The sequence below is a fragment of the Rossellomorea vietnamensis NBRC 101237 genome (genome assembly GCF_001591825.1).
GTDB classification, from domain to species: domain Bacteria; phylum Bacillota; class Bacilli; order Bacillales; family Bacillaceae_B; genus Rossellomorea; species Rossellomorea vietnamensis.
On the sequence record NZ_BCVQ01000034.1, the window covers coordinates 1 to 43396 of the forward strand.

Here is a 43396-nt window from a genome sequence, read left to right on the forward strand (position 1 = left end):
ACCGCCAGCCCCGCGGAAAGCGAGCACCTGGAGTGGAAATCAACCAACACCATGCTTATAAAAAAAAAAAAAACGACAAGCCACAGAGACTTGTCGTTTGTGATGTATTTAGTTCACGTGAAGGAATTTTGAGATGGCTTCTTCTTTTAATAGGTTTCCTACGTAGAAGGCACCGAATTCACCGAAGCGGGCGCTTACTTCATCAAAACGCATTTCGTATACAAGCTTTTTGAACTGAAGCACATCATCGGCGAACAGAGTGACACCCCATTCGTAATCATCGAAACCAACAGAACCCGTAATGATCTGTTTCACTTTGCCTGCGTATTGGCGGCCGATCATTCCATGACTTCTCATCATGTCACGACGCTCTTCCATCGGCAGCATGTACCAGTTATCATTCCCCTGGCGACGCTTGTCCATCGGATAGAAGCAGACATGCTTCGCTTTCGGAAGGATCGGGTAAATGCGTTCCTGTACGTACGGATTCTCGTAAGGGTCGCCTTCTGAAGGCATGTAGTTACCAAGTTCCACTACAGAAACATATGAGAATGTCGGGATGGTGAACTCAGCGATTTTCAGCTTGTTGAATTCATTTTCCAGCTCATTTAATTCTTCCATTGTCGGACGAAGGATCATCAGCATGAAGTCTGCTTTCTGCCCAACAATCGTGTAAAGGGCGTGGCTTCCTTCTTTTGCATCCTGAGTGCTGTTCAATCGATCTAAGAAACGGTGGAATTCTGAAATCGCCGAGGCTCTCTCTTCACCCGGAAGCATCTTCCATGAAGTCCAGTCCATTGCGCGAAAATCATGCAGGGAATACCAACCATCTAATGTTTGTGCCGGTTCTGCCAACGTAATCACTCCTTAAAGTACTTTTTCCAACTTTACTATATCATAGTTTCACCTTAGAGTAAGAATACAAAACCCAATGTCGCTAAAATGGCACAAATAGCGGATAGACGGTGGATTTCTGGAACACACTATCCTCGTAGATTGTCATACAGGCTTAGGCTATTCCCGGATTGGGTAAAAATTATTAGAAAACAAAGACTTTTATGTTGAAACCGGTATCATTACTCCTTTTCCTTGAATTCCTCAATGAGAAGAGTATTCTAAGATTGGATATGTATAAATCAAGGAGGTTCCTCTATTGAGCAACTTATTTACAACATTAAAAGATAAAGTAAAAGGCAAAGAGTTAAAGATCGTTTTCCCTGAGGGGACGGACGAACGCATTCTGACAGCAGCATCCCGTTTGTCTGCTGACGGCATCCTGACACCGATCGTAGTCGGAAACGTGGATGAAGTGAACGCCAAAGCGGATCAGCTGGGTGTGAAGCTTGACGGCTGTGACGTCGTCGACCCGGCGTCATTTGCTGGCATGGACGAGCTTGTGAAAGCATTTGTGGAACGTCGCAAAGGTAAAGCTACTGAAGAAGATGCGAAGAAGATCTTACTAGACGGCAACTACTTCGGTACGATGCTGGTTTACACCGGCCAGGCTCATGGACTTGTAAGCGGCGCAGCCCACTCAACAGCTGATACGGTTCGCCCGGCCCTGCAGATCATCAAAACAAAAGAAGGCGTCCGTAAGACATCCGGTGTCTTCATCATGGTACGTGAAGACGAGAAGTATGTATTCGCTGACTGTGCGATCAATATCACACCTGACAGCCAGGATCTAGCTGAAATCGCCATCGAAAGTGCGAAGACGGCTGACATGTTCGACATCGATCCACGCGTTGCGATGCTGAGCTTCTCGACAAAAGGATCGGCTAAGTCACCTGAAACGGAAAAAGTGGTAGAAGCCGTATCTCTTGCTAAAGAAAAAGCACCGGAACTGACTGTCGACGGTGAATTCCAATTTGACGCTGCCTTCGTTCCATCCGTAGCGGAAAAGAAAGCACCGGGTGCAGACATCCAAGGGAATGCCAACGTATTCGTATTCCCAAGTCTTGAAGCAGGAAACATCGGGTACAAAATCGCTCAACGTTTAGGAAACTTCGAAGCAGTAGGCCCGATCCTTCAAGGACTGAATGCCCCTGTGAACGACCTTTCACGTGGCTGTAACGAAGAAGATGTGTATAAGCTTGCATTGATTACGGCAGCTCAGGCGCTGTAAGGGAATCGATGTATCGGGAAACCGGATCCTTTAGGGGGTTCGGTTTTTTTTTTTGCGGTGGTTGCCTGTTAAATAACGCCATTTTTTTGACAGGCAAAAAATGAGGGGAATTCACCTGTCAAACGAGCCTCAAGTTTTAACAGACAATCCGATAAAGATTGTCCAACCCCTTTTTCAGAAACCCCACCATTATGTGATATAATGAGCTCGCATGTTGTAAGTGAAGGAGAAGCGTTATGGATAAGGAAAAAGCATATGCACTGCTTCGTCAAGAGCGATGGAGAGTGATTGATCAATCAAGTTTGGGACCGATGTTCGGGGCCCTGCAGTCGTTTGCCATGGACGATACATTGTGCACGGTGATCGGAGCAGGTCAGTCTGATCCGACGGCACGCTCATGGGTCCATCATCAAACGGTTGTATTAGGTATTCAAGATACAAAGCTGCCGTTTCTTTCGGATGCTTTAAAGGTGCTGGAAGAGGAAGGCTACCGATATATTGTACGAAATTCCGGGGGCCTTGCGGTCGTGTTGGATGAAGGGGTATTGAATCTCTCATTGGTTTTCCCGGATTCTGAAAAAGGCATCGACATTAACCGTGGCTACGACGCTATGTGGCTTTTGGTAAAGGATATGTTCAAGGAATTTGATGTGGAGATCGAAGCGAAGGAGATCACACAGTCTTACTGTCCCGGCAGTTATGATCTCAGCATCAACGATCAGAAGTTCGCAGGGATCTCCCAGCGGAGGATCCGGAACGGGGTAGCCGTTCAGGTGTATCTTTGCGTCAGTGGAAGCGGTTCTGAGCGGGCGAGGCTGATTCAGCGTTTTTATGAGACCGGACTGAAGGGGGGAACGTCGAAGTTCACGTTCCCGACGATTGCCCCTGAGGTGATGGCTTCTTTATCTGAGCTCTTAGGAGTCGAATTATCGATTCAGGACGTGATGCTCCGCTTCCTGCAGTCGTTGAAAGGATTCAGCGGCGAATTTTACAGCAGCGCCCTCCAGGGGGAAGAGTATGGGGTGTACGAGATGTATTATCAACGGGTCGTGGATCGGAATGAGAAGGTGCTGGGATAAGGAAGAGAGCCGGACTTCTATATGGAATAGGGTCCGGCTTTTTATATTCCCACATTCCCGCCCCACCAAAAAACCAGCACGCCCACAGGCGCACTGGTTGGGAATACCATTATTCAGCTACTTTTTCGAGATTTCCGTTTCGATCCATCTTGAAACGGGGTGCTTTCGATTCGTCTTCATCGAATACGACAAGCTTTCTTGCACGGTTCATGATTTGCATGAGTGTTTCGTAGTCTTCCTGCATCGTGACGGAGTTGTTTTCAAGGGCTTTGACTTTCTTTTCAAGCTCCGCGTTCTCTTTGCGGAGGTCGGAAATCTCCTGCTTCAATCTCTGATTCTCAATTTTTACATAATCGGAGTTCATATTGGTTTGGGCCAGGTTCTGGAGGTACGCGATCACCTTTTCAAGTGTGACTTCCCCTTTTAGTCCCGAAGGCTTTACGACGTGGTTGGCAGCAGGTGCCTGTTGCGCCACGTAAGCGTGTTCCTCACTTGCTTCCACTTTAAAGTCCTGTGCTGCTTCTTCGGTTTCTTTCCCCAGTTGCTCCGTTTCCGGTACGTAGTTCTCATACTCGGCAAATTCCATTTCTTCTTCCGCTTCAGACATTGATAGAGACATAGCGTCTAAATCTTCGAAGGAAGGTGTCGGTGGCTGGTATAATAGCTTTTTTTTGCCGCCCTGGTCTTTCCCGAGGATGCGGTGGCGCTGTTTGCGTTGTTTCTTTGCTAGTGAAAGAGCTTTCTCGTACTGGTGGCGCACGACGGCGTTCCAGCGGAATCCACATGCGGCGGATGTGCGGTTCAGTTTGTCCCCGACTTCCTCGAAGGCATTCAGTTGTGTACTGCCTTCACGCACATGACGTAAAACCGTTTCGGCCAATAATAAATCATTTTCTTCCGTCCAGGCATCCTGTCTTGTTTTCATCATCATTTTCATCTCAACTCCCAAAGTTTTCTTAAAGTATTCGTTGATAAAAGGATGGACCATTTCTCAGGTTTTTATACGAATATGTTAAAATTATTTTCTGTCTGCTAGTTTCGTTGTATCAGTGATGAACGCATGTGAGATGGAAACGATGTTCACTTGCAAAACATGACTGAAAACTGTATTCTATAACTCGATGTTTACGACGTATAAAGTCCATTTCAATAGATAGAAAGGGTTGTTGACAGATGGCAAACGAATTCCGTGTTTGCGATGATTGTCAGGCCGTTAACCTAAAGACCTTGATTCCAAAATTAAAGGAGATCGATCCGGACGCACCGATTGACATTGCGTGCCAATCCTATTGTGGTCCAGGACGCAAAAAGACATTCGCTTTCGTGAATAATCGTCCTGTAGCGGCGTTGACTGAAGAAGAATTGATGGAAAAAGTGATCAAGAAAATAAAGAAATAAAGGGAAACTTCCAATGAGGGAGTTTTTTCTTTTCTTCTGATAAAAATAAATAAAGGTTTGCGCCTCTTTGGAAAAGGAAACTACATAAGGGGTAGAGAAATAATAGGAGAGATTTTTTGTCAAGAGTCCAAATTTTTTTGAAGGATTTGGAACGCTTGCGGTGGAACAATCAAAGGACAAATACCTATTTTTTTCGACAAAATTCGAGATGAATGCGATGGAGCAAGTCGCTATAATAGAAATATGCTAGTTTAGGAAGAGGGTAGAAGATGGAGTATGCCAAGCAGAAATTACATGAAGAAAAAGTATTTAAAGACCCTGTTCATCGCTATGTTCATGTAAGGGATCGCGTGATCTGGGATTTGATTGGGACAAAAGAGTTCCAGCGACTCCGCAGAATCAGACAGCTCGGAACCACCTACTTGACCTTTCACGGAGCGGAACACAGCCGGTTCAACCATTCCCTTGGCGTGTATGAGATCATCCGCCGCATCGTGGATGATGTCTTCGTCGGAAGACCGGAGTGGAATCAGGATGAGCGCCTGCTGTCATTGTGCGCTGCGTTACTGCATGATCTTGGGCACGGGCCGTTTTCCCATTCCTTTGAAAAGGTGTTTCACCTCGATCATGAGCATTTTACCCAAGCCATCATCTTAGGGGATACCGAGGTGAATGCGGTTCTCGGTAAAGTAGCTCCGGATTTTCCGAAGCATGTAGCAGAAGTGATCGCGAAGACGTACAGCAATAAGCTGGTCGTCAGCCTCATTTCAAGCCAGATTGATGCCGATCGCATGGATTATCTGCAGCGTGACGCCTATTTTACAGGGGTGAGCTACGGGCATTTCGATATGGAGCGGATCCTACGCGTGATGAGACCCCGTGAAGATCAGGTCGTGATCAAGCAGAGTGGGATGCATGCAGTCGAAGATTACATCATGAGCCGCTATCAGATGTACTGGCAGGTATATTTCCATCCGGTGACGAGAAGTGCCGAAGTGATCCTGACGAAGATTTTACATAGGGCGAAGGAGCTTCATGAAGAGTTCTATTCCTTTAAGCAAAGCCCGATCCACTTTTATTCCCTGTTTGAGGGGGAAGTGGCCCTTGAGGATTATTTAAAGCTCGATGAAGCGGTCATCATGTATTATTTTCAGATCTGGCAGGAAGAAGAAGACCCGATTTTAAGGGACCTGTGCGAGCGGTTCATGAACCGGAACTTATTCAAGTACGTGGAGTTCGATCCTGCGAAGGAATACAAAAAGCACAGTGAACTGGAAGCCCTCTTTAAAAAGGCGGGAATCGATCCCGATTATTACTTGGTGGTGGACTCATCTTCAGACCTTCCATACGATTTCTACAGGCCGGGCGAGGAAGAGGAACGGCTCCCGATCCATCTGTTGATGAAGAATGAGGAGCTGCGCGAATTATCCAGGCAGTCGGATATCGTCGATTCCATCTCCGGAAAGCGCCGGACCGATCATAAATTATACTATCCAGTGGATTTACTATATGACGAATCAACAAAGAAGAATATTAAGCGCCAGATCCGAAAGATTCTGGAGCTGTAGACGAGGACCTGACAAATGCAATACTAGGAGTAGGAGATGACGTACATTGTTGAAAGATCATGCAAAACTGATGAGTGCCTTCTTAGCCTCGGGTGAAGTGGTGGGAAGGAAGAAGCTTCAGAAGATGATATTCATCGCCAAGAAGCTTGAATTCCCGTTTCAGGAAAAATTTCAATTTCATTTTTATGGTCCGTATTCGGAAGAATTGACGCTTCGGGTGGAGGAGCTATGCAATATGGGGTTCATCTCCGAGGTGAAAGAGAAAAAGGGCGGCTACTATCAATACCGCTATACGGTCACGAAAGAAGGGGAGGACTTCCTGGAGATCTACGAAAAGGATATGCCTTGCCTGAAGGATTGCCTTACGGATATGAACGTTCAATCAGCACGCTTTTTGGAGCTGGTTTCGACCGTCTTATATTTTGATAACCTTTCAAAAGAAGAAGTCGTGGAAAAAGTGTTCACACTTAAGAGCAAGCAGAAATATACAGAAGAAGAAATTGACGAAGCCTTCGCTTACATCGAAGGACTAAAAACGAAAAAAATCGTTCAGTAGAGAACGTTCTTATAGGATATAAAGGGGGATCACTCGACAAGAGTGATTCCCCTTTATATCGCTACGATTTAGGTGATTGATCCATTTTTTCAATGATTCGATCAAGCTTTTCTTCAACCTGTTTGTCTTGCTCCCGCTGCTGGATCCTTTTGTTTCGAAGACCTTTTGCCACCATAAAAGCGACAAAGACAATGGCTAGTAGAAAAGCCATCATGAACAATTGTAAAAACACATCGCCAATCGTCATGTCCATTCATTTCACCCTTTCCGTCGAGTGTATGGTATATCGTATTCGTCAGATGCAAATGTTGCCCGTGTGGAATTCCGGATTTGAAAAAAGTCGGAATCATAAGACAAGCCCGCTGAAAGGAATGCCTTCGCAGCGGGCTTGTCTTATGACTTGCTTTTATTGGTCACTGAGTCTTTTGCCGCCGACGGCATAGTGCCCTTTCGTCATTTCTTCAATGAAGACGACGATTTTTTCTTCAGGGGCACCGGTGGTCTCGCTGACGGCTTCGGTCACTTTTTCGACGAGGGCACGCTTCTGTTCTTCTGAACGGCCTTCGAGCATTTTTACGGTGATATAAGGCATAATGATTCGCTCCTTGCTTTCGGATTTGGTACAATCTGTGGTAGGCTCTTACTCTATAAATGTAATGGCTGGGGAATGAGAGAGCAAGTTTGATATGATATGTCATGAATGCAGGAATTTTTCTGTATACTATGGAATAAGAAAGTAAAACATTTTTTAAAGGAGTACATACTTTGGATACCATTAGCTCACTTTTTGAGTCGATTTCCGTCTTTCGGTTGGAAGAGCTTCCGTTTGTCGTGATCGCCCTCGTCATGGCCTTTACGGTTCATGAGTTCGCCCACGCCTATGTGGCATACAAGTTCGGGGATACGACGGCGAAAGATCAGGGAAGACTCACATTGAATCCGATTCAACATCTGGACCCGTTTGGGACCATTTTAATATTATTTGTGGGATTTGGCTGGGCGCGGCCCGTGCCTGTCATGAGATCCCGTTTTAAGAATCCGCGTTTGGCAGGTGTGCTGGTATCCGTGGCCGGCCCATTGAGTAACTTCCTGCTTGCCTTTATTGCATTCGGGATCTTTTACTTTTTTGTAGGGGTGACGGGTGGCGTCGGTGTGCCGCCGTTTGTCATTGATCTCCTGCAGATGATCGTTTACTTGAACGTATTGCTGTTTGTCTTCAACTTACTGCCGTTCCCTCCACTGGATGGGTACCGGATCATCGAGGACTTGTCACCGAATCATGTCAGGGCCAAACTGACCCAATATGAGCAATATGGCGTTCTATTATTTTTGATCATCGTCATCACGCCTCTGGACGAATATACGATCTGGCCGTTACTACAGGGTGGCATGACGGCGACCAATCAGGCATTCAGTGCGATATTCACGACGATTTTTTCAATCTTTAGCTAGGGAGTGACGTTTCATGGAAAAGAAAAAAAACATTGGATTCAATATCATCAAAAGTGACCCCACTGACGGTCATGGCGGTTACGGGGTAGGATCATTAAGCCTTGATAATGTTTCGCCTGTCATGATTGATGTCGAAGAAGGGGAAGCGACGATTGAAATCGGAGCCATGCACGCAAGGAGCCCGATCGAAAAAGGGATCAAATTCACGAATAACCGTGAGGACTCTTCAGGCGGTAAGCCGTACTGGCTCATCTGGGTGACCATCGACCGGATGGAAGACGGCCCGTACTATGCAGGGGTGACGGCTTGTGAGCTCATCGTGAACCGCGAGAAGCGCAGGGGCTATAAGTCCATGCCGGAACATGTGAACAATATGGATAAGTCCATCAAGCGGAAGATCGTCCTTGACCAACTGGACGACAAATCCAAAGGCATTCTTACGGACTTTTTGAAGAATCATGATGAAGGCATGTGGGAACGCTCAAAGGATGAATTAAAGGAAGCCCTCAAAATAAAATAAATCGATTTGTGAACAAACTGTGACAGTTCTTTGAATATGTCGTTCACATCTTGCTCTATGGAGAGAAAAAAAGTACACTTAAATCACAGTTTGCACATAAACTAGGACATGAAAAACCCCGGGTTCGCACAAGCCCGGGGTTTTTTATTGTACCGAAAAGCGGAGGCGACAAGCATAAGGCGAGCCAACCGGAAAGGCGCCCTTTGCCTTTTGGTTGGCTTGACTTATGACCTCGAGCCTCTAGCCGCCGGAGCTGGACATCTCGAAAACCCCATTTCCAGCTATATAACAATAAAAACTAAAAGATCCAATCCTTCACTTTCTCATACCAAGGCTTCTTCCCTTTTTCTGGTGCCTTTTCTTTCGGTGCTTCTTTTTCACCCAAGTGTTCATGGCAGTATTCGGTCGGTTCGGTGCCTTTTACAAAGTAGGTGAAGCGCTGGACGGGACAGTCTTCTGTGGCGAGCAGTCCATTATGAGGGTTTACGGCCACGCCGACGACGCCCTTGGTCGGTTTGAAGTTTTTGACGGGTTCATCCTTCAATGCTTCTTCCATGAAGTGGACCCAGATTTTCTTGGCATAGTATTTATCGTCGACCAGGGAGACCTCTTTTCCTTTGTCGTATCCGGTCCACACTCCTGCTGTTAATTGAGGGGAGTAGCCGATCATCCAGTTGTCTGTGTTGGTCGTCCCGGATTTCCCTGCGTAGGGACGGGTCGCGTCTCTCTTGATCTGGATCCCCGTTACCGTCGAGTAATCATTGAGCTTAGGGTCGAATATCCCGGTGAGCATATGGGTCATGACGTATGTGAGATCCGGGTCGAGCACCTGCTCTTTTTTCGATTCGCTTTCATAGATGACCTTCCCCGACCAGTCTTCCACTTTTGTAATGAAAACGGGCTTCACTTTATAGCCGCCGTTGGCAAAGATGCTGTAGGCGTTGACCATATCGATGACCCGTGCCCCTGATGTACCGAGTGCCGAGGAAGGGTATTTTTTCACCTTTGTCGTCAATCCGAACTTCTCTTTTGCCGTTTTCGTCAAGGTGTCCTGACCGATGAAGAGATGGGTCTTCACGGCGTACACGTTATCAGATAGAGCGATGGCCTGGGCCAGGGTGATATCACCATCTGCATATTTGTTGTTGTAATTATGAGGGGTGTACTTTTTTCCATCATCGAATGTGAAGGACGTCATTTCGCTCTTCATCGTCGTGGATGGCGTAAACCCCTGTTTTAAAGCAGAGTAGTAGAGTAGCGGTTTGATCGTTGATCCCGGCTGGCGGATTGCCTGCACGGCACGGTTAAACGGACTCTCTTCATAATCCCGTCCCCCGACTAAAGCTGTGACATAACCATTTTTCGGATTCATGGACACAAATCCCAATTGGATTTCCGATTCATCGGGGATCTGTTCCTTCACGACTTTCTCGGCCACCTTTTGATGATCGGGGTTGAGTGTCGTATAGACTTTCAAGCCGCCCATCTCGATGGTACGTTCCTCGATCCCAAGGTCCGAGCGGAGGATGCTTTTCACCATATCTTGAAAATAGGGGGCGGTTTCCGCCTTTTGATGGGCGTGCTCCCCTGTGATGCGGATGGGTGCTGCTTTGGAAACACCCTCTTGCTCCTTTGTTATAAAGCCGTCCCCGGTCATGGACTGAAGAATGAGCTCCTGGCGCTTCTTGGCATTTTCAGGGTGAGTAACGGGTGAATAATAGGACGGTGCTTTCGGAATCCCGGCGAGCATGGCGGCTTCTGCGACGGTCAATTGATTGGCATCCTTGCCGAAGTAATATTGACTCGCTGCCTGGACACCGTATGCGCCGTGGCCGTAGTAGATGGTATTTAGATAGCCTTCTAGAATGTCCTTCTTGGAGTAGTTCATTTCGATCCTGATCGTGTAGAGGGCTTCTGAGATCTTTCTCTTCCATGTTTTATCATGAGAAAGAAATAGATTGCGAGCATACTGCTGTGAAATGGTGCTGGCCCCCTGCACCTTTGACATCGCTTTGAGGTCGGCAAGGGCTGCCCCTGCCATCCGCTTCAGGTCAAACCCGTAATGCTGGTAGAAGCTTTTGTCTTCAATGGAGATCGTCGCTTCAATGAGGGCCGGGGAAATTTCCTTCAGACCCACCCAGTAGCGCTTCTCGCCGGTATTTGTTTCTCCTATGACCGAACCATCCTCACCATAGATCAAAGTGGATTGGGGGACGGCAAGGGGTGGCGGTCCCTGAACCTTGGCATAAATCAAAACCCCCATGATCCCCACCAAAAAGAGGACCAAGCCCGCGAGAGCCCCGACCACTGCAAATCTCGAATATTTCTTTGTCTTCTCCATTCGAGCCATCACTTCCATACCTCTCCCTACTTTCCCTGCACAGGCCCGCAGTTTAAGAGGGACGGACCTTGGATTTTTTATATTGGTCATCTCGTTTATACTGATTACTGTGTAGTATCAGTATGAAAAGTTTTACGAGATTTTAAACGTCAAAGGTTTAGAAAAAATTTCACTTGAAATTTTGCTAGATTCCACTATACTTTTCCTCATGTTTGTATTTATCATGATAGGGAAGGATAAAAATGACGTCCGATGCGGATGTTTTTATAAATAGGAGATAAGCCCGTTATGTCAGGGTTTCGCTTCACTTTGTCCTAAAGATGAACGTGTGAAGGATCAAACTAGTGGTATATGATTTTGACAGAAACAGCAATAAACCATTAAAACAAGAAGGGAAGTTGAAACAATGAGTGGACTTTGGTACACAGAGAAACAAACAGAAAACTTCGGGATCACGATGAAAATCAAGAAGACTTTACATACAGAGCAAACGGATTTTCAATATCTTGAAATGGCTGAAACAGAAGAATGGGGCAATATGCTGTTCCTTGACGGCATGGTCATGACGAGCCAGAAGGATGAGTTCGTCTATCATGAAATGGTTGCACATGTTCCTTTATTTACGCACCCGAACCCTGAGAACGTATTGGTTGTGGGCGGAGGAGACGGAGGCGTCATCCGTGAAGTGTTGAAGCACCCAAGCGTGAAAAAGGCCGTTCTTGTTGAAATCGACGGAAAAGTGATCGAGTACTCCAAGAAATATCTTCCGGAGATTGCGGGAGAACTGGAAAACGAGCGCGTGGACGTACAAGTCGACGACGGCTTCATGCACATCGCGAAGAGTGAGAACGAATATGACGTGATCATGGTCGATTCCACTGAGCCAGTCGGTCCGGCTGTTAACTTATTCACAAAAGGATTCTACGCAGGGATCTCGAAAGCATTGAAAGAAGACGGAATCTTCGTTGCTCAATGTGATAACCCTTGGTTCAAAGCAGACCTTATCCGTCAGGTACAAAGCGACGTGAAGGAAATCTTCCCGATCACCCGCTTATACACAGCGAATATCCCGACATACCCAAGCGGACTATGGGCATTCACCATCGGTTCCAAAAAGCACGACCCGATCGAAGTACCGGAAGAGCGTTTCCACGACATCGAAACCAAATACTACACACCGGAACTGCACAACGCAGCATTCGCCCTTCCGAAATTCGTAAAAGACCTGACAAAATAAGTTTGAGGGACGGACCTCAAATTTCAAGGTGAAATCCTATATTATCAAGGAGGGACGGACCAAAACCAAGGTCCGTCCCTCTCTAAAAGAGAGGTTGAAGAATATGCATTTTGATGAGGCTTATTCAGGTAATGTGTTTATTAAGAGTCATCCTTCTTATGAGGATAGCCAGGTGGTCCTTTATGGGATGCCGATGGATTGGACAGTGAGCTATCGTCCGGGTTCCCGGTTCGGTCCTGCCCGTATCCGCGAGGTGTCTATCGGGTTGGAAGAGTATAGTGCGTATCTTGACCGGGAGCTTGAAGAAGTGAAATATTATGACGCCGGTGATATCCCACTTCCATTCGGTAACCCGCAGCGAAGCATCGATATGATTGAAGATTATATCGACGGTCTTCTTGGCGATGGGAAGATCCCATTCGGAATGGGTGGCGAGCACCTGGTTTCATGGCCGGTGATGAAAGCCATCGCGAAGAAATACCCGGATCTTGCTATCATCCATATGGACGCTCACACTGATCTGCGTGAAGAGTACGAAGGGGAGCCATTATCCCACTCGACTCCGATCCGCAAGATCGCCGAGCATATCGGACCGAAGAACGTCTATTCATTCGGGATCCGTTCCGGAATGAAAGAAGAGTTCCAATGGGCGAAAGAAAATGGCATGCACATTTCCAAATTTGAAGTGCTCGAGCCGTTGAAGGAAATCCTTCCACAGCTTGCAGGACGCCCTGTGTATGTGACGATCGATATTGACGTCCTAGACCCTGCCCACGCTCCTGGAACTGGAACAGTGGACTGCGGCGGCATCACATCCAAGGAATTACTCGCATCCATCCATGCCATCGCTCACTCTGACGTGAACGTCGTGGGAGCGGATCTTGTGGAAGTGGCGCCCATCTATGATCCATCCGAGCAGACAGCGAATACGGCAAGCAAGCTGATCCGTGAAATGCTTCTTGGCTGGGTAAAATAAACCATCAAAGCCTCTTCTCATCGACAGAAGAGGCTTTTCTTCTGTCGATAATCCGCTTACATCCCTCCAATAAATGAAAACTCACCGTGTTCCATTGCAATTTCCCACAATACTTCTTATACTTAATTAGTTAGAAGGAAGGGACGTCCATTTGAGGGACGGACCCATCACTTGATCGGACCCTAAAAAGAAAAGGATGTGAGTGGTTTGACGGCAAAAGCGGATTCTACCCCTGTCAAAGTTCACTTGAAAACCAAAATCACAATAGGAGAGGAAAGTGACTCTTTTGAATTGGTATCATTTGGTCGATACTATGAAAAAGGAGATGCCTTTTTTCTAAAGTACGATGAAGTACAAGAGGAAGGGACCACTCATACGATCGTCAAAGTCACAGATCGACAGGCCCTCATCCTCAGGAGCGGGGCAGTCAAAATGAGAATGGCCTTCAACGAACTCGAGGAACAGAACGGTTCTTACGAGAGCCAGCTCGGTACCCTCTTATTGACAACGAAAACCAAAACACTTTCACATACACAGAGTGACTCGAAGCTTGAAGGGAATTTCAATCTTTCATACGAGTTAAAGATGCAGGACAGCCCGGTTGGGGATTATGTTATGTCCATTCACTATAAGGAGGAAGCATAGGGATATGAATATCGTCGAAAAAGTACAAGAAAACCTGAAATCCGAAATCAAAGCAGCGGTCCTGAAAGCCGGACTTGCAACAGAGGATCAAATCCCGGATGTCATCCTTGAGATCCCGAAAGAAAAGTCACACGGGGATTATTCAACGAATATGGCCATGCAGCTTGCAAGAGTCGCAAAAAAAGCGCCGCGCATGATCGCAGACGACATCGTCGCTAACTTCGACCAGTCCAAAGCGTCCATTGAAAAAATGGAGATTGCAGGACCTGGATTCATCAATTTCTATATGAACAACGAATACTTAACAGACTTGATTCCGTTGATTCTCGATCAAGATCAGGAATATGGTCAATCAGATGCCGGAAATGGCGAGAGAGTGAACGTCGAGTTCGTATCTGCCAATCCGACAGGGGACCTTCATCTTGGTCATGCACGTGGAGCAGCCGTCGGTGATTCCCTATGTAACGTCCTTGAAAAAGCGGGCTATAACGTAACCCGTGAATACTACATCAATGACGCCGGAAACCAGATCCATAACCTGGCGATCTCCGTTGAAGCACGTTACTTCCAGGCGCTTGGACAAGACAAGGCGATGCCTGAAGACGGATATCACGGTCAGGACATCATCGAAATCGGAAAGAAATTGGCTGAAGAATTCGGCTCGAAATATGCAGAAGTAAGCGATGAAGAACGCTACAGGTTTTTCCGTGAGTACGGCTTGAAGATCGAAATGGCCAAGCTTCAAAAGGACCTTGAAATGTTCCGTGTACCATTCAACGTATGGTACTCCGAGACGTCCCTTTATGAAAATGGGAAAATCGATGCGGCATTGAAGACGCTGCGAGACAACGGTCACGTATACGAAGAGGACGGCGCGACATGGTTCCGCTCGACTGAACTTGGCGATGACAAGAACCGTGTCCTTATCAAGAACGACGGCACATACACATACCTGACGCCGGATATATCGTATCACCAGGATAAATTCGAGCGCGGGCATGATGTGCTGATCAACATCTGGGGAGCGGACCATCACGGATATATCCCGCGTATGAAAGCGGCCATCGAAGCACTCGGCTTTGACCGAGACAAACTGGAAGTGGAAGTCATCCAACTCGTTCACCTCTATAAAGATGGGGAAAAGATGAAGATGAGTAAGCGTACAGGAAAAGCCGTCACGTTACGTGAGCTAGTAGAAGAGGTCGGCCTTGATGCGGTACGTTATTTCTTCGCCATGAGAAGTGCCGATACGCATATGGATTTTGACCTGGACTTAGCTGTATCCCAGTCCAACGAAAACCCTGTCTACTATGCTCAATATGCCCACGCGCGTATTTGCAGCATCCTTCGTCAGGCAGAAGAGCAGGGACTTGCTTCAGAAGACAAGATCGACCTAAAGCTGATCGGTACGGAAAAAGAAGTCGACTTACTGAAAAAGCTGGGTGAATTCCCGCAAATGATCGCGGATGCGGCGGAGAAACGCACGCCTCACCGCATAGCGAATTATATCAACGACCTGGCTTCTGCTTTCCATAGCTTCTACAATGCCAATAAGGTCCTTGATGAAGAAAATCGTGAATTGACGACAGCACGTCTGGCTTTAGTGAAAGTAGTACGTGTCACGTTACAAAACGCTCTTGCCTTGATCGGTGTAGCAGCTCCGGAAAAAATGTAAATAGGCGCATACCTAAGGTCCGTCCCTCATCAGGATGGACCTTTTTTTTCTTATATTTCAGCCGCTTTAACGTATAATAATGAGAGATGGATGAAGGAGGAGAAGGGTATGAAAACGGTCGTATTGGCTATCGTAACCGGATTTTTAGTCGGGTTTATCTTTGCTTTATTTAAGTTACCGATCCCTGCCCCGCCAGCACTGGCAGGAATTGCAGGAATCGTGGGTATTTATCTTGGGTTCAAAGCCTTCATGGCGATCCAGCCCTGGATTGAATCTGTACTTAAATAATATGTACATAAAAAAGATGAACACCCAGGTGTCCATCTTTTCTTCTTTACCACTCAAGGGTCCCGCCATCGATCCTTTTCACCCCGCGAATGGAGGACAAATCTTCAATCAGCTTCAGCATGGCAAGATCTTTATGTTTGGCTTCGATCATAAAATCCACGTCCTGGTCCAACGTTTTCAGGGTTTTGAAGAAACCCTCCACAAATCCCGGATCGACCAGGTCAGCATGGGAGCGGAAGGCCTTTTCGGATTTTGGGGAGGAAATATGTATTTTCGGCACTAAATCTCTCCTGTCCCAGGTGGCAAAAATATCTTCAAGATACCCATCTAGAGGTTTCTCACCCGGATTTGCCTCGTGGTGATGAATGTCCAGGACCATGGGGATATTCTCTTTTTGACAAGCGGTGAGCGTTTCCTCGACGGTATAGGTCTTGTCGTCATTCTCGAGGGTCATGATGTCTTTTACATCCGGAGGGAGGTCCTTCAGGTTTTCATGAAAACGGACCAGGGTTTCTTCCTTATCCCCGTAGCTCCCGCCGATATGGATATTGATGACGGAATCCTTCTCGATCCCCATATATTCAAGCATCCGGTAGTGATACACCATATCCTTCACGGCATTGTCCGTCACATGCTGCTTAGGACTCGTGAATAAGGTGAACTGGTTCGGGTGAAAGCTCGCCCTGATCCCGAGCTTGTTGATCAGATCGCCAAGTTCTTTCCATTCGTGCCGAAAAGGGGAATGGAAATCCCATTCCACCTCAGGATGGGTGGCAAGGGGAACGAGGGAGCTGGATAATCTGTACACCTTGATTTCGTGAGCGGCACAAAGATATAGGATGCGTTTCGTATGCTCCAGGTTTAATCTCGTCACTTCCTTCAGGCGGTCCATCCGCTCGGCTTTAGGTAACTCTGTGTATCGCTTGTATGTCATGGTTTTGGCCGGGCTTGCATCCCATAAAGAGAGGGAGTTCGCCACGAATCCCAGTCGGACTTTCATGTGTCATCCCCCTAAAGTAAGATTGAAATGGCTGAAGCGACGCGTTCCTTTAACCGGGTGAGCATGGAAACGGAAGAGAGGTCGCTTTCGCTTAACATGTCGGATGCCGCCATGTCTTTTTCCATTTCCTTTTTCACCATCTGGATAAATCCTTTATCGTAAATCAGGTTATTGATTTCAAAATTGATAAAGAAGCTCCGCTTATCAAAATTGGCCGTGCCGATATCACAGAAATGGTCATCCACGACCATCACCTTCGCATGATAAAAGCCGTCCATGAATTGATACACTTTAGCACCACTAGCGAGCAGCGGTCTGAAATAAGGGAAGGCCGCTTCCTTCACAAGCATATGATCCGCATTATTCGGAATGATGATCTTGACAATAATCCCTCTGTCCAGTGCTCCCAGAAGCGCGTCCATCAAGATCGGAGTAGCAATGAAGTAAGGTGTACCGATAATGATTTCGCTTTGCGCTTCGTCAATGAATTTCCCAAAGAAGTCTTCGATATTAACCCCCTCGGTCGGAAAAATTTGATGCTGGATGCTTCCTTTTTCAGCTGGAGGGAAATACGTTGCTTCGTTCTTCAAATCCTTCTGTGTCGCACGGTACCAGTCAATGCAGAATTCAGTCTGAAGATCGTGGACACCTTCACCATCCAGCCGGAGATGATAATCCCTCCAGGGGGAAAGCTCAGGTTTATCATTTTCATCGATATATTCCTTCCCGATATTGTAACCACCCAAATAACCGATCGTACCATCGATGACGGTGATCTTCCGGTGATTCCGCTGCTGGGAAGAGAAAAACAGGTAGGGAAGCTTGACCCTCCGGCAGAAATCGACTTCCACACCTGCGTCCCTAAGATCCTTCACTTTCGACTTCGGGACGTTATGACTGCCGATCTGATCCATCAGAAGACGGACTTCAACCCCTTCCTGTGCTTTACCCTTCAGTAATTCCAGGAACCGGAGGGCAAAGTGATCATCCTGGACAATATAAAATAATACATGAATAGAGGAACTTGCTTCTCTCATATCTTTAAACATTTGATCGAAAAGCTCAGGTCCCCGTGAAAACAATTGAATATCACTCATTCGTGTCTCATAATCTCTTCTTGTCCGCGTCCGGATGAAATGACTTCTTCCCAATCTGAAATCGAGCATCAGCCATCCGATGATTGCGGCAAGGATCACCAATAGGATTAACCACCACATAGAATCACTCTCTCATTTGCATTGTCTTTAGTATGTCCTGAATTTTATGTAGATTGCATGCTTTCTTCTTTTCCCATTAATGAGTCCTTTTGAAACCTGTGGGGGGTACAGAAAGTCCCGTTTCTTAATTGAAAGGGAATCGCCAATTATGAAAAGGTTTTCATTTTTATTCGGAAAAACCATTGACTGAATGCTCATTCATAATATAATGGAGATAAGGACTATTCAGAATATTAATTTGGTTTGTAAAAGTTTGAACAAAGGGGAAGTTCATCGGACCAAAGAAGGGGGAGTGTTTGTCTATGAATGGGTTACTCATTCTCAATTGGGTCGCATTTATCCTTGTGACCGTTTATGCACTGAGTCTGTTTGTGTATGTAGTAAAGACGAGAATTGAATATATTAAGCTCGGGAAAAAAGTGGAGTTCGACAAACGATTCAAAGAACGATTCCAGAAAATCCTGGTCAATGTCTTCGGACAGAAGAAGCTCTTGAAGGATAAGAAAAGTGGAGCCATCCACGTCATGTTCTTCTACGGCTTCATCCTCGTACAGTTCGGGGCCATCGACTTCATATGGAAAGGACTGGCACCGGGGAGTCACTTGCCGCTTGGACCTTTATATCCTGGCTTCACGTTCTTCCAGGAAATTGTCACACTGACGATCCTTGTCGCGGTTGTCTGGGCATTCCACCGCCGCTATGTGGAAAAACTGGTCCGCCTCAAGAGAGGATTCAAATCAGGACTGGTCTTATTATTCATCGGTGGATTGATGCTTTCCGTCCTGGTCGGGAATGGAATGGGTATCATCTGGCATGGGGAAGAACTTGCCTGGACTGAGCCTATAGCGTCTCTGATTGCAGGCGCACTTGGAGGCATAGGGGAAACGGCTTCCATCGCCATTTTCTATGTAGCCTGGTGGATTCACTTACTATTCTTACTGGCATTCCTTGTGTATGTGCCGCAATCCAAGCACGCGCATTTAATCGCAGGACCTGCCAATGTTTATTTCAATCGTTTAGACAATCCTGGAAAGCTTAAGCCGATCGATTTCGAAGATGAATCAGCTGAAAGCTTCGGGGTAGGGAAAATAGAAGAATTTACACAGCACCAAATGATCGATTTCTACGCATGTGTGGAATGTGGTCGTTGTACGAATATGTGTCCGGCAACCGGGACAGGGAAAATGCTTTCCCCGATGGACCTGATCGTAAAATTACGTGATAACCTGACGAATCACGGTGCTGTCGTGACACAGAAGAAGCCTTGGGTACCGACATTCGCTTTCAACGGCACAAAAGGGAACCAATTAGCTATGGCAAGTGCCACTCAAGCGGCTGAAGAAGCGGCTGCAGGAGCTACGTACAGCCCTAGCCTGATCGGGGATGTCATCACAGAAGAAGAGATTTGGGCATGTACAACGTGCCGTAACTGTGAAGACCAATGTCCGGTCATGAACGAACACGTAGATAAAATCATCGACCTTCGCCGTTACCTCGTTCTGACGGAAGGGAAGATGGATGCTGACGCACAGCGCGCCATGCAAAACATCGAGCGCCAGGGGAATCCTTGGGGTCTGAACCGTAAAGAGCGTGAGAACTGGCGCGAAGCAAGAGAAGACGTTACGATTCCTACAGTAAAAGAAATGAAAAAAGCAGGAGAAGACTTCGAATTCCTATTCTGGGTCGGATCCATGGGTTCATTTGATAACCGTAGCCAAAAGATTGCCTTATCCTTCGCCAAGCTAATGAATGAAGCGGGCGTGAAGTTCGCGATCCTTGGGAATAAAGAAAAGAACTCCGGGGACACACCGCGCCGCCTTGGAAATGAATTCTTATTCCAGGAGCTTGCCGGACAAAACATCGCCGAATTCGAAAAGCATGAAATCAAGAAAATTGTCACGATCGATCCGCATGCTTACAACATTTTCAAAAATGAGTATCCGGACTTCGGTCTGGAAGCAGAGGTCTACCACCATACAGAACTTCTGCATCAGCTCGTGCAAGAAGGTCGCTTGAAGCCGCAATATGAAGTGAATGAAACGATTACTTTCCATGACTCTTGTTATCTTGGTCGGTACAACGAAGTGTATGATCCACCGCGTGAAATCCTGAAATCCATTTCCGGTGTGAAATTGGTCGAGATCGAACGTAACCGTGAAAAAGGCATGTGCTGTGGAGCGGGTGGAGGACTCATGTGGATGGAGGAAGACGCAGGTCACCGCGTCAACGTCTCCCGTACCGAGCAGGCACTGGCTGTTAGTCCATCGGTCATCAGCTCTGGCTGTCCATACTGCCTGACGATGCTGTCGGATGGTACGAAAGCAAAGGAAGTGGAAGAAACGGTTTCTACTCTCGACGTAGCCGAAATCCTTGAAAAAGCCGTATGTGGCGATCTGAAGGACGAACCGGCTGCATCTTAAAAAGAATATTATCCTTTAGATAATGAATGAAACACGAGTTCATGAAACAAACAGGAGTGAAACAAAATAGTCTCTATTGCGTTTCGCTCCTATTGTTTTTCCACAATAATATATTTGATGGAAAAATAAAAACTTTCTAAAAAATCAATGCGTTTGCACTCGAAATGAAGTACAATAAAGGTATATTGGGGACAAAATTTGTCCCTTCTCTTGTGAGGATTAGTTGAGCGAGCGTTCAGTCGAAAGTCGATCAAATTTTTTTAAGGTGAATTGAAAGCGGATACAAACACGGATAAATCCATATAAAGGAGAGCGATGAAGATGGGGAAAACGGTTATTCTAGACGGAGCAAGAACGCCTTTTGGTAAATTCGGGGGAAGCCTCAGCAGTTTTACTGCTTCAGAGCTTGGTGGTTTCGCGGTGAAGGAAGCCTTGAAACGGGCCGGTGTAAACGGGGAAGAAGTCGAAGAAGTCATCCTCGGATCTGTATTACAAGGGGGACAGGGGCAAATCCCTTCCCGTCAGGCATCGCGCCACGCGGGCTTACCTTGGAATGTCAAAACGGAAACGATCAATAAGGTCTGTGCATCAGGGATGCGCAGCGTCACACTGGGAGACCAGATCATCCGTGCAGGCGACGGCGAAGTGATCGTGGCTGGTGGAATGGAATCCATGTCGAATGCCCCTTACATCCTGCCGAAAGCACGCTGGGGATTCAAGATGGGCGATTCACAGGTGAAAGATCTGATGGTTCACGACGGATTGACGTGCAGCTTCAACAACGTCCACATGGGAACGTACGGAAATGAAACAGCGAAGGAATTTGAACTATCAAGAGAAGAGCAGGACGAATGGGCACTCAGAAGCCATCAACGGGCAGTGAAAGCAACGGAAGAAGGCGTGCTAGGTGAAGAAATCGTTGCTATTGAAGTTCCTCAACGCAAAGGAAATCCGATCGTCGTCGCAAAAGATGAAGCGCCACGTAAAGAAACATCCATCGAGGCGCTGGCTAAACTAGGGCCGGTGTTCGGATCAGAAGGAACGATCACAGCCGGGAACGCTCCAGGGGTCAACGACGGAGCGGCTGCTATGGTTCTCATGAGTGAAGAAAGAGCCTCAAAGGAAGGGAAACAGCCGTTAGCGACCATCCTTGGCCACACGGCCATCGCTGTTGAAGCAAAGGACTTCCCTCAAACACCGGGGCTTGTGATCAACGAGCTCCTCAAGAAAACAGGGAAATCCCTTGAAGAGATCGATCTGTTTGAAATTAACGAAGCGTTTGCCGCCGTGGCATTAACGAGCGGGAAAATCGCCGGTCTTGATCATGAGAAAGTCAATGTGAACGGTGGAGCCGTTGCCCTCGGGCATCCGATTGGAGCAAGCGGGGCACGCATCATCCTGACACTTGCTTACGAATTGAAACGCCGCGGAGGCGGAATCGGGATTGCCTCGATCTGCAGCGGAGGCGGTCAAGGGGATGCGATTATGATTGAGGTGGCGAAGCAGTAGGGTGAGTTGTTGTACCAGGTACATAATGGGTGGATTGTACCAGGTACACCCGTGAGTTCAGCTGCTGAATTTTTGATGAAAATCATCAGGTGAATAACACCAAATAATCAGCTGCTGAAATAGCGAGTATATTCAGCAGCTGAATCAACCAACCAAACCAACTAGATTACTAGTCTCATATAACAAAGGGGAGAACATAATGAACATCAAAAACGTAATGGTCATCGGCGCGGGGCAAATGGGCTCGGGGATCGCCCAGGTCTGTGCCCAGGCAGGATTCAAAGTATACTTGAACGATTTGAAAGAAGAGTTTGTCCAAAAGGGAATGGGTGTCATCGCGAAGAATCTGACGCGTTCCGTTGAAAAAGGAAGAATGTCTGAAGAAGATAAAACAGCGACAGTGAATCGTTTGACGGCTTCAACGGATATCGGGGACGCCAAGAAGGTGGACCTTGTCATCGAAGCGGCAGTGGAAAATATGGACATCAAAACGAAGATCTTTGCTCAGCTGGATGAGATCACACCAGAGCATACTATCCTGGCTTCGAACACATCTTCTCTTCCCATCACGGAAATTGCGGCAGCGACGAAGCGTCCCCAGCAAGTGATCGGTATGCACTTCATGAATCCGGTACCAGTGATGAAATTGGTGGAAATCATCCGTGGACTTGCGACGACGGATGAAGTATACCAAGTGATTGAAGATATGACGAAGTCTCTTAACAAAGTGCCGGTAGAGGTAGAGGATTTCCCGGGATTCGTTTCCAACCGGATCCTGATGCCGATGATCAATGAAGCGATCTACACCCTTTATGAAGGAGTGGCGAGCAAAGAGGCGATCGATGAAGTGATGAAGCTCGGTATGAATCACCCGATGGGACCTCTGACTTTGGCTGACTTCATCGGACTCGATACATGCCTCTACATCATGGAAACCCTGCACGAAGGCTTCGGTGACGATAAATACCGTCCATGCCCGCTGCTCAGGAAGTATGTGAAAGCAGGCTGGCTGGGGCGCAAAACGGGCCGCGGCTTCTATTCGTACGAGTGATCACAACGAACATCAGGGAGGAAACAGTCATGGAGTTACGATTCACGGAAGAGCAGCAGATGATGAGAAAGATGGTCCGGGATTTTGCTGAAACAGAAATCCAGCCGTTCATCGAGAAGATGGAAGCGGGGGAGTTTCCGAGAGATATTTTAAAAAAGATGGCTGAGCTTGGTTTGATGGGGATTACGATCCCTGAGAAGTACGGCGGATCTGAGATGGATTTCACTTCTTATATCATTGCGATCCACGAGCTGTCTAAAGTAAGCGCCACCATCGGGGTCATCCTATCGGTTCATACTTCTGTAGGAACCAATCCGGTCCTTTACTTTGGAAACGAAGAACAAAAACAAAAGTATCTTCCTAAGCTTGCAACGGGTGAGTATTTAGGGGCCTTCTGCCTGACGGAGCCGAGTGCGGGATCCGATGCGAAGAGTCTAAAATCCCGCGCCGAAAAGCGTGGTGACCACTATGTGGTGAACGGATCGAAGGTCTTTATCACCAATGGTGGCGAAGCCGATACGTATATTGTATTTGCGACGACGGATTCGACGAAGGGGAGCCGCGGGGTATCGGCTTTCATCGTTGAGAAGGATACACCTGGTCTTGTGATCGGGAAAGATGAACATAAAATGGGGCTGCACGGTTCCCGGACCGTCCAGCTGACGTTTGAAGATATGAAAGTCCCGGCTGAAAACCTTCTCGGTGAAGAAGGGGAAGGATTTAAAATCGCCATGGCGAACCTGGACGTCGGCAGGATCGGGATTGCCGCCCAGGCACTCGGAATTGCGGAAGCGGCTTTTGATTACTCTACGGCTTATGCAAAAGAACGGGTGCAATTCGGCAAACCGATCGCCGCACAGCAGGGAATCGGCTTTAAGCTTGCCGATATGGCGACGGCCGTTGAAGGCTCCAAGCTTCTGGTTTACCGGGCAGCGAATCTCCGTTCGAACAATATTTCCTGTGGGAAAGAAGCCAGTATGGCAAAGTTGTTTGCATCGAAAACAGCCGTCGAAGTGTCGACCGAAGCGATTCAGGTTTATGGCGGATATGGCTACACGAAGGAATATCCGGTGGAGCGCTTGTTCCGTGATGCGAAGGTGACGGAGATTTATGAGGGTACGAGTGAGATTCAGCGGATGGTGATTGGGAAGCATTTGTTGGTGTAATAGGATGGGTGAGTTTGAACTCTTGGAAGAGTGTCTTGGGGCACATATTCTTAGCGTGTCAGGCACCCGATATATAATTTGATGTTTTGTGGCGTAAATGGGTTTGTAGCTTAGCTTGTCTCTTGAGGGGGCCAGACCCGGTATGTAGATGATAGGAGGAAAATGAGATGAATTTTAAATTGTCGGAAGAGCATGAAATGATACGTAAGATGGTGCGTGATTTTGCGCGGAATGAGGTGGCTCCTACTGCCGCTGAGCGTGATGAGGAAGAGCGCTTTGATATGGATTTATTCAAGAAGATGGCTGAGCTTGGGTTGACGGGGATTCCTTGGCCGGAAGAGTACGGTGGGATCGGCAGTGACTATCTGGCGTATTGTATCGCGGTTGAAGAACTATCAAGAGTGTGTGCGTCTACAGGCGTTACTCTGTCTGCCCATACTTCGTTAGCCGGTTGGCCTGTATATAAATTTGGTACGGAAGAGCAAAAACAGAAATACCTTCGTCCAATGGCGCAGGGTGAAAAGATCGGGGCTTACGGCTTGACTGAGCCGGGTTCGGGATCTGACGCAGGTGGCATGAAGACGACAGCTCGCCTGGAAGGGGATCACTACGTACTGAACGGCTCTAAAATTTTCATCACAAACGGTGGAATCGCTGATACGTATATCGTGTTTGCTTTGACAGATCCTTCCCAGCGTCAGCGTGGAACCAGTGCCTTCATCGTAGAAGCAGACTTCGAAGGGTTCTCCGTCGGGAAAAAAGAGAAAAAGCTCGGGATCCGTTCTTCACCTACGACTGAAATCGTATTTGAAGACTGCAAGGTACCAAAAGAAAACATGCTGGGCAACGAAGGAGACGGATTCAAGATTGCCATGATGACCCTTGATGGAGGTCGTAACGGAATTGCCGCTCAAGCAGTGGGGATTGCCCAGGGAGCACTTGATGCGTCTGTCGATTATGCAAAAGAGCGTGAGCAGTTCGGTAAGCCGATTGCTGCAAACCAGGGGATTTCATTCAAGATTGCGGATATGGCGACATCCATCGAAGCTTCCCGTCTATTAACCTATCAAGCTGCGTGGCTTGAGTCTGAAGGTCTTCCATACGGAAAAGAATCGGCGATGTCGAAGCTGATGGCCGGTGATACAGCGATGAAGGTGACGACGGAAGCGGTTCAGATCTTCGGTGGGTATGGCTATACGAAGGACTATCCGGTGGAGCGTTATATGCGTGATGCGAAGATCACTCAGATTTATGAGGGGACGCAGGAGATTCAGAGATTGGTTATTTCGCGGATGGTGACGAAGTAGGATAGGGTTGTACGAATTTTTTGAGGGGATCTGGTGGATCTTCCTGACGCGTGTCAGGCACCCGAGGGGTTGCATCATGTTTCGTGGCGTAAAGGGGTTTGTGATGTCGAATGTTGCTCCAGGGTGCCAGACCCGGTATGTAGAATAGCTAGGTTAAGAGAGATAGATAGGCATCTGCTTTGTTGGGGGATGAGGCAGGTGCTATTGAATTAGGGGTCAATGGGAGAATCGGAATATAAAGGCGGTCGGTTGTTTTGAATAAGAAGAGGGAAGTTCATGCTTCGGTTAAGGATGAGCGTTTGGTGGAAAAGCGGCGTGATCAGATGATTCGTGGGGCCGTCTCTCTGTTTAAACAAAAGGGGTTTCATCGCACCACGACCAGAGAGATCGCAAAGGCCGCCGGATTCAGTATCGGAACGCTGTATGAATATATACGAACAAAGGAAGATGTCCTGTATTTAGTGTGTGACAGCATTTATGAGCAGGTTCGATTGGAGCTTGAGGAGCTGGATGTCGGTAAAGGAACGATTGAGAGCTTGAGGCTTGGCATCGCCCATTATTTCAAGGTGATGGACCGGATGCAGGATGAAGTGCTTGTCATGTATCAGGAAGCGAAGTCCCTGTCTAAGGATGCTTTACCCTATGTCCTTCGCAAGGAACTTGAAATGGTCGGGATGGTGGAAGACCTGATCAAAGGCTGCGTAGAAAGCGGAAAGCTTGAGCTTGATGAAAATCAGTGCCATATGCTGGCTCAAAATGTATTTGTCCAGGGACAGATGTGGGGATTCCGTCGCTGGGCCATGCAGAAACGTTTTACACTCGAGGAATACATTGATCTTCAAATCGAATTGCTTTTTGCAGGGATCATCGGATTTGAAAAACAAGGGAGAACAGGGGGAGTAATATGAGCACGGTTGAGATTTATAAACCAAAGCACCATGTTCGTTTTGTCACGGCATCGAGCCTGTTTGACGGACATGACGCGTCGATCAACATAATGCGTCGGATTATCCAGGCAAGTGGGGCAGAAGTCATCCACTTAGGCCATAACCGTTCTGTAGAGGAAGTTGTCAATGCTGCTATTCAGGAAGATGTTCAGGGGATTGCGATTTCATCCTATCAGGGTGGACACGTGGAATACTTTAAATATATGTACGACCTTTTAAACGAAAGAGGGGCTTCCCATATCCGCATATATGGCGGAGGCGGCGGAGTGATCATCCCGCGTGAAATCAAGGAACTTCACGAATACGGGATCGCCCGCATCTTCTCACCTGAAGACGGCCGTACGCAGGGTCTTCAAGGCATGATCAATAAAATGATCGAGGAATGCGATTTCCCTACCATCAAGGGAAGCGTGAATCAGGAAGTCGAGAAGCTTTCAACCGGAGATGTGAATACGGTATCGAAGCTGATCTCCCTTGCGGAATACCAAGTCGGGGCCAATGAAGAAGTGGCAGCGACAGCCCAGACCGTTTTTTCTGAAATCAAGAGCTTGGCGAAGAAAGCGCCTGTTCTTGGGATCACTGGAACCGGTGGAGCAGGGAAGAGTTCATTGACGGATGAACTGATCCGTCGTTTCATCAACGAACTCCCTGAAAAGAAGATTGCGATTCTATCTATCGATCCAACGAAACAAAAAACAGGCGGAGCCCTACTTGGGGACCGGATCCGCATGAATGCGATCTTCAATCCCCGTGTTTACATGCGAAGCCTTGCTACCCGTGGGTCGAAGACGGAACTTTCACTGGCGATCAAGGACGCGATCAATGTCGTGAAAGCGGCAGGATATGACCTGATCGTCGTGGAAACGAGCGGGATCGGGCAGGGGGATGCGGAAATCGCCGAGATCTGTGATATGTCCATGTACGTCATGACGAGTGAGTTCGGTGCGCCGTCCCAGCTGGAAAAGATCGATATGATCGACTATGCCGATTTGATCGTCATCAATAAGTTCGAGCGCAAAGGCTCTGAGGATGCGAGACGCCAGGTACAGAAGCAGTACCAGCGCAGTCATATGCTGTTTGATAAAGATCTGGATGACATGCCGGTATACGGAACGATTGCCAGCCAGTTTAACGATCCCGGCACAAATGCATTATTTGCAGCCATCATTGAAACGGTGAATAAGAAAATGGAGCTGGATTGGAAAACGGGCTTCTCCAAAGACGTGGACGTTGAAAAGCAAAACGTCATCATTCCAAACAATCGCCGTTATTATCTCCGTGAAATTGCGGAAACAGTCCGTAATTATCATAAAAAAGCAGAAGAGCAGGTAAACCTGGCACGCCGTTTGTTCCAGCTTGAAGGGGCAATCGAAGCGGTCAATGAAAAAGAAACGAATGACGGGGTCGTAACATCCCTTCAAACATTGAAAGAAGAAGTCGAAAACAAACTGACATCAGAATCGAAACAGATTTTACAAAAATGGGATGACCTTAAAGAAACGTACAGCAAGGATCAATTCATCACAAAGATCCGTGATAAGGAGATTGTCACTGAATTAAAGACAAAGAGCTTATCCGGACTCGATATCCCGAAAGTGTCCCTTCCGAAATATAAGGACTACGGTCAAATTCTGGATTGGGTGTACAAAGAGAATGTTCCAGGCTCGTTCCCTTATACAGCAGGAGTATTCCCGTTCAAACGTAAAGGAGAGGATCCGAAGCGTCAGTTCGCCGGTGAAGGAACGCCTGAACGGACGAACCGCCGTTTCCACTACCTGTCGAAAGATGATGATGCGAAACGTTTGAGTACAGCATTTGATTCCGTCACCCTATATGGGGAAGATCCGGATCACCGTCCTGACATTTACGGAAAAGTCGGGGAGAGCGGTGTGAGCATCTGTACGCTGGAAGATATGAAGAAGCTGTATGCCGGGTTTGACTTGTGTGCTCCTTCCACATCCGTGTCCATGACGATCAATGGTCCTGCACCGATCATCCTTGCCATGTATATGAACACGGCGATCGATCAGCAGATCCGCATGAAGGAAGAAGAACTCGGCCGCGTGTTGACGGTGGAAGAGTATGTGGAAGTGAAGGAACAGACCCTTCAAGTCGTCCGCGGAACGGTTCAGGCAGATATTTTAAAAGAAGATCAGGGTCAGAATACGTGTATCTTCTCAACTGAATTCGCCCTGCGCATGATGGGGGATATCCAGCAGTATTTCATCGATCACAAAGTACGTAACTATTACTCTGTATCGATTTCCGGCTATCACATCGCGGAAGCGGGAGCGAATCCGATTTCCCAGCTTGCCTTCACGTTGGCGAACGGTTTCACGTACGTGGAATACTATTTAAGCCGTGGGATGGATATCAATGCCTTTGCACCAAACTTATCGTTCTTCTTCTCGAACGGCCTCGACCCTGAGTATACGGTGATCGGACGTGTCGCACGACGCATCTGGTCGACGGTGATGAGGGATAAATACGGGGCGAATGAACGCAGTCAGAAACTGAAGTATCACATCCAGACATCAGGTCGTTCCCTGCATGCCCAGGAAATCGACTTCAATGATATCCGTACGACGCTCCAGGCGTTGATGGCTCTGCAGGACAACTGTAATTCCCTGCATACGAACGCTTATGATGAAGCGATCACGACACCGACGGAGGAATCCGTGCGCCGTGCCATGGCGATCCAGATGATCATCACGAAAGAACACGGATTATCGAAAAATGAAAATCCGCTTCAAGGATCGTTCATCGTAGAAGAGCTGACGGATCTCGTGGAAGAAATGGTCCTCACGGAATTCGACCGCTTAAATGACCGCGGCGGCGTACTCGGATCGATGGAAACCCAGTATCAGCGCGGCAAGATCCAGGAGGAATCCATGTTCTACGAAATGAAGAAGCATTCCGGTGAGCTTCCGATCGTGGGAGTGAACACGTACCTGAATCCGAATCCACCTTCTGAAGAAGACATGGACAGTATGGAACTGGCACGTGCCACTAAAGAAGAAAAAGAAACACAAATCCATAATCTGCGGGACTTCCAATCACAACACAAAGACGAAACCGAAGAAGCCCTCACCCGCCTGAAGCAGGCAGCCGTGGGCGGAGGAAACATCTTTGAACAACTCATGGAAACCGTAAAAGTCGCAAGCCTCGGCCAAATCACACGCGCCCTCTACGAAGTAGGCGGCCAGTACCGACGCAACATGTAACAACGAAAAGAAAAATGAGACTACTGTACACGTGCAGTGGTCTCTTTTTTACAGTAGACCTATATTTGATGATTAGTATGCATAGTTTGAATGATGGTGGTATGAAGCTTTTTTGGTAGCGTTTCAAGTAGATAGGTTGTTTACGGTTGCTTATAAAAAGACTTGATACTAAGTTGATTGAAGCGGAAGGCACTCGACTCCTTCGGGAACAGCGGGAAAGTTAAGACCCCACAGGCGAAGCCGAGGAGGCTCAACTCACGCCCCGAGGAAAGCGAGTGCCTGAAGCGGAAATCAACCACGTCTCTCTCATGAAAAATGAAAAAGAAAGCCCAACAAGTTTAAAATCCCGCCAAACCGTCTATCCTTTATACGAAATCAACCAATTTTTAACATGAACTTAATACTTATAGGGTAAGCTATCCTATATAATAAGAATTATCAGATAAGTAGACAGGGGAAGTACGATACATACGTTTGGATGTGAGAATGTGAAGACCATTTTACGCTGCATACTATTCATCATCACCATATACGCCGCCATTCTTTTATACCAATTTCAACTGGGTGCCATCCCATTTTTCCTGCTCTCTTTTTATCTATTTTATGAAGCGTTCAGGGTGATCAAAAACGGTCAAAAAGAAGAGAAGTTAGGAAATGGCAGACCATCCTGAAATCAGATGCGAAAAAAATGCGGGAAAAACGAGATATGTCTGGCATAAAGTGATTTATATTGTTTATAATGTTGAATATGGTTAAAATTGATAATGGAGAATTTTTGCCCTTTTTTACTCTACTTAGTAGAGTGTGAAATAGAGAAAGGAAGTGCGTAAAGTGAGTCTTAAGCAATTATCCAAAGAAGAATTGCGTCAAACATCATTCATTGAATTGGCACATGAAATTTTAGTAGAGAAAAAGCAAGCGATGGCATTCGAAGAGATCGTAAGCGAAATCAAAGGTTTGCTTGAAATCTCTGATAAAGAGGTAAAGAGCCGTTTACTTCAATTCTACACGGACTTGAACATCGACGGACGATACATTGCCATGGGAGATAACCGTTGGGGATTAAGAGAATGGTACCCGGTTGATCAAATCGAGGAAGAGACCGTTCCAACGATGAAATCCAGCAAAAAGAAAAAAGCGAAGAAGAAAGACGAAGATCTGGATCTGGATGATTTCGATGATCTGGATGATGAAGATCTCGATTATGATGATCTTGATGATGCAGACGACGATGATGATCTGACGGATGACGACGACGATGTCGATGTTGATGATGCAGACGAGGATCTGGATCTTGATGAGGACGAGGAAGAGCTCGAAATCGATGAATTCGACGATGTCGACGATGAAGATGAAGACGAAGAAGATGAATTGGAAGAAGAGGAAGAAGAGGAAGAGAAATAATCTCTCCCGAATCAGTATGGCTCCCGCCAGGCTTTTGGGCCTTCCGGGGGCCTTTTGATTTGCGTGAAATGAGTGAAAATTCTATCCCTTATTCTATGCTTGACTTCTACCTCTTAGGAAGGTAGTATTTTATTTGGGCTCCCTAAAAAGGGACAGATCACGTATATCACGCTCCCCTTACAAGATTGTAAGCGGGGCGTTTTTTGTTTTTATACAGAAGAATGCTTTGACATGACAAGGTTTTAAGTGTGAAGGATCGATTCTTTTAAGACCCCTTACATCTTTACGTATCTTGATAATAAGAGGCTGTCTTTTAGCTGGTTTATGCACTTGGTTTTATTTTGGGAGAATGGACTTGTCCTTCTTTGAACAAGATAAATTCATGACATGACTACATAAGAGACACCCTCTACTTTTTTTGAACCAAACTTACTTTATAAGGGGGACATATACATGACTAAGTATATTTTCGTAACAGGCGGCGTAGTGTCGTCACTAGGGAAAGGGATCACAGCAGCGTCCCTTGGAAGACTATTGAAAAACCGTGGAGTGAGCGTCACCATCCAGAAGTTCGATCCATACATCAACGTGGATCCGGGAACGATGAGTCCTTATCAGCACGGTGAAGTATTCGTAACCGATGATGGTGCTGAGACGGATCTTGACCTTGGTCACTACGAGCGTTTCGTTGACATCAACCTGACGAAATACAGCTCTGTGACAACGGGTAAAATCTATTCTACTGTTCTGAAAAAAGAGCGCCGCGGGGATTATCTTGGCGGGACTGTACAAGTCATCCCGCATATCACAAATGAAATCAAAGAGCGCGTGTACCGTGCCGGCCGCGAAACGAATTCTGATGTCGTGATCACGGAAATCGGTGGAACGGTCGGGGATATCGAATCCCTTCCATTCCTTGAAGCGATCCGCCAGATCAAGAGTGATGTCGGTCGTGACAACGTGATGTACATTCACTGTACGCTGATTCCTTATATCAAAGCGGCGGGTGAAATGAAGACGAAACCGACCCAGCACAGTGTAAAAGAGCTGCGCAGTCTCGGTATTCAGCCAAATGTCATCGTCGTGCGTACCGAAATGCCGATGACCCAGGATATGAAAGACAAGATCGCGTTATTCTGTGATATCGATAAACATGCAGTCATCGAAGCAATGGATGCAGATACGCTTTATTCTGTGCCACTTGCCCTTCAGGATCAAAAACTTGATGAAATCACCTGTCAGCACTTGAAGCTGAACTGCCATGAAGCAGACATGACCGAGTGGAATGAACTGGTTGACCGGGTGAAAAACCTTTCCCGCAAAACAAGGATTGCCCTTGTCGGGAAATATGTTGAATTACAGGATGCCTATATTTCTGTAGTGGAAGCCCTTCGTCATGCAGGTTACCATTTCGACAGCGATATTGAAGTGAGATGGTTGAACTCTGAGCTTGTCGACAACGAAAATGTGGCAGAGAAGCTTGCTGACGTGGATGGAATCCTTGTACCAGGCGGCTTCGGTGACCGCGGTGTCGAAGGAAAGATCGCTTCGACGCAATACGCCCGTGAAAACAAGATTCCTTTCCTTGGAATCTGCCTTGGCATGCAGCTCGCATCCGTTGAATATGCGCGTAATGTCCTTGGACTCCAAGGAGCACACTCTGCTGAGCTGAATCCTGAAACGCCATATCCGGTCATCGACCTTTTACCGGAACAAAAGGATATCGAAGACCTTGGCGGGACCCTTCGTCTCGGACTATACCCATGTAAGCTGACAAAAGGTTCAAAAGCCTATGCAGCCTACGATGGAGAAGTCGTATACGAACGTCACCGTCACCGTTTCGAATTCAACAATCACTACCGTGAGCAAATGGAAAAAGCCGGATTCATCTTCTCAGGCACAAGCCCGGATGGCCGCCTTGTGGAAATCATCGAGCTGAGCGACCACCCATGGTTCGTCGCATCTCAATTCCACCCGGAATTCACATCACGCCCGACACGCCCGCAGCCTCTATTCAGAGACTTCGTGGAAGCGTCCCTTGCGTATGGTGAGAAATAAGATTTGATTGATAGAGCCCTCCCGGTTTGGGAGGGCTTTTTTGTAGTGTTGGGTGATCATTTCCGGAGACCCGCCACAGAATTTTTTTAAAAAGAATATTGACAATATTTCCACATATCGTTAATATAGCGATTATAGCAAAAGCGAACACAACCAAATTTCATATTCTCTTATAAAGAGTTGGCAGAGGGACTGGCCCGATGACGCCCGGCAACCTACCGTTTATGACGGAAAGGTGCTAAGACCTGCAGGATGCATTTCCTGAGTGATAAGAGCACGTTTATTTATACATAAACCTCTTTTCTCTTGGGAAAAGGGGTTTTTTTATTTGAAAAAATAGAGGGGGAGACCCTCGGGAGGAGAAAAGAAAGATGAAAAAAGCGGCATCAATACTCGTATTAATCGCACTACTTTTCAGTTTGGCGGCTTGTCAGCCAAAGGTATCACAGGAGGCGGAAGCAGACGGCGGGGAAGCGACTTCCGATCATCCGTTAGCCAATAAAAAAATCGCCCTTATCATGCAAATCAATCTCGGGACATTTTCCGCTCAATACATTGAAGGGGTCAAGGAACAGGTGGAAAAGTTCGGGGGGAAGGTTCAAGTGTTCACTTCGGAAGGCGATCTCGCCAAAATGTCCTCTAACCTGGACGCGGCCATCAACCAGAAGTTTGATGGGATCCTGATCGACCATGGAACGAAAGAAGCACTGCAATCAGGGGTGGAAAAGGCGAAAGACCAAAATATTCCGGTTGTCGTCTTCGATGCGGACGTGGCATCAAAAGGAGTGACGGTCCTCGAGCAGGGGGACAAACAAATGGCTGAACAAACCTTGACGAAGCTTTCAGATGAGCTTGGCGGCAAAGGTGAAATCGTAAAAATTTGGGTCGCAGGCTTTGCCCCCATGGAAAGACGTCAGGCGGCATACGAAGAATTTTTAAAGGGGAATCCGGATATTAAAGAAGTCGCGGCATTTGGAGCAGCGAGTCAGAATACAGCGCTTGATACACAGGCTCAGATGGAGGCTATCCTGAAACAATATCCAAACAAAGGGGACATCGATGCTGTCTGGGCAGCGTGGGATGAATTTGCGAAAGGTGCCGTCAGGGCAATCGAAGCGGCAGGGAGAGATGAAATCAAGGTATATGGAATCGACATGAGTGACGAGGATCTTCAGATCATTCAAAAAGACGGCAGCCCATGGGTGGCATCGGCAGCGGTAGATCCGAAAGATATCGGCAGGGTCCAGGTCCGCTTCCTTTATCAAAAGCTGAACGGAAAAGAAACGCCTGAAAAAGTGAAATTGGACCCCGTGTTCATTGAAAAAACTGCTTTACCGAAAGAATCGATTACAACGGATCAATTGAGCGAGCATATTGAAGGATGGGGAGCGAGTGAGCAGGGGTATACAGATGAGCTGAAAGAGCTCGAATCTTCGTTCACAAACTAGAAAGGAGCTGGGATCGATGACGTCTCCACTATTGACTATGTCGGGTATTAACAAGAGCTTTTCTGGCGTGAAAGCCTTGAAAAATGCTAGATTCGATGTGCGGGAGGGAGAAGTTCATGCCCTGCTGGGAGCGAACGGGGCAGGGAAAAGCACCCTGATGAAAATTTTATCAGGCGCCTATGTCGGGGACAGTGGAGACATTACCCTTCTCTCTGAGAAAAGAGTCTATGAATCTCCGAAGGAAGCCAAGGAACATGGCATTCACTGTGTCTACCAGGAAGTGGATACTGCTATCGTCCCCGAGCTCTCGGTGGCGGAAAATATCTGCCTGGATCAATTCTCGCAAAAAGGTTCCCTCTTCATCACCCAAAAAAAGCTGAAAAAAGAAGCAGATTCGGCCCTCAAAAAGATCGGGGCCGAATCGATCCCCCTGGATCAGCCCGCCGCTTCGCTAAGTCTGGCTGAAAAGCAGTTGGTCCTTATTGCCCGTAGCCTTCTTCACAAAGCAAAAGTACTGATACTGGATGAACCGACGGCACCACTCAGTTCTTCAGAAACAAAAAGATTATTCCAGGTGATAGACGATTTGAAAGAAGAGGGAGTGGGAATCATCTTCATCTCCCACCGGCTGCCGGAAGTGTTTCAAGTTTCCGACCGCATCACCGTGATGAGAGACGGGGAGACAGTCGGAACGTATGAAACACATCAAACGAACGCCCACGAAATCATAGAGGCCATGCTGGGTGGGGCATTCCAGGCAGATTTCCAGAAGGGCTCCCTTGTGGCAGGTGAAACACTGTATGAGGTGAAGGGGCTGGGCGATGGCCGGAAAGTGAAGGATATTCACTTATCGGTCAAAGAAGGAGAAATAGTCGGGGTGGCAGGCCTTGTCGGCGCTGGGAAAACGGAGCTTGCGAAAGCTTTATTCGGCACCTCGCGCCTTGAAGGAGGAGAGTTCTTCCTCAAAGGGAGAAAGCTCAAGATTCACTCTCCCAAGGACGCGGTTCAAAATGGATTGGCACTCGTTCCCGAAGAGAGGCGGAAAGAGGGGCTGTTCATTCATGAATCCGTTCAGCACAATCTCAGCTTTCCTTCCTTGAAGAAAGTATCCAACGGGTTATGGATCAATAAGAGGAAGGAACGAAAGCTTGCTCAGGAAAAAATCCGCTCCCTGGGAATCAAGACCGCCCATGAGAATGTTCAGGCGAACTTTTTAAGTGGGGGAAATCAGCAGAAGGTGTCCATCGGAAAGTGGCTGACGGATGAGGCTTCGGTATTCTTATTTGATGAACCGACCAAAGGGGTGGATGTGGGGGCGAAAAAGGAAATCTTCTCCCTCATTCAATCCCTCGCCGAAAAAAGGAAGGGTATTCTCTACTTTTCCTGTGAGTTACAAGAAATCCTGGCGATCTCGGACCGGATTCTCGTCATGTATGATGGCCGGATCGTCAAAGAACTAACAAAAGAAGAAGCGACGCAGGAAACCATATTGTTTTATGCTTCAGGAGGGACGGATGTGCATGAAAGGCAAGATACTCGACTTACTATTTAAATACGGTGCCATCGTACTGATGGCGGTAATCCTCCTCTTTTTCAGTTTCTACAATCCCTTCTTCTTTACATATGGGAATCTGTCAGATATCCTGCGGTCGATTTCCATCGTCACGCTGGTAGCCATCGGGGTCACCTTAACCCTCATTGTCGACGGCTTCGATTTGTCTGTCGGATCGACGGTTTCCTTATCCACGGTCGTGACGGCATCGTTGATGGTCTGGTATGAAGCCCCGCTGTGGATCGTCCTTCTCGCTCCATTACTGGTGGGGGCAGGGGTGGGGTTGTTCAACTCCTTACTGATCGTGAAATTCGGTATTCCCGACCTCCTCGCAACATTAGGGGCCATGTACATCATTTCAGGTGTTCACCGTACATATACAGAAGGTTATTCGATTTACAATCACATGCCCATGACAACAGGAGGCACTGCGCCGGGGGAATTCTCCGACACGTTCCTGTGGATCGGTCAGGGTAAATGGCTTGGCCTGCCGGTACCGGTATGGATCATGCTCGTACTGGTCGCGATTGTGTATGTGATCATGCATTTCACCACGTGGGGCCGCATCCTGTATATGACGGGAGGAAATGAAGAAGCCTCACGCTTATCCGGGGTCCGTGTGAAGCGGGTGAAGCTGATTGCCTATGTTTTGTCAGGCATATTCGCATCGATCGGCGGAATCCTGTTCACGGCCCGGGTCGGATCCGGCCAGATGGACGCCGGTGCCCCGCTGCTGATGGAAGCCGTCGCAGCCGTATTTGTCGGCTTTTCCGTCCTCGGTGCCGGAAAGCCCAACATACTCGGAACCTTCTTCGGGGCAGCCCTGATCGGGGTCCTGCTGAATGGATTGACCATGATGAACCTTCCATACTATGCATTTGAAATCATCAAAGGGAGTGTACTGGTATTAGCGTTGGCCGTGACGTATATTCATGCGAAAAAGCGCAAGGGTTGAAAAAAATAAGAGAGGCATCCCGGTCGGATGCCTCTCGATTACTTTCAGGAATTAGTCCTCATACTCCTCCAACATCTCACGGATCACAAACCCCAAGGCGAAATAGAGATAAAGGGCAGCCATGCTTGACGGGAAGCTCACGCGCTCACCGATTTCATCGCCGGGGAGCATCCCTTTGATCACTTTTGTATCCAGATGAATGTCGGCAAGGTCCACAAGACTCTCTTCCCCTTCCACCATGCCGGACACCGCTACAAATGGCACACCGTCGGCAGAAAGCTTCTTCGCGAACGCAACGGCCTCTTCATCAGTCGAATAGCGGGTGACGATCAGCACACGATCCGCTTCAGTCAGTTGGGCGGAAGAATCATATCGTTTGGCTGAAGGAAGCGGCTCGGCACCGGACAGGGCTTCAGCGGTGACGGCTTCCATTTCCCGGTAGCCTTTTATATAGATGCTTCCTTGTCCGATGGCGGCCTGGGCAAGGAGGCGTGCACCGTCCTCGATTTCGAATTCCTGTTTATCATAAATCCGTTTGAACAGTCCCGTTAACTGTGTGGTGAACATTTTGATCATAAAGTTCAATCTCCTTCCATATTCATCTTCGACATTTCTCATCATAACCCTTATTATAAAGGGGAAAAAGGTCTCTAGCAAAATCTTGAGAACAAGCAGGATTTTTTTACAGAAAAAGAGAATAAGTAATAAATATACAATTATTTAACGTCGGAATACATAATTTACTAAAATGTAAAGGGGATTGGGGTATATGAATGAGAAGATTCTGATTGTGGACGATCAATTTGGTATTAGGATTCTATTAAATGAAGTGTTGCAAAAGGAAGGCTACCAAACATTTCAAGCTGCGAACGGCATTCAGGCTCTTGAAATCGTAGATAAGCATTCCCCTGATCTGGTTTTGCTCGATATGAAAATTCCTGGAATGGATGGAATTGAAATCCTGAAGCGGATGAAGCAGAAAGATGCGGATATCCGTGTCATTATCATGACTGCATACGGAGAACTCGACATGATTCAGGAGGCAAAGGACTTGGGAGCGCTTACCCATTTTGCGAAGCCATTTGATATTGACGATATCAGACAGGCCGTCAGACAGTATATTCCAGTATAAGGGATTTATTTGAATAGTGAAAATAGTAGTATTTTTTACATTTTGCCTCTGCAGTTGGTAAAATCAATTCTGTTTTGGTATGATACAAGTGAATTTGTTAACTATGTCACAAGGTGTTATACATAACACCGCCATTTATACCAAAATGGTCGACTGACTGAATAAAAGGAGGAAATAACTATGCCTTTAGTTTCAATGAAAGACATGCTTATTCAAGCAAAAGAAAAAAGCTACGCGGTAGGTCAATTCAACCTGAATAACCTTGAGTTCACTCAAGCGATCCTGCAAGCGGCAGAAGAAGAAAAATCACCTGTCATCCTTGGTGTATCTGAAGGTGCTGCCCGTTACATGAGCGGCTTCAAAACAGTGGTGAAAATGGTTGAAGGTCTTATGGAAGACCTGAACATCACAGTTCCTGTTGCGATCCACTTAGATCACGGTTCAAGCTTTGACAAATGTAAAGAAGCGATCGATGCAGGATTCACTTCTGTCATGATCGATGCTTCTCACGGTCCTTTCGAAGAGAATATTGAAACGACTTCTAAAGTGGTTGAATATGCTCACTCTAAAGGTGTTTCTGTTGAAGCCGAGCTTGGAACAGTCGGTGGACAGGAAGATGACGTAGTGGCTGACGGCGTTATCTATGCAGATCCTAAAGAGTGTCAAGAGATGGTTGAACGTACGGGTATCGATACTCTTGCACCAGCTCTTGGTTCTGTTCACGGTCCTTACAAAGGTGAACCAAACCTAGGATTCAAAGAAATGGAAGAAATTGGTGCAGCGACTGGAGTACCTCTAGTCCTTCACGGTGGTACTGGAATCCCTACAAAAGATATCCAAAAAGCGATTTCTTTCGGAACAGCTAAAATCAACGTCAACACTGAAAACCAAATTGCTTCTGCTAAAGCGGTACGTGAAGTACTTGCAGCAGATACAGAAGTATATGATCCACGTAAATACATGGGACCTGCACGCGAAGCGATCAAAGCAACAGTCGCTGGCAAAATGCGCGAATTCGGTTCTTCTAACCAGGCGTAATAGAAGACAGGTAATGTTTGGAAAGTTCTCCGTGATAGATTACGGGCTTTCCTTATGTGGTAGAAAAAGAATGAAGCTGTAGGATGGGACTGGCACCGGGAGAGGTTTGATACCTTTTGGGTCAGTCCCTTCCGTTCATTAAAAGATGATTGAAAATTTTGTCGAAAATGGGGTAGAGAAAATGAAATTTTTCATAGACACAGCAAACATGAGTGAAATCAAGGAAGCATTTGACTGGGGTATTATTTCAGGAGTGACGACGAATCCGTCCCTTGTAGCAAAAGAGAAGGGCGTCACATTTGAAGACCGATTAAAAGAAATCACGGATCTTGTCCCTGGTTCTGTAAGCGCTGAAGTCATCGCATTGGATGCTGAAGGCATGATTAAAGAGGGAAGGGAGCTTGCGAAGATCGCGCCCAATATTACGGTGAAGCTTCCAATGACGCCGGACGGTCTGACGGCTGCATCCACTTTTGCTAAAGAAGGGATCAAGACCAATGTCACGCTGATTTTCAGTGCGAATCAGGCGCTTTTAGCGGCTCGTGCTGGAGCGACGTATGTTTCGCCTTTTTTAGGAAGATTGGATGATATCGGACATGATGGCCTGGAGCTGGTTTCCCAGATTGCCGAGATCTTTGCGATTCACGGACTGGAAACGGAAATCATCGCGGCTTCCACCCGCCATCCGCAGCATATTACGGAAGCAGCGCTCCGAGGGGCACATATCGCGACCGTCCCTCTTAAAGTGTTGAAGCAATTATTCCAGCATCCCCTGACGGACAAAGGAATCGATGCCTTCTTAAATGACTGGAATAATCGCTGATTTTAGGTCAATCGGTCTAAAGGAAAAAAATCCGATTATCCTATACATGTTTTGACGAATTATGTATACACTAGTAGACAATACTTCTTAGAACGTCTTCTATTGGAAAAATAATCCTTTTTGTTTTAGGTATAGGGAAGCATGCCCTAAATCGATGAACAGTGGAAGGGAGTTTAATATGGAAAAGCTAAAAATTGCAGGAGGTTATCCCCTTGAAGGTACCATTAAAGTCAGTGGGGCCAAAAATAGTGCGGTAGCCTTGATCCCGGCAACCATTCTTGCTGATTCTCCGGTCACAATCGAAGGGTTACCAGATATCTCTGATGTAAGAACGCTGAAAGATCTCTTAGAAGAAATCGGCGGTACCGTCTCATTGGAAGATGGGGATATGAGAGTAGATCCAAGTCAAATGGTGTCCATGCCTTTACCAAGCGGGAAGGTGAAAAAGCTTCGTGCTTCCTATTATCTAATGGGTGCGATGCTCGGACGCTTCAAAAAAGCGGTCATCGGATTACCGGGTGGATGCCACCTCGGTCCACGTCCGATCGATCAACATATCAAAGGGTTCGAAGCACTTGGAGCGGAAGTCACCAACGAACAGGGTGCAATCTATCTCCGTGCCGACGAACTAAAGGGTGCCCGCATCTACCTGGATGTCGTGAGTGTCGGTGCAACAATCAACATCATGCTTGCAGCGGTTCGCGCGAAAGGCAGAACGATCATTGAAAATGCGGCAAAAGAACCTGAAATCATTGACGTCGCCACCTTACTGAGCAATATGGGGGCGAAGATCAAAGGAGCAGGAACAGACGTGATCCGGATCGATGGAGTGGACGAGCTTCACGGCTGCCGTCACACCATCATCCCTGACCGTATCGAAGCGGGGACATTCATGATCCTTGCCGCTGCAGTCGGTAAAGGGGTACTCGTCGACAATGTCATCCCGTTACATATGGAATCGGTCATCGCCAAGCTCCGTGAAATGGGAGTGCCGGTCGAAACGAATGACGATCAGATTTTCATCGGCAGGGCAGACAAACTTAAATCCGTCGATGTGAAAACATTGGTTTATCCAGGATTCCCGACGGATCTTCAGCAGCCGTTCACTACGCTGCTGAATCGTGCAGAAGGCTCTGCCGTCGTAACGGATACCATCTACTCAGCCCGCTTCAAGCATATCGATGAGCTGAGAAGAATGAATGCCACAATCAAAGTCGAAGGACGTTCAGCCATCGTCAACGGTCCCGTCCAACTGCAGGGAGCCAAAGTGAAGGCAAGCGACCTCCGGGCAGGAGCCGCCCTCGTCATCGCAGGCTTAATGGCAGAAGGAATCACCGAAGTCACTGGCCTCGAACACATCGACCGCGGCTACAGCGACCTCGTCGCCAAACTCGAAGGCCTCGGCGCCACCATCTGGCGTGAAAAAATGTCCGCTGAGGAATTGGAGCAGATGAAGTCGTAAGGTGAGATTGAGAGAGTTTCATTTACACTAAACATTGTTGTTGATTGGAACGGAAGGGCGCTCGACTCCTTCGGGAATAGCGGGACAGGTGAGACCCCGCAGGCGAAGCCGAGGAGGCTCACCGCCCGCCCCGAGGAAAGCGAGCGCCCTGGAGTGGAAATCAACCAATTGTCGCTAAATGGAGTTACATTTATCCTGCTTTACCAGAAAATCTCTGGTCTATTCCACCATTATGTCCTACTTTTTTCGAAAAAAAGTCTCTCCGACCGTCTTAATGTGTTACAATAAATCTGTCAATATGTTATACAATTTAAGATTATTGTAAAACAAAAGGGATTACGGGAGGCTATATACATGGAAAGAAGTTTATCAATGGAGCTAGTTCGAGTAACAGAGGGGGCTGCCCTTGCATCGGCCCGCTGGATGGGTCGCGGAAAGAAGGATGAAGCGGATGACGCAGCAACTTCTGCTATGCGCGATGTATTCGATACCGTGCCGATGAAAGGAACGGTCGTCATCGGTGAAGGGGAAATGGATGAAGCTCCAATGCTTTATATTGGTGAAAAATTAGGGACAGGCTACGGTCCGCGCGTCGATGTAGCCGTCGATCCGTTGGAAGGAACGAACATCGTTGCTTCCGGAGGCTGGAATGCACTAGCGGTACTGGCGGTGGCGGACCACGGAAACCTACTGAATGCACCAGATATGTATATGGATAAAATCGCAGTCGGACCGGAAGCGGTCGGGGAAATCGACATCAACGCTTCTGTCATCGATAACTTGAAAGCCGTTGCGAAAGCGAAGAATAAAGATATAGAAGACGTGGTGGCGACAGTCTTGAATCGTCCGCGTCATGAACATATCATCCAACAGTTGAGAGAAGCGGGAGCCCGCATCAAACTGATCAATGATGGAGACGTGGCAGGTGCTATGAACACAGCATTCGATCATACGGGCGTAGATATCCTGTTCGGATCTGGTGGTGCTCCAGAAGGAGTTCTTGCGGCCGTCGCGTTGAAGTGCCTTGGAGGAGAAATCCAAGGGAAGCTTCTTCCTCAAAACGATGCGGAACTTCAGCGCTGTATCAGCATGGGGCTGGATGTGGACAAGATCCTTCGGATGGAAGACCTCGTATGCGGAGACGATGCCATCTTTGCAGCAACAGGTGTAACAGACGGGGAACTGCTAAGAGGTGTTCAGCTCAAAGGGACATACGGCCTGACTCATTCAGTCGTTATGCGTGCGAAGTCCGGTACCGTCCGCTTCATCGATGGACGCCACAGTCTCCAGAAAAAGCCGAACCTGGTCATGAGATAATAGAAACAAGCCATACAGAGAGAGAAACCAACTCCTCTTTCATAAGAGTAACGGATGGGCAGAACACCTGCCCATCCACACTCTTATCACTCACTTTTTTTCTTCCTAGGTGAAAAAATGCTGCCTATCTACCAAATCTACCTTCCTTTTTTTACCCAGTCATTGATTCTTAATGAAAAGTATGGTTACAATAGATAAGGTTTTTATCTTCAGCGTTTTTTCTTTATATATGCTTCAACTATTTCTTCATTTTTAGAAAATCTACCCGATTTTGCCTCTTTACTAAAAGAGAGACAATGACTGTGAGAGAGTATTACATAGTTGATTGGAGCGAAAGGTGCTCGACTCCTGCGGGAAATGCGGGAAAGTACGAAAAGCGGAAGCGGCTCGTTCAGCCCCGACAAGCATAAGATGAATGGGCCTAAGAAGGCGTTCTTTTGCCTTCGTGGACCATTTAACTTATGACCTCGAGGGGCTAGCCGCTGTAGCTGGATCTTGAGACCCCA

Annotated in this window: 38 protein-coding genes and 1 riboswitch; of the genes, 30 read left to right on the top strand and 8 right to left on the bottom strand. The window is 47.2% G+C overall.

Translation table 11 applies throughout. The annotated features are described in order from the left end of the window. Positions 1-108 precede the first annotated feature (108 nt). Positions 109-855 (bottom strand): hydrogen peroxide-dependent heme synthase, encoded by a 747-nt coding sequence (gene hemQ, locus BVI01S_RS15665; protein ID WP_061810854.1) that lies wholly within the window; start codon positions 853-855, stop codon positions 109-111. Between the two features lie 298 nt (positions 856-1153). On the opposite strand from hemQ, the gene pta reads away from it, so the two are divergent. Beyond that, the gene (gene pta, locus BVI01S_RS15670; RefSeq protein ID WP_061810855.1) at positions 1154-2125 is read left to right on the top strand and encodes a phosphate acetyltransferase; all 972 of its coding nucleotides are present in this window, start codon (positions 1154-1156) and stop codon (positions 2123-2125) included. A gap of 236 nt (positions 2126-2361) precedes the next feature. After that, positions 2362-3204, top strand: coding sequence for an octanoyl-[GcvH]:protein N-octanoyltransferase (gene lipL, locus BVI01S_RS15675; RefSeq protein ID WP_061810856.1), 843 nt, complete (start codon positions 2362-2364; stop codon positions 3202-3204). 109 nt (positions 3205-3313) lie between these two features. Here the strand turns inward: lipL and BVI01S_RS15680 are convergent, their stop codons facing one another. After that, a complete protein-coding gene (locus BVI01S_RS15680; protein WP_034765244.1) occupies positions 3314-4129 on the bottom strand; it encodes an RsfA family transcriptional regulator in 816 nt (271 codons plus the stop codon). A 248-nt stretch (positions 4130-4377) separates the two neighbouring features. Between BVI01S_RS15680 and BVI01S_RS15685 the strand changes: the two genes are divergently transcribed. The 3 genes from BVI01S_RS15685 to BVI01S_RS15695 all read left to right on the top strand — a co-directional run bounded on the left by BVI01S_RS15685 (position 4378) and on the right by BVI01S_RS15695 (position 6726). Beyond that, positions 4378-4602 carry a YuzB family protein gene (locus BVI01S_RS15685; RefSeq protein WP_034765044.1) on the top strand — a complete coding sequence of 75 codons (225 nt, stop codon included), beginning with the start codon at positions 4378-4380 and terminating at the stop codon, positions 4600-4602. 269 nt (positions 4603-4871) lie between these two features. Then, a complete protein-coding gene (locus BVI01S_RS15690) occupies positions 4872-6170 on the top strand; it encodes an HD domain-containing protein (protein ID WP_061810857.1) in 1299 nt (432 codons plus the stop codon). Between the two features lie 46 nt (positions 6171-6216). After that, positions 6217-6726, top strand: a complete 510-nt coding sequence (locus BVI01S_RS15695; RefSeq protein WP_034765050.1) for a YwgA family protein — start codon at positions 6217-6219, stop codon at positions 6724-6726. 61 nt (positions 6727-6787) lie between these two features. Here BVI01S_RS15695 and BVI01S_RS15700 read toward each other — a convergent pair whose 3' ends face one another. Both BVI01S_RS15700 and thmT read right to left on the bottom strand, forming a co-directional pair. Next, a complete protein-coding gene (locus BVI01S_RS15700; RefSeq protein WP_061810858.1) occupies positions 6788-6979 on the bottom strand; it encodes a DUF4083 family protein in 192 nt (63 codons plus the stop codon). A gap of 153 nt (positions 6980-7132) precedes the next feature. After that, positions 7133-7318, bottom strand: coding sequence for a 2-hydroxymuconate tautomerase (gene thmT / locus BVI01S_RS15705; protein WP_034765056.1), 186 nt, complete (start codon positions 7316-7318; stop codon positions 7133-7135). 173 nt (positions 7319-7491) lie between these two features. Here thmT and BVI01S_RS15710 point away from each other — a divergent pair, with 173 nt between their 5' ends. Then, entirely contained in the window at positions 7492-8178 is a 687-nt protein-coding gene (locus BVI01S_RS15710) for a site-2 protease family protein (protein WP_369690892.1), read from the top strand. Between the two features lie 13 nt (positions 8179-8191). Further along, positions 8192-8698 (top strand): YwhD family protein, encoded by a 507-nt coding sequence (locus BVI01S_RS15715; RefSeq protein ID WP_034765060.1) that lies wholly within the window; start codon positions 8192-8194, stop codon positions 8696-8698. A gap of 298 nt (positions 8699-8996) precedes the next feature. Here the strand turns inward: BVI01S_RS15715 and BVI01S_RS15720 are convergent, their stop codons facing one another. Continuing rightward, positions 8997-11057, bottom strand: coding sequence for a transglycosylase domain-containing protein (locus BVI01S_RS15720; protein ID WP_061810859.1), 2061 nt, complete (start codon positions 11055-11057; stop codon positions 8997-8999). Between the two features lie 388 nt (positions 11058-11445). Here BVI01S_RS15720 and speE point away from each other — a divergent pair, with 388 nt between their 5' ends. From speE to BVI01S_RS15745, 5 genes are all read left to right on the top strand, one after another. Beyond that, the gene (gene speE, locus BVI01S_RS15725) at positions 11446-12276 is read left to right on the top strand and encodes a spermidine synthase (RefSeq protein ID WP_034765066.1); all 831 of its coding nucleotides are present in this window, start codon (positions 11446-11448) and stop codon (positions 12274-12276) included. Positions 12277-12379: 103 nt separating this feature from the next. Continuing rightward, positions 12380-13252 (top strand): agmatinase, encoded by an 873-nt coding sequence (speB, locus tag BVI01S_RS15730; RefSeq protein ID WP_061810860.1) that lies wholly within the window; start codon positions 12380-12382, stop codon positions 13250-13252. A gap of 207 nt (positions 13253-13459) precedes the next feature. Continuing rightward, positions 13460-13897 (top strand): YwiB family protein, encoded by a 438-nt coding sequence (locus BVI01S_RS15735; protein WP_034765071.1) that lies wholly within the window; start codon positions 13460-13462, stop codon positions 13895-13897. Positions 13898-13901: 4 nt separating this feature from the next. After that, positions 13902-15572, top strand: coding sequence for an arginine--tRNA ligase (argS, locus tag BVI01S_RS15740; protein ID WP_061810861.1), 1671 nt, complete (start codon positions 13902-13904; stop codon positions 15570-15572). A gap of 108 nt (positions 15573-15680) precedes the next feature. Beyond that, entirely contained in the window at positions 15681-15860 is a 180-nt protein-coding gene (locus tag BVI01S_RS15745) for a XapX domain-containing protein (protein WP_061810862.1), read from the top strand. 46 nt (positions 15861-15906) lie between these two features. Here the strand turns inward: BVI01S_RS15745 and uvsE are convergent, their stop codons facing one another. After that, positions 15907-16860 carry a UV DNA damage repair endonuclease UvsE gene (gene uvsE, locus BVI01S_RS15750; RefSeq protein WP_061810863.1) on the bottom strand — a complete coding sequence of 318 codons (954 nt, stop codon included), beginning with the start codon at positions 16858-16860 and terminating at the stop codon, positions 15907-15909. An 11-nt stretch (positions 16861-16871) separates the two neighbouring features. Then, a complete protein-coding gene (gene cls, locus BVI01S_RS15755; RefSeq protein WP_061810864.1) occupies positions 16872-18077 on the bottom strand; it encodes a cardiolipin synthase in 1206 nt (401 codons plus the stop codon). Between the two features lie 302 nt (positions 18078-18379). On the opposite strand from cls, the gene BVI01S_RS15760 reads away from it, so the two are divergent. From BVI01S_RS15760 to BVI01S_RS15820, 13 genes are all read left to right on the top strand, one after another. Next, entirely contained in the window at positions 18380-20497 is a 2118-nt protein-coding gene (locus BVI01S_RS15760) for a 4Fe-4S dicluster domain-containing protein (protein WP_061810865.1), read from the top strand. A 321-nt stretch (positions 20498-20818) separates the two neighbouring features. After that, the gene (locus BVI01S_RS15765) at positions 20819-22006 is read left to right on the top strand and encodes an acetyl-CoA C-acetyltransferase (RefSeq protein ID WP_061810866.1); all 1188 of its coding nucleotides are present in this window, start codon (positions 20819-20821) and stop codon (positions 22004-22006) included. A gap of 199 nt (positions 22007-22205) precedes the next feature. Next, positions 22206-23057, top strand: a complete 852-nt coding sequence (locus BVI01S_RS15770) for a 3-hydroxybutyryl-CoA dehydrogenase (protein ID WP_061810867.1) — start codon at positions 22206-22208, stop codon at positions 23055-23057. A gap of 29 nt (positions 23058-23086) precedes the next feature. After that, positions 23087-24223, top strand: coding sequence for an acyl-CoA dehydrogenase (locus BVI01S_RS15775; RefSeq protein ID WP_061810868.1), 1137 nt, complete (start codon positions 23087-23089; stop codon positions 24221-24223). Positions 24224-24390: 167 nt separating this feature from the next. Beyond that, the gene (locus BVI01S_RS15780; protein WP_034765086.1) at positions 24391-25530 is read left to right on the top strand and encodes an acyl-CoA dehydrogenase; all 1140 of its coding nucleotides are present in this window, start codon (positions 24391-24393) and stop codon (positions 25528-25530) included. Positions 25531-25853: 323 nt separating this feature from the next. Next, positions 25854-26438, top strand: a complete 585-nt coding sequence (locus BVI01S_RS15785; protein ID WP_079534193.1) for a TetR/AcrR family transcriptional regulator — start codon at positions 25854-25856, stop codon at positions 26436-26438. Continuing rightward, entirely contained in the window at positions 26435-29701 is a 3267-nt protein-coding gene (icmF, locus tag BVI01S_RS15790; protein WP_061810869.1) for a fused isobutyryl-CoA mutase/GTPase IcmF, read from the top strand. The genes BVI01S_RS15785 and icmF overlap by 4 nt, the downstream gene beginning before the upstream one ends. A 488-nt stretch (positions 29702-30189) precedes the next feature. Then, complete coding sequence (locus tag BVI01S_RS15795; protein ID WP_061810870.1) at positions 30190-30372, top strand: hypothetical protein; 183 nt, start codon at positions 30190-30192, stop codon at positions 30370-30372. A 160-nt stretch (positions 30373-30532) separates the two neighbouring features. After that, positions 30533-31105 carry a DNA-directed RNA polymerase subunit delta gene (gene rpoE / locus BVI01S_RS15800; RefSeq protein WP_061810871.1) on the top strand — a complete coding sequence of 191 codons (573 nt, stop codon included), beginning with the start codon at positions 30533-30535 and terminating at the stop codon, positions 31103-31105. Between the two features lie 453 nt (positions 31106-31558). Next, entirely contained in the window at positions 31559-33163 is a 1605-nt protein-coding gene (gene pyrG, locus BVI01S_RS15805; protein ID WP_061810872.1) for a CTP synthase, read from the top strand. Between the two features lie 167 nt (positions 33164-33330). After that, positions 33331-33438, top strand: a riboswitch (SAM riboswitch). Positions 33439-33534: 96 nt separating this feature from the next. Then, positions 33535-34611, top strand: coding sequence for a sugar ABC transporter substrate-binding protein (locus BVI01S_RS15810; RefSeq protein WP_061810873.1), 1077 nt, complete (start codon positions 33535-33537; stop codon positions 34609-34611). 16 nt (positions 34612-34627) lie between these two features. Then, complete coding sequence (locus BVI01S_RS15815; protein WP_061810874.1) at positions 34628-36163, top strand: sugar ABC transporter ATP-binding protein; 1536 nt, start codon at positions 34628-34630, stop codon at positions 36161-36163. Continuing rightward, the gene (locus BVI01S_RS15820) at positions 36132-37118 is read left to right on the top strand and encodes an ABC transporter permease (protein WP_061810875.1); all 987 of its coding nucleotides are present in this window, start codon (positions 36132-36134) and stop codon (positions 37116-37118) included. The genes BVI01S_RS15815 and BVI01S_RS15820 overlap by 32 nt, the downstream gene beginning before the upstream one ends. A 51-nt stretch (positions 37119-37169) precedes the next feature. Here the strand turns inward: BVI01S_RS15820 and BVI01S_RS15825 are convergent, their stop codons facing one another. After that, positions 37170-37694 carry a DUF2529 domain-containing protein gene (locus tag BVI01S_RS15825; protein ID WP_061810876.1) on the bottom strand — a complete coding sequence of 175 codons (525 nt, stop codon included), beginning with the start codon at positions 37692-37694 and terminating at the stop codon, positions 37170-37172. A 193-nt stretch (positions 37695-37887) separates the two neighbouring features. Between BVI01S_RS15825 and BVI01S_RS15830 the strand changes: the two genes are divergently transcribed. The 5 genes from BVI01S_RS15830 (at position 37888) to glpX (ending at position 42890) form a co-directional block, all read left to right on the top strand. Continuing rightward, complete coding sequence (locus BVI01S_RS15830; protein ID WP_034765110.1) at positions 37888-38250, top strand: response regulator; 363 nt, start codon at positions 37888-37890, stop codon at positions 38248-38250. 180 nt (positions 38251-38430) lie between these two features. Next, entirely contained in the window at positions 38431-39288 is an 858-nt protein-coding gene (fdaB, locus tag BVI01S_RS15835; protein ID WP_061810877.1) for a class IIb fructose-bisphosphate aldolase FdaB, read from the top strand. Between the two features lie 181 nt (positions 39289-39469). After that, entirely contained in the window at positions 39470-40111 is a 642-nt protein-coding gene (gene fsa, locus BVI01S_RS15840; RefSeq protein WP_034765115.1) for a fructose-6-phosphate aldolase, read from the top strand. A gap of 178 nt (positions 40112-40289) precedes the next feature. Beyond that, positions 40290-41573, top strand: a complete 1284-nt coding sequence (gene murA, locus BVI01S_RS15845; RefSeq protein ID WP_034765118.1) for a UDP-N-acetylglucosamine 1-carboxyvinyltransferase — start codon at positions 40290-40292, stop codon at positions 41571-41573. A 354-nt stretch (positions 41574-41927) separates the two neighbouring features. After that, positions 41928-42890 carry a class II fructose-bisphosphatase gene (glpX, locus tag BVI01S_RS15850; protein WP_034765120.1) on the top strand — a complete coding sequence of 321 codons (963 nt, stop codon included), beginning with the start codon at positions 41928-41930 and terminating at the stop codon, positions 42888-42890. The last annotated feature ends 506 nt before the right edge of the window (positions 42891-43396 follow it).

What these genes read in the sequence shown, in the direction of transcription:
- lipL (WP_061810856.1), top strand. Translation starts at nt 2,362, where the DNA reads ATGGATAAGGAAAAAGCATATGCACTGCTTCGTCAAGAGCGATGGAGA.
- BVI01S_RS15680 (WP_034765244.1), bottom strand. Translation starts at nt 4,129, where the DNA reads ATGAAAACAAGACAGGATGCCTGGACGGAAGAAAATGATTTATTATTG.
- BVI01S_RS15685 (WP_034765044.1), top strand. Translation starts at nt 4,378, where the DNA reads ATGGCAAACGAATTCCGTGTTTGCGATGATTGTCAGGCCGTTAACCTA.
- BVI01S_RS15690 (WP_061810857.1), top strand. Translation starts at nt 4,872, where the DNA reads ATGGAGTATGCCAAGCAGAAATTACATGAAGAAAAAGTATTTAAAGAC.
- BVI01S_RS15700 (WP_061810858.1), bottom strand. Translation starts at nt 6,979, where the DNA reads ATGGACATGACGATTGGCGATGTGTTTTTACAATTGTTCATGATGGCT.
- thmT (WP_034765056.1), bottom strand. Translation starts at nt 7,318, where the DNA reads ATGCCTTATATCACCGTAAAAATGCTCGAAGGCCGTTCAGAAGAACAG.
- BVI01S_RS15715 (WP_034765060.1), top strand. Translation starts at nt 8,192, where the DNA reads ATGGAAAAGAAAAAAAACATTGGATTCAATATCATCAAAAGTGACCCC.
- BVI01S_RS15720 (WP_061810859.1), bottom strand. Translation starts at nt 11,057, where the DNA reads ATGGAAGTGATGGCTCGAATGGAGAAGACAAAGAAATATTCGAGATTT.
- speE (WP_034765066.1), top strand. Translation starts at nt 11,446, where the DNA reads ATGAGTGGACTTTGGTACACAGAGAAACAAACAGAAAACTTCGGGATC.
- speB (WP_061810860.1), top strand. Translation starts at nt 12,380, where the DNA reads ATGCATTTTGATGAGGCTTATTCAGGTAATGTGTTTATTAAGAGTCAT.
- argS (WP_061810861.1), top strand. Translation starts at nt 13,902, where the DNA reads ATGAATATCGTCGAAAAAGTACAAGAAAACCTGAAATCCGAAATCAAA.
- BVI01S_RS15745 (WP_061810862.1), top strand. Translation starts at nt 15,681, where the DNA reads ATGAAAACGGTCGTATTGGCTATCGTAACCGGATTTTTAGTCGGGTTT.
- uvsE (WP_061810863.1), bottom strand. Translation starts at nt 16,860, where the DNA reads ATGAAAGTCCGACTGGGATTCGTGGCGAACTCCCTCTCTTTATGGGAT.
- cls (WP_061810864.1), bottom strand. Translation starts at nt 18,077, where the DNA reads ATGTGGTGGTTAATCCTATTGGTGATCCTTGCCGCAATCATCGGATGG.
- BVI01S_RS15760 (WP_061810865.1), top strand. Translation starts at nt 18,380, where the DNA reads ATGAATGGGTTACTCATTCTCAATTGGGTCGCATTTATCCTTGTGACC.
- BVI01S_RS15765 (WP_061810866.1), top strand. Translation starts at nt 20,819, where the DNA reads ATGGGGAAAACGGTTATTCTAGACGGAGCAAGAACGCCTTTTGGTAAA.
- BVI01S_RS15770 (WP_061810867.1), top strand. Translation starts at nt 22,206, where the DNA reads ATGAACATCAAAAACGTAATGGTCATCGGCGCGGGGCAAATGGGCTCG.
- BVI01S_RS15775 (WP_061810868.1), top strand. Translation starts at nt 23,087, where the DNA reads ATGGAGTTACGATTCACGGAAGAGCAGCAGATGATGAGAAAGATGGTC.
- BVI01S_RS15780 (WP_034765086.1), top strand. Translation starts at nt 24,391, where the DNA reads ATGAATTTTAAATTGTCGGAAGAGCATGAAATGATACGTAAGATGGTG.
- BVI01S_RS15785 (WP_079534193.1), top strand. Translation starts at nt 25,854, where the DNA reads ATGATTCGTGGGGCCGTCTCTCTGTTTAAACAAAAGGGGTTTCATCGC.
- icmF (WP_061810869.1), top strand. Translation starts at nt 26,435, where the DNA reads ATGAGCACGGTTGAGATTTATAAACCAAAGCACCATGTTCGTTTTGTC.
- pyrG (WP_061810872.1), top strand. Translation starts at nt 31,559, where the DNA reads ATGACTAAGTATATTTTCGTAACAGGCGGCGTAGTGTCGTCACTAGGG.
- BVI01S_RS15810 (WP_061810873.1), top strand. Translation starts at nt 33,535, where the DNA reads ATGAAAAAAGCGGCATCAATACTCGTATTAATCGCACTACTTTTCAGT.
- BVI01S_RS15815 (WP_061810874.1), top strand. Translation starts at nt 34,628, where the DNA reads ATGACGTCTCCACTATTGACTATGTCGGGTATTAACAAGAGCTTTTCT.
- BVI01S_RS15820 (WP_061810875.1), top strand. Translation starts at nt 36,132, where the DNA reads ATGAAAGGCAAGATACTCGACTTACTATTTAAATACGGTGCCATCGTA.
- BVI01S_RS15825 (WP_061810876.1), bottom strand. Translation starts at nt 37,694, where the DNA reads ATGATCAAAATGTTCACCACACAGTTAACGGGACTGTTCAAACGGATT.
- BVI01S_RS15830 (WP_034765110.1), top strand. Translation starts at nt 37,888, where the DNA reads ATGAATGAGAAGATTCTGATTGTGGACGATCAATTTGGTATTAGGATT.
- fdaB (WP_061810877.1), top strand. Translation starts at nt 38,431, where the DNA reads ATGCCTTTAGTTTCAATGAAAGACATGCTTATTCAAGCAAAAGAAAAA.
- fsa (WP_034765115.1), top strand. Translation starts at nt 39,470, where the DNA reads ATGAAATTTTTCATAGACACAGCAAACATGAGTGAAATCAAGGAAGCA.
- murA (WP_034765118.1), top strand. Translation starts at nt 40,290, where the DNA reads ATGGAAAAGCTAAAAATTGCAGGAGGTTATCCCCTTGAAGGTACCATT.
- glpX (WP_034765120.1), top strand. Translation starts at nt 41,928, where the DNA reads ATGGAAAGAAGTTTATCAATGGAGCTAGTTCGAGTAACAGAGGGGGCT.